General features: G+C 40.4%; 51 protein-coding genes (2 of these 51 cut by a window edge). 30 read left to right on the plus strand and 21 right to left on the minus strand.

Features of this window, described 5'->3' with window-relative positions:
- From polA to ABZP26_RS01330, 3 genes are all read left to right on the plus strand, one after another.
- On the plus strand, positions 1–1,962 hold the 3' portion of the coding sequence (gene polA, locus ABZP26_RS01320; protein WP_368485254.1) for a DNA polymerase I. It extends 774 nt beyond the left edge of the window; the window shows 1,962 of its 2,736 coding nt (coding positions 775–2,736); its start codon lies beyond the left edge, outside the window; the stop codon is at positions 1,960–1,962.
- 500 nt (positions 1,963–2,462) lie between these two features.
- Positions 2,463–3,050, plus strand: coding sequence for a YceI family protein (locus ABZP26_RS01325; protein WP_013463874.1), 588 nt, complete (start codon positions 2,463–2,465; stop codon positions 3,048–3,050).
- Complete coding sequence (locus ABZP26_RS01330; RefSeq protein ID WP_024602130.1) at positions 3,047–3,565, plus strand: DUF1285 domain-containing protein; 519 nt, start codon at positions 3,047–3,049, stop codon at positions 3,563–3,565. The genes ABZP26_RS01325 and ABZP26_RS01330 overlap by 4 nt, the downstream gene beginning before the upstream one ends.
- Here ABZP26_RS01330 and yihA read toward each other — a convergent pair whose 3' ends face one another.
- The gene (gene yihA / locus ABZP26_RS01335) at positions 3,566–4,222 is read right to left on the minus strand and encodes a ribosome biogenesis GTP-binding protein YihA/YsxC (protein ID WP_013463876.1); all 657 of its coding nucleotides are present in this window, start codon (positions 4,220–4,222) and stop codon (positions 3,566–3,568) included.
- A 281-nt stretch (positions 4,223–4,503) separates the two neighbouring features.
- On the opposite strand from yihA, the gene ABZP26_RS01340 reads away from it, so the two are divergent.
- From ABZP26_RS01340 to ABZP26_RS01350, 3 genes are all read left to right on the plus strand, one after another.
- Positions 4,504–5,136 (plus strand): cytochrome c, encoded by a 633-nt coding sequence (locus tag ABZP26_RS01340; RefSeq protein WP_013463877.1) that lies wholly within the window; start codon positions 4,504–4,506, stop codon positions 5,134–5,136.
- A 732-nt stretch (positions 5,137–5,868) separates the two neighbouring features.
- Positions 5,869–6,453 (plus strand): Der GTPase-activating protein YihI, encoded by a 585-nt coding sequence (gene yihI / locus ABZP26_RS01345; RefSeq protein ID WP_368485255.1) that lies wholly within the window; start codon positions 5,869–5,871, stop codon positions 6,451–6,453.
- A gap of 12 nt (positions 6,454–6,465) precedes the next feature.
- Positions 6,466–6,981, plus strand: a complete 516-nt coding sequence (locus ABZP26_RS01350) for a DUF2489 domain-containing protein (RefSeq protein WP_024602131.1) — start codon at positions 6,466–6,468, stop codon at positions 6,979–6,981.
- Positions 6,982–7,053: 72 nt separating this feature from the next.
- Here ABZP26_RS01350 and hemN read toward each other — a convergent pair whose 3' ends face one another.
- The gene (gene hemN, locus ABZP26_RS01355) at positions 7,054–8,427 is read right to left on the minus strand and encodes an oxygen-independent coproporphyrinogen III oxidase (protein WP_368485256.1); all 1,374 of its coding nucleotides are present in this window, start codon (positions 8,425–8,427) and stop codon (positions 7,054–7,056) included.
- 116 nt (positions 8,428–8,543) lie between these two features.
- On the minus strand, positions 8,544–9,068 hold the full coding sequence (gene yjgA / locus ABZP26_RS01360) for a ribosome biogenesis factor YjgA (protein WP_013463882.1): 525 nt from the start codon (positions 9,066–9,068) through the stop codon (positions 8,544–8,546).
- 145 nt (positions 9,069–9,213) lie between these two features.
- Between yjgA and pmbA the strand changes: the two genes are divergently transcribed.
- The 3 genes from pmbA to ABZP26_RS01375 all read left to right on the plus strand — a co-directional run bounded on the left by pmbA (position 9,214) and on the right by ABZP26_RS01375 (position 13,464).
- Entirely contained in the window at positions 9,214–10,563 is a 1,350-nt protein-coding gene (gene pmbA, locus ABZP26_RS01365; protein WP_013463883.1) for a metalloprotease PmbA, read from the plus strand.
- Positions 10,564–10,672: 109 nt separating this feature from the next.
- Complete coding sequence (locus ABZP26_RS01370; RefSeq protein WP_368485257.1) at positions 10,673–11,152, plus strand: DciA family protein; 480 nt, start codon at positions 10,673–10,675, stop codon at positions 11,150–11,152.
- Between the two features lie 239 nt (positions 11,153–11,391).
- Positions 11,392–13,464, plus strand: coding sequence for a M13 family metallopeptidase (locus tag ABZP26_RS01375; RefSeq protein WP_368485258.1), 2,073 nt, complete (start codon positions 11,392–11,394; stop codon positions 13,462–13,464).
- Positions 13,465–13,560: 96 nt separating this feature from the next.
- Here the strand turns inward: ABZP26_RS01375 and mutT are convergent, their stop codons facing one another.
- A complete protein-coding gene (mutT, locus tag ABZP26_RS01380; RefSeq protein ID WP_058154054.1) occupies positions 13,561–13,959 on the minus strand; it encodes an 8-oxo-dGTP diphosphatase MutT in 399 nt (132 codons plus the stop codon).
- A 70-nt stretch (positions 13,960–14,029) separates the two neighbouring features.
- On the minus strand, positions 14,030–16,738 hold the full coding sequence (gene secA / locus ABZP26_RS01385) for a preprotein translocase subunit SecA (protein ID WP_013463887.1): 2,709 nt from the start codon (positions 16,736–16,738) through the stop codon (positions 14,030–14,032).
- Between the two features lie 621 nt (positions 16,739–17,359).
- Here secA and ABZP26_RS01390 point away from each other — a divergent pair.
- The gene (locus ABZP26_RS01390) at positions 17,360–18,130 is read left to right on the plus strand and encodes an NADP-binding protein (RefSeq protein WP_028834479.1); all 771 of its coding nucleotides are present in this window, start codon (positions 17,360–17,362) and stop codon (positions 18,128–18,130) included.
- Here the strand turns inward: ABZP26_RS01390 and hutH are convergent.
- From hutH to hutC, 3 genes are read right to left on the minus strand one after another with little or no spacing between them, the layout of a single operon-like run.
- Positions 18,127–19,659: a histidine ammonia-lyase gene (gene hutH / locus ABZP26_RS01395; RefSeq protein WP_368485259.1), complete on the minus strand. Its 1,533-nt coding sequence runs from the start codon at positions 19,657–19,659 to the stop codon at positions 18,127–18,129. The two genes, ABZP26_RS01390 and hutH, sit on opposite strands and share 4 nt — an antisense overlap.
- Positions 19,656–21,335, minus strand: coding sequence for a urocanate hydratase (gene hutU, locus ABZP26_RS01400; protein ID WP_368485260.1), 1,680 nt, complete (start codon positions 21,333–21,335; stop codon positions 19,656–19,658). Before hutU ends, hutH begins: the two co-directional genes overlap by 4 nt.
- Positions 21,336–21,357: 22 nt before the next feature.
- A complete protein-coding gene (gene hutC / locus ABZP26_RS01405) occupies positions 21,358–22,086 on the minus strand; it encodes a histidine utilization repressor (RefSeq protein WP_368485261.1) in 729 nt (242 codons plus the stop codon).
- Between the two features lie 110 nt (positions 22,087–22,196).
- Between hutC and hutI the strand changes: the two genes are divergently transcribed.
- Together hutI and ABZP26_RS01415 are read left to right on the plus strand one after the other, a co-directional pair.
- The gene (gene hutI, locus ABZP26_RS01410; protein WP_024602139.1) at positions 22,197–23,444 is read left to right on the plus strand and encodes an imidazolonepropionase; all 1,248 of its coding nucleotides are present in this window, start codon (positions 22,197–22,199) and stop codon (positions 23,442–23,444) included.
- A gap of 59 nt (positions 23,445–23,503) precedes the next feature.
- Complete coding sequence (locus ABZP26_RS01415) at positions 23,504–25,228, plus strand: GGDEF domain-containing phosphodiesterase (protein WP_024602140.1); 1,725 nt, start codon at positions 23,504–23,506, stop codon at positions 25,226–25,228.
- 6 nt (positions 25,229–25,234) lie between these two features.
- Here ABZP26_RS01415 and ABZP26_RS01420 read toward each other — a convergent pair whose 3' ends face one another.
- The gene (locus ABZP26_RS01420; RefSeq protein WP_368485262.1) at positions 25,235–26,284 is read right to left on the minus strand and encodes a formimidoylglutamase; all 1,050 of its coding nucleotides are present in this window, start codon (positions 26,282–26,284) and stop codon (positions 25,235–25,237) included.
- A 1-nt stretch (position 26,285) separates the two neighbouring features.
- Complete coding sequence (gene rraA / locus ABZP26_RS01425; RefSeq protein WP_008115004.1) at positions 26,286–26,783, minus strand: ribonuclease E activity regulator RraA; 498 nt, start codon at positions 26,781–26,783, stop codon at positions 26,286–26,288.
- A gap of 428 nt (positions 26,784–27,211) precedes the next feature.
- Here rraA and ABZP26_RS01430 point away from each other — a divergent pair, with 428 nt between their 5' ends.
- Positions 27,212–29,092, plus strand: a complete 1,881-nt coding sequence (locus ABZP26_RS01430; RefSeq protein WP_368485263.1) for a methyl-accepting chemotaxis protein — start codon at positions 27,212–27,214, stop codon at positions 29,090–29,092.
- Positions 29,093–29,162: 70 nt separating this feature from the next.
- Here ABZP26_RS01430 and ABZP26_RS01435 read toward each other — a convergent pair whose 3' ends face one another.
- From ABZP26_RS01435 to priA, 5 genes are all read right to left on the minus strand, one after another.
- Positions 29,163–29,537, minus strand: a complete 375-nt coding sequence (locus ABZP26_RS01435) for a gamma-butyrobetaine hydroxylase-like domain-containing protein (protein ID WP_008115008.1) — start codon at positions 29,535–29,537, stop codon at positions 29,163–29,165.
- A gap of 64 nt (positions 29,538–29,601) precedes the next feature.
- Positions 29,602–30,930, minus strand: coding sequence for an HslU--HslV peptidase ATPase subunit (gene hslU, locus ABZP26_RS01440; protein WP_013463899.1), 1,329 nt, complete (start codon positions 30,928–30,930; stop codon positions 29,602–29,604).
- A 12-nt stretch (positions 30,931–30,942) separates the two neighbouring features.
- On the minus strand, positions 30,943–31,461 hold the full coding sequence (gene hslV, locus ABZP26_RS01445; RefSeq protein ID WP_008115012.1) for an ATP-dependent protease subunit HslV: 519 nt from the start codon (positions 31,459–31,461) through the stop codon (positions 30,943–30,945).
- Between the two features lie 80 nt (positions 31,462–31,541).
- Positions 31,542–32,069: an SPOR domain-containing protein gene (locus tag ABZP26_RS01450; protein ID WP_028834485.1), complete on the minus strand. Its 528-nt coding sequence runs from the start codon at positions 32,067–32,069 to the stop codon at positions 31,542–31,544.
- A 20-nt stretch (positions 32,070–32,089) separates the two neighbouring features.
- Positions 32,090–34,273, minus strand: coding sequence for a primosomal protein N' (gene priA / locus ABZP26_RS01455; protein ID WP_368485264.1), 2,184 nt, complete (start codon positions 34,271–34,273; stop codon positions 32,090–32,092).
- A 230-nt stretch (positions 34,274–34,503) separates the two neighbouring features.
- Between priA and rpmE the strand changes: the two genes are divergently transcribed.
- Both rpmE and ABZP26_RS01465 read left to right on the plus strand, forming a co-directional pair.
- Positions 34,504–34,719: a 50S ribosomal protein L31 gene (gene rpmE / locus ABZP26_RS01460; RefSeq protein ID WP_008115018.1), complete on the plus strand. Its 216-nt coding sequence runs from the start codon at positions 34,504–34,506 to the stop codon at positions 34,717–34,719.
- Between the two features lie 525 nt (positions 34,720–35,244).
- Positions 35,245–36,486, plus strand: coding sequence for a malic enzyme-like NAD(P)-binding protein (locus ABZP26_RS01465; protein WP_013463901.1), 1,242 nt, complete (start codon positions 35,245–35,247; stop codon positions 36,484–36,486).
- 68 nt (positions 36,487–36,554) lie between these two features.
- On the opposite strand, the gene metJ is transcribed toward ABZP26_RS01465, so the two are convergent.
- Positions 36,555–36,875: a met regulon transcriptional regulator MetJ gene (gene metJ / locus ABZP26_RS01470; protein WP_008115021.1), complete on the minus strand. Its 321-nt coding sequence runs from the start codon at positions 36,873–36,875 to the stop codon at positions 36,555–36,557.
- 198 nt (positions 36,876–37,073) lie between these two features.
- On the opposite strand from metJ, the gene metB reads away from it, so the two are divergent.
- Both metB and metL read left to right on the plus strand, forming a co-directional pair.
- Complete coding sequence (gene metB / locus ABZP26_RS01475) at positions 37,074–38,321, plus strand: cystathionine gamma-synthase (protein WP_013463902.1); 1,248 nt, start codon at positions 37,074–37,076, stop codon at positions 38,319–38,321.
- Between the two features lie 49 nt (positions 38,322–38,370).
- Positions 38,371–40,716: a bifunctional aspartate kinase/homoserine dehydrogenase II gene (gene metL / locus ABZP26_RS01480; RefSeq protein ID WP_368485265.1), complete on the plus strand. Its 2,346-nt coding sequence runs from the start codon at positions 38,371–38,373 to the stop codon at positions 40,714–40,716.
- Positions 40,717–40,764: 48 nt separating this feature from the next.
- Here the strand turns inward: metL and ABZP26_RS01485 are convergent, their stop codons facing one another.
- On the minus strand, positions 40,765–43,239 hold the full coding sequence (locus tag ABZP26_RS01485; RefSeq protein ID WP_008115027.1) for a penicillin-binding protein 1A: 2,475 nt from the start codon (positions 43,237–43,239) through the stop codon (positions 40,765–40,767).
- A 131-nt stretch (positions 43,240–43,370) separates the two neighbouring features.
- On the opposite strand from ABZP26_RS01485, the gene ABZP26_RS01490 reads away from it, so the two are divergent.
- The 9 genes from ABZP26_RS01490 to ABZP26_RS01530 all read left to right on the plus strand — a co-directional run bounded on the left by ABZP26_RS01490 (position 43,371) and on the right by ABZP26_RS01530 (position 52,503).
- Positions 43,371–44,450: a pilus assembly protein PilM gene (locus ABZP26_RS01490; RefSeq protein ID WP_013463905.1), complete on the plus strand. Its 1,080-nt coding sequence runs from the start codon at positions 43,371–43,373 to the stop codon at positions 44,448–44,450.
- Positions 44,438–45,010 (plus strand): PilN domain-containing protein, encoded by a 573-nt coding sequence (locus tag ABZP26_RS01495; protein WP_008115031.1) that lies wholly within the window; start codon positions 44,438–44,440, stop codon positions 45,008–45,010. Before ABZP26_RS01490 ends, ABZP26_RS01495 begins: the two co-directional genes overlap by 13 nt.
- Positions 45,000–45,602 carry a type 4a pilus biogenesis protein PilO gene (locus ABZP26_RS01500; RefSeq protein WP_008115035.1) on the plus strand — a complete coding sequence of 201 codons (603 nt, stop codon included), beginning with the start codon at positions 45,000–45,002 and terminating at the stop codon, positions 45,600–45,602. The genes ABZP26_RS01495 and ABZP26_RS01500 overlap by 11 nt, the downstream gene beginning before the upstream one ends.
- Positions 45,602–46,138 carry a pilus assembly protein PilP gene (locus ABZP26_RS01505; protein WP_008115036.1) on the plus strand — a complete coding sequence of 179 codons (537 nt, stop codon included), beginning with the start codon at positions 45,602–45,604 and terminating at the stop codon, positions 46,136–46,138. The genes ABZP26_RS01500 and ABZP26_RS01505 overlap by 1 nt, the downstream gene beginning before the upstream one ends.
- Positions 46,125–48,215, plus strand: a complete 2,091-nt coding sequence (locus tag ABZP26_RS01510; RefSeq protein ID WP_013463907.1) for a type IV pilus secretin PilQ — start codon at positions 46,125–46,127, stop codon at positions 48,213–48,215. Before ABZP26_RS01505 ends, ABZP26_RS01510 begins: the two co-directional genes overlap by 14 nt.
- A 447-nt stretch (positions 48,216–48,662) precedes the next feature.
- Complete coding sequence (gene aroK / locus ABZP26_RS01515; protein ID WP_008466255.1) at positions 48,663–49,181, plus strand: shikimate kinase AroK; 519 nt, start codon at positions 48,663–48,665, stop codon at positions 49,179–49,181.
- A gap of 29 nt (positions 49,182–49,210) precedes the next feature.
- A complete protein-coding gene (gene aroB, locus ABZP26_RS01520; protein ID WP_033104301.1) occupies positions 49,211–50,281 on the plus strand; it encodes a 3-dehydroquinate synthase in 1,071 nt (356 codons plus the stop codon).
- Entirely contained in the window at positions 50,282–51,598 is a 1,317-nt protein-coding gene (locus ABZP26_RS01525) for an SPOR domain-containing protein (protein ID WP_138764586.1), read from the plus strand.
- A 53-nt stretch (positions 51,599–51,651) separates the two neighbouring features.
- Complete coding sequence (locus ABZP26_RS01530; RefSeq protein WP_008115051.1) at positions 51,652–52,503, plus strand: Dam family site-specific DNA-(adenine-N6)-methyltransferase; 852 nt, start codon at positions 51,652–51,654, stop codon at positions 52,501–52,503.
- Here the strand turns inward: ABZP26_RS01530 and ABZP26_RS01535 are convergent.
- Both ABZP26_RS01535 and ABZP26_RS01540 read right to left on the minus strand, forming a co-directional pair.
- A complete protein-coding gene (locus tag ABZP26_RS01535; RefSeq protein ID WP_008115053.1) occupies positions 52,466–52,651 on the minus strand; it encodes a DUF2970 domain-containing protein in 186 nt (61 codons plus the stop codon). The genes ABZP26_RS01530 and ABZP26_RS01535 overlap by 38 nt on opposite strands.
- Positions 52,652–52,655: 4 nt before the next feature.
- On the minus strand, positions 52,656–52,955 hold the full coding sequence (locus ABZP26_RS01540; protein WP_033104299.1) for a hypothetical protein: 300 nt from the start codon (positions 52,953–52,955) through the stop codon (positions 52,656–52,658).
- 297 nt (positions 52,956–53,252) lie between these two features.
- On the opposite strand from ABZP26_RS01540, the gene rpe reads away from it, so the two are divergent.
- The 3 genes from rpe to trpS are packed head-to-tail and all read left to right on the plus strand — an operon-like array spanning position 53,253 to position 55,639.
- On the plus strand, positions 53,253–53,936 hold the full coding sequence (gene rpe, locus ABZP26_RS01545; protein ID WP_028834492.1) for a ribulose-phosphate 3-epimerase: 684 nt from the start codon (positions 53,253–53,255) through the stop codon (positions 53,934–53,936).
- Positions 53,936–54,601 carry a phosphoglycolate phosphatase gene (locus tag ABZP26_RS01550; protein ID WP_008115059.1) on the plus strand — a complete coding sequence of 222 codons (666 nt, stop codon included), beginning with the start codon at positions 53,936–53,938 and terminating at the stop codon, positions 54,599–54,601. Before rpe ends, ABZP26_RS01550 begins: the two co-directional genes overlap by 1 nt.
- 33 nt (positions 54,602–54,634) lie before the next feature.
- A complete protein-coding gene (trpS, locus tag ABZP26_RS01555) occupies positions 54,635–55,639 on the plus strand; it encodes a tryptophan--tRNA ligase (RefSeq protein ID WP_008115060.1) in 1,005 nt (334 codons plus the stop codon).
- A 122-nt stretch (positions 55,640–55,761) separates the two neighbouring features.
- Here trpS and ABZP26_RS01560 read toward each other — a convergent pair whose 3' ends face one another.
- On the minus strand, positions 55,762–56,682 hold the full coding sequence (locus ABZP26_RS01560) for a TraB/GumN family protein (RefSeq protein WP_368485266.1): 921 nt from the start codon (positions 56,680–56,682) through the stop codon (positions 55,762–55,764).
- A 27-nt stretch (positions 56,683–56,709) separates the two neighbouring features.
- A complete protein-coding gene (locus tag ABZP26_RS01565) occupies positions 56,710–57,060 on the minus strand; it encodes a hypothetical protein (RefSeq protein WP_368485267.1) in 351 nt (116 codons plus the stop codon).
- Positions 57,061–57,343: 283 nt separating this feature from the next.
- Here ABZP26_RS01565 and ABZP26_RS01570 point away from each other — a divergent pair, with 283 nt between their 5' ends.
- On the plus strand, positions 57,344–57,671 hold the 5' portion of the coding sequence (locus ABZP26_RS01570; protein ID WP_368485268.1) for a winged helix-turn-helix domain-containing protein. Its footprint extends 1,817 nt past the window's final position; only the first 328 of its 2,145 coding nucleotides appear in the window; its start codon is at positions 57,344–57,346; the stop codon falls past the right edge of the window.

The following is a 57,671-nucleotide window of genomic DNA, read 5'->3' on the forward strand; positions in this document are numbered from 1 at the left end:
AAATTACAAACACCGAATAAAGACGAATTAATTGCCTTATACGGTGAATGTGAGTTTCGTCGTTGGCTAGCTGAATTGCTAGACAACCCAAAAGATGCCGACACACATTTAGCAGTACCAACGCAAGAGAATGAGCTGCCAAAAGTTGAAGATGCGCACTATGAAACTATTTTAACTGAGGCCCAATTTAAGACATTAATAGAACAGCTTAATGAAGCTGAGCTATTTGCTTTTGATACAGAAACAACCAGTTTAGAGTATATGAAAGCGCAATTGGTCGGTATGAGCTTTGCGGTTAAAGCAGGGGAAGCGGCTTATTTACCAATAGCACACGATTACCCCGGTGCGCCCGATCAGTTAAGCCTTGAATTTGTGATGCAAAAGTTGGGGCCAATATTAGCAGACGAAAATAAAGCTAAAGTAGGTCAAAATCTTAAATACGATAAAAGCGTGCTTGCCAATGCAGGCTACGAATTAAATGGTATTAAGTTCGACACTATGCTGGAGTCTTATGTATTTAATAGCGTAGGCACCCGTCATGATATGGACTCGTTGGCGCTTAAATACTTAGGCCACAAAAATATTAGCTTTGAAGATATTGCTGGTAAAGGTAAAAAGCAGCTTACATTTAATCAAATAGAACTTGAAAAAGCAGCGCCTTATGCCGCTGAAGATGCCGATATTACTTTGCGTTTGCACCAAGTGTTATGGCCGAAACTTGAAGCGGATGAAAAACTAAAATCGGTGTTTGAAGATATAGAAATGCCACTAGTAAGTGTTATTTCTGATATTGAGCGCACCGGTGTTGCTATCGACAGCAACATGTTGGCCACGCATAGCCAACGTTTAGGTGAGCGATTACTTGAGCTTGAAAAAGAAGCGTTTGAAATCGCGGGCGAACCGTTTAACTTAAGCTCACCAAAGCAACTACAGGTGCTGTTATTTGAAAAGCTCGAATTGCCCGTTATCAAAAAAACACCCAAAGGCGCGCCTTCTACAGCAGAAGAAGTACTGCAAGAGTTAGCACACGATTACCCGCTGCCTAAAGTGATTATTGAGCATCGTGGTTTATCTAAGCTCAAATCAACCTACACCGATAAGTTACCCTTGATAGTCAATGAACGCACGCAGCGAGTGCATACTTCTTATCACCAAGCGGTAACAGCAACGGGTCGATTAAGCTCAAGCGATCCTAATTTACAAAATATTCCTATTCGTTCAGAGGAAGGGCGTCGTATTCGTGAAGCGTTTATTGCCGCAGATGGGTATAAAATTGTGGCTGCCGATTACAGCCAAATAGAACTGCGTATTATGGCGCATCTCTCGCAAGATAAGGGATTACTAAGCGCATTTGCTAATGGCTTAGATGTTCACAGTGCCACGGCTGCTGAAGTATTTGGGGTTGAGCTTGAAGAGGTAACATCAGATATGCGCCGTAAAGCTAAAGCGGTAAACTTTGGCTTAATTTATGGCATGTCAGCATTTGGCTTAGCACGTCAACTTGATGTACCACGCCATGAAGCGCAGCATTATATTGATAAATATTTTGAGCGTTTTCCAGGTGTTTTAGAATACATGGAAACAACGCGTGAGAAAGCGGCCGAAAATGGCTATGTAGAAACAATTTTTGGCCGTCGCTTACATTTACCAGAAATAAATGCGCGCAATGGCGCTCGTCGCAAAGGCGCTGAGCGCGCAGCAATTAATGCGCCGATGCAAGGCACTGCGGCTGATATTATTAAAAAAGCGATGTTAAGCGTGCATACTTGGGTTAATCAGCAAGCACCTAATACAGTTAAGCTGCTCATGCAGGTACACGATGAATTGGTATTTGAGATTAAAACAGAATGTACTGAGCAATATACCAAACAGATTTGTGAGCTGATGTCACAAGCGGCGCAGTTAGATGTACCACTTATTGTTGAAGCTGACGAAGGTGATAACTGGGAACAAGCACACTAATTTAGCGCTACTGTACTGGTTTTAATATAGGCCAAATACAGAGTCCAAAAAGAGAATCATAAAGCGCCGCTAGGCGCTTTTTCTTTATCTTGCAGGTTAAAAAAAAGTTAAATTAAACAGCAGTTTGTATTAAATCGTTAGAGGTTCGTCAATTCGCTACGATTATCAATAATATGCTTGTATTTTTACACTTGCTTTTGGTAAAGTGCCGCCCGTCCTCATCCTGTAGGACATCCTGTTGATGATGCATCGTAAGATGCAACGTATTAATAGCTTCTCCCCAGTTTGCTATATCGGCCTATCATATATTTGATGGGCCGTTTTTTTATTGTCTTGCATCCAAGCGTTAAATTTATTCTCTAATTGCACTTAGCGTTTCAAGTGATACCATCAGTCTACTTAGCATTTTCGATTTACCACACAGTAACTAATGATTTTCAGCTGGGCTGATCAAAGTATTATTTTTACCGGTATAAGTCTTTTTATTTTAGGAGTGCATTATGTTTAAAACGTTAGCTATCGCAGGTTTATCTTTATCATGTTTACTAGTTTCAGGTGCTGCATCGGCAAACTGGCAACTATTGAACGATAAAAGCCAATTAAGTTTTGTATCAATTAAAAAAAATAGCATTGCTGAAGCAAGTCACTTTACTCAGTTAGCAGGGCAGCTGAGCGATCAGGGTCAATTTAGCGTAAACGTTGATTTAACCTCAGCCGAAACCTTTATCCCTATCCGTAACGAACGTTTAAGTAAAATATTGTTTGAGTCTGACACGTTTGCAAACGCAGTATTAACCGCTGACTTATCTGATAAGTTGTCACTTATTAAGCAACCAGGGCAGTACGTATTAAAAGGTATTAGCGCTGAGCTAGACTTTCATGGTCATAAAAAGCCACTTGCTGTTGATGTACTCGTAAGCAGTGCGGCCAATGGAGATTTAAGTGTGGCATCATTCACTCCTATCATTATCAACAGTGATGACTTTAAGATCACCGAAGGGGTAATGCAGTTACAAAAATTAGCCGGATTACCTTCAATTGCTACTGCCGTGCCAGTTACTTTTGCACTGACATTTAAAAAACAGTGATTTCACTTAACGAGCTTAGCAAGCAACTCAGCGAGCCAAGCAAACCTTTTGAACAATGGCAGCCCGCTCACTGCGGGCAGTTACCATTATTGATTGATGAGCAAGGTAAATGGTTTTACGCAGGTAGTGAAATTACCCGTCAATCAATGGTGAAACTTTTTGCCAGTGTATTATGCAACGAAGATGGGCAGTTTTACTTAAAAACACCCGTAGAAAAAATCGCGATTGAGGTGAAGGATGCGCCTTTTATTATTGTAAATTGGCATAGTGAACCGACATCAGAGGGAAGCGTTATTTGTTGTATTGATAACTTAAACCGCACATGGCTATTAGGTCGTTCTGAGTCACTTTATATCAATGACTACAAAGGTGCGGCTGTGCCTTATATGCAGTTACCCTACGGCTGCTTTGCGCGAGTTGCGCGAAATGTGTTTTATCAGTGGGCTGAAATAGCCGAAACAGATGAGCTCGGCTATTTTATTACCTCCGCACAGCAGAAATTTTACTTACAGTAATTATTCGCTATCTGGCGCTACTAAATCAGCAGGTGGAACGGCCACTATTGGGCCTAAATACCACTCATCTAGCTTTTTAGCGACTTCTGGTAAGCCGGTGCCTTTAAGTGATGAAAATGCATGAACCGTAATATCGCCATCTAATTCACTTAACTCACGACGTACGCTAAGAACTTGTGATTTACGCGGACCTTGCTTTAGCTTATCGGCTTTAGTTAATAGTGCCAATACCGGAATTTCACTGCCTACAGCCCAATTAATTAAGTCGCGGTCTAAATCTTTTAATGGATGACGAATATCCATTAATACCACAATACCTTTTAAACTTTGACGTTTTTGCAGATATTCGCCTAGCGATTTTTGCCATTTCTTTTTCATTTCAATCGGCACTTTTGCAAACCCATAGCCAGGTAGGTCAATTAGGCGCATATTATCTACATCGGCAAGTTCAAAGGTGTTGATCAGCTGAGTACGGCCGGGTGTTTTACTGGTTCGTGCTAACTTTTGATCGGTTAGGGCATTTAGCGCACTTGATTTACCTGCATTAGAGCGACCGGCAAACGCGACTTCAATTCCCGTATCAGCAGGTAATTTAGTGATGTCTGGCGCGCTTGTAACAAAAGACGCAGTGTTATACTTGATACGAGATTTGAGCACAGGCTCTCCTAAAACTTAAAAAAATAACATTGGGTAAACCAAATTCACCCGTGGCGCGTATTTTATACTATAAAGTAGCTATTAAAAAGTGTATTTGAGCATGTAAGATCATTGCTGACAGTACATTTTAACTGGCTTAGCGTTTAATTTTACTCAAAACCCTATAATTTATAGGTTTAATGTGTGTAGAAAACGTGCCAGAGAATTTAATATCGTGTAGAATATAAAAATCACAACATCCATATTGTAGATGATACAGGGTCGGAAACAGAGAATTCACCATGAAAAAAATAGCACTATCTTTAACTATATTGCTTGGTGCGTTGTCAGCAAGCAACGCAACAGCATTTGATGGCGATGTAAACGCAGGTAAAGAAAAATCAGCAACGTGTGCGGCTTGTCACGGCCCAGACGGTAATGCGCCGGTTAACATCTACCCAAAAATTGCAGGCCAACACGCAGATTACATATACAAGCAACTTACTGAATTTAAATTAGGTATGACTTCGGGTGGTAAAGAAGGTCGTATGAATCCAGTAATGAGCGGTATGGCAATGCCATTAAGTGATCAAGATATGAAAGACTTGGCTGCTTACTTTGCTTCTTTGAACATGTCTGAAGGTGCTACACCGAAAGATGTTCAAGAAACAGGCGCCATGTTATATAAAGCAGGTGATGCTGAGCGCGGTATCCCATCATGTGCGGCTTGTCATGGTCCACGTGGTAATGGCTCTTCACTTGCTAAATTCCCAAAGATTTCTTTCCAACATCCAGAATACATCAAGTCACAACTTGAACAGTTTAGAGATGGTGTTCGTAATAACGACCTAAATGGTGTTATGCAGGACATTGCAAAGAAACTAACAGATAAAGACATTGAAACACTCTCTAAATACCTTGGTGGTCTACACTAAAGTCGTATTTATTTAGATGTTGTTAACATAATATAATGTTAATTAGTGAAAAAGGCAGCTTTAGCTGCTTTTTTTGTGCCTGCCGTGACCGATAAAGCTCCTTCTCTTGTAAGACATTGACCATACTTTGGTGTAAGAAAAATCTCATTTTATTTTTAATTTTTAATGTAACTTATTGTAATTTATATTTTTTAGTGTTTTTTGTCATATGTAGTACAAGAAAAAAGATATAAATTAGTTGTAACAAAATTATTAACGAGTAAATTAACCCCTGTCGCAAAAACAATAACAAATAGGAAAACGTTATAAGGATAGTAGCGCGGCACGACTGAATAGCACATAGAGTGTGCTACCAAAGGAAATATCAAAAAAGTGTTAGGAAGACCGAAAATAATAAAATACTCATGGAAGTTTAATAATAAAAACAAAATGGAATGCTACACGGAAGATAAATAATAAAAATACGGATAGAAAATAATAATAAAAACAATAAAGACTAAAAAGTCGAAGGGAGAAGTGTCCATATAATGGCGCTCAGATTAGTAGGCGGTAGAGATGTTTTCTCTACCGCCTTTTTATTTGTCCTGTTACAATACCCCCCGTTTAAAAAAAGCACCTTAACTGTGCTTTGGCGCACAAAACGCCCAAACTGAATTCTCCTGGCTAGGCCAGCACCGCGATGCCCATTGAGTTGCGCCTCGCTCAAAACCTCTTAAGTGAGACGATCAAGATATGAGTAGAAAGAAAAAGTCACGTAAAATTCCATCAAATGGTCCCGTTCGTTTAAGCCAAGATAAGCTTAAAGAAATGCGCGCATTGAAAGAGCAACGTGTTAAAAAAACTAAGGGCGCTAAGCCTGGTTCACGTAATGCACCGGATACATTGAGTAATGACACTCAAAAAGCAGGTTCGGCTGCTAAAGATAAACGCGTTGGTAGTAAAAAAGCAGTGCCATTGGTTGCACCTGCTGCTGAACCAAAAATCGAAATGAAACGTAACCTTAAACCTGTAGCAGAGCTTAAAAAGGCTGTTGAACCAGAATTAACGCCTGAACAAGAGTTAGAAGCCCTTGAAAATGATGAGCGCTTACTTAAATTAGTTGAGCGTCATGAGCAAGGTGAAATGCTAACGGGTAAAGATGCAAAATACTTTAATAGCCGCATAGCGCGTCACCAAGTGCTTTGTAAATTATTAGGCATTGAAGATGAAGAAGAATTTGAAGATGACTTCAGCGATGAAGACAGTAATTCAGACTTTGATCAATACCTATCAAACGATCTAGCGAATGAATGGCTAGATGACGACGAAGATAAGTAATAAGGACACGCAATGAGTACAGCAGTGATCTTAGCCTTAGTTGTAGGTGCTGCTATTATAGCGGGCTTGGCATTTTATGCGGGTCAGTTGCTCTATAAGCTAAATGTGCAAAAAAAGCTAATTAGCAAAAAACAGGCAGAGCAACAGCAAAAGCTAAAACAGTCGCGTTTAAAGCGTAATGCGAAGTTAGCCGATAGTATTCATTTAATTGCACGTGCTATGAATGAAAAGCAATGTGATTATTCTGAGGGGTGCTTACGTATTTGGGTGCTTATGTCGCAATATAGTTTTGATACTGAGCGCGACCTAACGAGTGCATACCCGGGTATTTATAAAATGTACGACGTGGTAAAAGAAATGCCAACCCATGATTCGCGCAAAAAGTACGCTAAAAAAGAAATTTTTAAGCAAGACACGGCGCGCTGGCGCGCAGAAGAATCACTGAGTGATGAAATAGAAGCTGACTGTAAAAAAATTATTGTTGAGTTTAAAGCAGCCCAAGGCAGCGAAAACGTGGTTTTTAACTAGCGCTTAGATTTTACGGCATATATAAAAAAAAGCAGACCTTGGTCTGCTTTTTTTATGCGTGCTAGTTTTAAATTATATAACGCGTGAGAAGCGAGTGGCATTTATCTGTTTTTGTAAATGCGCATCAAAGCACATACAAATAATACGAATAAATAAATTCCCTTTTGGTGTTACGCTAATTAGGTTGTTTTCTATTGTTACCATTTCATCGGCAATTAATGGTGCGAGTGCCTCTAAAGCATCTTGAAAGTAGTCATTAAAGCTGATTTTATGTCTGTTAGCGAATACGCTCATATCAAGCTCAAACTGGCAAATAAGCTGCTTAATCGCATCGGCGCGAATAATATCATCTTGGGTTAAATGCATGCCTTTATTAATGGCACTGCCTGCTTGCTCATCAACTGCTTGATAATAATGTTTTAACTCTTTTTTATTTTGTAATATCGCTGTGCCTATTTGCGAAATAGACGAGACACCTAAGCCCAATAAGTCGCACTCGCCATGAGTGGTGTAGCCTTGAAAATTACGATGCAGCTGATTCGTATTTTGTGCAATGGCTAGCTCATTATCAACTTTTGCAAAGTGATCCATACCTATAAATTGATAGCCCGCCTGCGTCATTTGCTCTAGGGTATTTTTAAACATGGTGAGCTTATTATGCGAACTGGGTAAATCGGCGTCTTTAATTTTACGTTGGGCGGCAAAACGTTCTGGTAAATGAGCGTAGTTAAATACTGAAACGCGGTCAGGGTTTAAGGCAATAAGTTGCTCAATCGTTTGTGTAAAGCTCTCAGGTGTTTGTAGTGGCAGGCCATAAATCATATCAGCATTAATTGATTTAAAGCCCCACTGTTTTGCTTGGGTAATTAATTGCTTTACCTCATCAACATGCTGAGGGCGATTAACAGCCAGCTGAACCTGATCATTAAAATCTTGAATACCAAATGACACACGATTAAACCCCAACTCGCTTAAATCAACCAGCATATTGTCAGCCAGTGAGCGAGGGTCGATTTCGATACCGCGCTCGCAGGTATCGCTAAAGTTAAAGTGTTGCTCTAGCAGCTTTACTAAGCGCGTCATTTGCGCTGCGGTTAAAAAAGTTGGTGTGCCGCCCCCCAAATGTAATTGCTCAACCCGATAATCTTGAAACAGCGGCGCTTGTGCTGCAATTTCTTTAGCTAAAAAGTCTAGGTAGGTATCGGCTTTAGATTGGTGGCGAGTAATGACTTTATTACAGCCACAGTAATAACAAAGCTGACTACAAAAAGGAATATGAATATATAAAGACAACGAACGGGTTTGCGATGATTCAATAGCGCTAATCAAATCTTGTTGCTGATAACCATCAGCTAACGAAAGTGCGGTCGGGTAAGACGTGTAACGCGGGCCCGATACATTGTATTTGTTTATTAAAGTTTGATCCCATTGAGGAAGTTTAATCATCACGCGCACCTTATCTTTTAAGTTGCTGCGTATTGTAAAAAAGCAAAGAGGAGGAGGTTTTGATCTACAACAAAAAAAGGTGCCGCAGCACCTTTTTAATATATAACGCGGCTGCGTTACATTATGGCGTCTTTTAAGTACTGAAATAACTCTTTGTAGCTTCTCGCTGGTTTTTCAGCTTTTACTTCTTTGGCAGCATTACGCACCATTTGGCGCATTTTTTGGCGCTCAAGAGCTGGATATTGTTCAATTGTTTCGTTGATTAAGTCATCGCCTTGTTCAATTAAATCACTGCGCAGTTGCTCAATTTTTTTGATCATAACCTCAGCTTGGTTATTTTTATTAAGCATGACATCAATGATCGCTTTAATTTCTTCAATATTTTCTACCGTACGAAGGGTTTTTGCGATGTAATTTAAATGTCGGCGGTAGGCATCACTTTTATTACTTATTTTATCAGCAACCACCATTGCTTCTTTTAAGTCATCATTGAGCGGCAGGCGTTCGCGCTGCTTTTTACCCATTTTGGCAATTTCAGATCCTAACTGATGAAACTCTTGCGCTTCGCGCTTAAGTTCACTTTTTGATACATATATAATTTCTTCTTCAATTTCAGCAGGCTTGCCTTTTTTCTTCGCCATGGGGTGCTCTTAAATAAAAATAACTTCATCTATTATACGCGATTCTTTTAGTGATTAATATTAGCTGATGTGGTGCAGTGAGTGTGTTAGCATTTAAATATAAAAAATGTGTGCAATATGGCCTTCAGGGCTCAGGACAGAATTTATGAAAAGCCAACACCAAGATCCAATTTATTCGCAAATCTCTCAAGTAAAAGACGCTGTATCAGAAGTACTTGAACATGCTAAAAAACTAGGTGCTACCGCTGCAGAAGCTGCTATGTCTAGCACTTCGGGGCTGTCGGTAAGTACGCGCATGGGGGAGGTAGAAACCATTGAGTTTAATCAAGACGGTGGTTTAGGTATTAGCGTGTATGTTGGCAATAACAAAGGCTCGGCATCAACGGCTGATTTAAATCCTAAAACATTACGTGCTGTGGTCGAAAAAGCCATCGATATTGCTAAATTCACTTCAGACGATCCATGTAATGGCATTGCTGATAAAGAACTGCTTGAGTTTGCCCCTAAAGATTTAGACTTGTTTCATCCTTGGGATGTAAGCCCAGAGCAAGGGATTGATTTGTGTCATGCAGCAGAGCAAGCCGCATTAAACGCCGATGAGCGAATAGTAAATTCAGATGGCGCTAGTTTTTCATCGCATCAAGGGTTGCGAGTATATGGTAACAGCCATGGCTTAATTGCAGGCTTTCCACGTACTCGCCACAGCATAAGCACTATGGTGATAGGTAAAGAGGGCGAGCATATGCAGCGCGACTCAGCCTACACGATTTCTCGCGATCAAGCGGGGTTAAAAGATGCTGCAAGTGTTGGACTTGAAGCTGCAGCAGAAACCCTAGCAAAACTAAACAGCCAAAAACTAGGCACCATGAAAGTGCCGGTTATTTTTAGAGCCGATATTGCTAATTCATTGTTTGGCCATTTGGTATCAGCAATTGGTGGTGGCGCACTGTATCGTAAATCCAGCTTTTTATTGGATAGCTTAGGCACGCAGGTATTTAGCAAAACCGTTAATATTTCAGAGCGTCCGCACTTACTTAAAGGCTTAGCATCATCGCCATTTGATAGCGAAGGGGTTAAAACTCTCGACAGAGAAATAATTCACGGTGGCGAGTTACAAACGTATTTATTAGCAAGCTATGCGGCACGTAAAATGAATATGACCCCAACAGGGCACGCTGGCGGTATTCATAATTGGTTAGTAGAACAGACGCATCAAGATTTAACTGCATTATTAAAAACCATGGGTACGGGCTTATTAGTTACAGAATTGATGGGGCAGGGCGTGAATACCGTAACCGGTGACTACTCTCGCGGTGCGGCTGGTTTTTGGGTTGAAAATGGGGAAATACAATACCCAGTAAGCGAAATTACGATTGCTGGTAATTTAAAAGATATGTTCAAAGGTATTTCCGCTATAGGTGGCGATATAGAACGTCGCGGCGGGATTCAGACTGGTTCAGTACTGATTGAACAAATGCAAGTAGCAGGTGCTTAATACCCATCCGCAATAATATTTATTTCAGTGAATTGGTATAAACCCACTTTGCTTGCTTAAATTAAGTTTAATTTAAGCAAGCCTTCTTTTGATGTTTTTAAGGTGTGATATGGCTAAAGATAGATATGCGCCAAAACCGTTAACCGATATTATGGCTGGGCTGAACAACCGCTTAGCAGCCTATGCGGGAAAAAGCCATGCACTGGATACACAGCAACAATTGTTGCGCGATTTCTTAGGCCCTAAGTTAGGTGAAAAGTGCCGAGTAAGTAATTACCGTGACGGCACCTTAATGATAGAAGCTGTTTCTGCACCTATTGCGCTTAGGCTTAATTATTTAAAAATGGACATGCAATCGCATTTTAGAGCCGCGGGTATGGCCGAGCTTGGGCAAATAAAAATTACTGCCAATCCACAGTCAACTCAACGGTTAAGCACTCGACCTAAAGTGGCTGATGGCAAACCAACGAACTCCCTTAAAATGAGTGAACAAACGGCTGATTATTTAAATGCTATCGCCGATTCTGCTCCACCGTCATTAAAAGAAAAGCTTCAACGCTTAGCTTTACACGGTAAAAATAAACCTTAATTAAATACCATTTAACACCTTGCTCGGTTTGTTTTGCTGGCTTTAAAATACTTTGTTACATATTCGATTTTATTGTTATTTAAATCAGGTTTATGATGCCTAGTTAGTACTTCCTAAATTAGGTTGTAGCTGATGCGTATTTCATTAAGCAGATAATAGACTGCATCCTATTGTTGTTTTTTTGAGTTATCAAATCTTAATGAAATGCGTATTTATTCTAATTAATATACGGAATTCTTATGAAAAAAATAACAATGACTGCCGCCAGTATTGCATTGGCGTTAGGTTTGGTTGGTTGCGGCGAAAAGCCACAAGAAATGCAAGCAGAAGCAACAACAGTAACCGCACCGGTAGCAACCCCTGGTGCCTTAGGTGTTGATTTACAAAATATCGATAAAAGTGTTCGTGCACAGGATGATTTTTACTACCACGTAAACGGTAAATGGTTAGAAAAAACTGAAATCCCTGGCGATAAGTCAAACTATGGGTCGTTCTCACAGTTATATGATGAATCGCAAAAAGCAATGAAAACAGTACTAGAAAATGCCAGTACCAATAGCAGCGCAAAGCCAGGTTCAGATGAATATAAGATCGGCGCATTTTATACTAGCTACATGGCTGAAAATGCTCGTGAAGAGTTAGGGATGTTACCACTTGAGCCAGCTATTAAAAGCATTGATACAGTAAAAGATAAAGCCGCGTTGGTCACATTGATGGCACAGCTACAAGTTAAAGGCGGAGATCTTCCTTTTGGCTGGTATGTTAATAATGATGCTAAAAACTCAAGTGAAAATGCGCTTTATGCCTATCAAGCGGGACTTGGTTTACCTGACCGTGATTATTATTTAAAAGATGATGAAAAATTCACAAAAATTCGCGCGGCATATCAAACCTATATTACCGATATTTTAGCTAAAGCTGGCGTTAATAATGCCGCTGATGCAGCCAAAGCGATACTTGCCCTTGAAACGACACTTGCTGAGGCACAGTGGAGTCGGGTACAAAGTCGTGATGCAACAAAATCATATAATAAAATGTCAGTAGCTGAAGCTAACACGTTAATGGGAGATTTTGATTTAAGTGCTTACTTTGAAGCCGTTGGTGTTGATGCCCAAGAGTTGATTGTGCGCCAACCAAGTTACTTTGAAAAATTTGCAGACATTTTCAAAAATACAGACTTATCGGTTTGGCAAAACTACTTAAAATTCCATTTCGTTAGTAATTACGCGCAGTTGCTAAATAAAGACTTAGTGGATTTGAAATTTAATTTTTACAGCACCACATTGCGCGGTGTTGAAGAGCAAGCGCCACTTTGGAAGCAAGCCGTTGATGCATCAAACAGTGTACTGGGTGAAATTTTAGGTAAAGTCTACGTTAAAGAAAACTTCCCGCCAGAAGCGAAAGCGCGCATGGAAGAATTAGTTGATAACGTGATTAAAGGCTATTCAGTGGCAATTGAAAACCTTGAGTGGATGAGCCCTGAAACAAAAGTTGCGGCGCAAGAAAAGCTGGATAAGTTTACGCCTAAAATTGGTTACCCAGATAAATGGAAAGATTATTCAGATTTAGTAATTAATCCTGATGAACTAGTAGGTAACTATATTCGCTACAGTGAGTGGGCTTATGCAGATATGGTTGCTAAATTAGGTAAGCCAGTTGATCGCTCTGAGTGGCATATGACGCCACAAACAGTGAATGCTTACTACAACCCAGTGAATAACGAAATAGTATTCCCTGCGGCGATTCTGCAGCCTCCTTTCTTTAATTTAGAAGCAGATGATGCGGTTAACTATGGTGCTATTGGTGCGGTTATTGGCCATGAGTTAGGCCATGGCTTTGATGACCAAGGTGCAAAATACGACGGTGATGGCAATTTACGTAATTGGTGGAGCGAGTCAGACCTTAAGCAGTTTGAACAGCGAAGTGCTGCCTTAGTTGCGCAGTATAATCAATATAAACCGTTTGAAGATGCCAGCGTTAATGGTGAGCTGACACTGGGTGAAAACATTGGTGATTTAGGCGGCTTAACCGTCGCTTATAAAGCGTATCAATTATCGCTGGGTGATTCTAAAGCGCCCATTATTGAAGGCTATACGGGCGACCAACGCTTCTTTATGGGCTGGTCGCAAATTTGGCGTCGTAAATACCGTGATGAAGCATTGCGCAATCGTTTAATGACCGATTCACATTCACCGAGTCATTATCGCGTGATTGGTATTTTGTCGAACATGCCGGAATTTTACCAAGCGTTTGATGTTAAAGAGGGCGATAAAATGTATATCAAGCCTGAAGAACGCGTAAAAATTTGGTAATTTGAGCTGAAATTAGCTTAAACTAATCGCTAAATAAAAAGCCAGTGAGCATGATGCTCACTGGCTTTTTAGTTACTTTTATACCTGATGATAAAACTAGCTATATTTCGTTTTTATGGCGCTGATAATCTCGACATTGGCCGCAGGAAAATCATAGTTATCAAGTTCGTCTATGCTGACCCATTCGCTTGGTTGCCCTTCTGCGCCATGAGCTTGACCATTAAAGTTACTGACCACGTGTACATTAAGTCGTACGCATTTATCGCCATAGTCGTGCTCTATAGTGACAAGTTCGCTTGAGCTATGAATAGTCAGTTCTACTTCTTCAAATAATTCGCGCTTCAGTGCTTGAAAAACACTTTCTCCGGCTTCAACTTTTCCGCCTGGAAATTCCCATAAGCCGCCTTGGTGCTGTTCATCTGCACGTTTACAAATAAACACATTGTTATTTTTTTTAATTACACCCACAGCAACATTGATGATTACTTTAGTCATTATCTCTCCCTTAAATAGCATAAAAAAAGCGACGCAAGCGTCGCTTTTTATCTAACTTAACAAAGTGGTGTTATTTTAATTTACCACAACATTGTTTGTATTTTTGACCTGAACCACATGGACATGGATCGTTACGACCCACTTTTGGCTCGCTACGCGCCATAACCTGAGCGCTTTGTGGTGCTTCACCACCTACGTGCTCTGCTTCTTCATGTTGATATTCGCGAGGGGCATTTTCACTTTTACGGTGTTGCTCTTCTACTTTTTCAACATCTTCTTCAGCGCGAACTTGCACTTTACTTAAAATACCGACGACATCGACTTTTAAGTTTTCTAGCATTTCAGAGAACAATTCAAACGACTCACGTTTGTACTCTTGCTTAGGATTCTTTTGTGCATAACCACGTAAGTGAATACCTTGGCGTAAGTGATCCATTGCAGCAAGATGGTCTTTCCAATGCTGGTCAAGACTTTGAAGCATAATGGCTTTTTCAAACTGACGTAGTACAGAATCGCCAACCATTTCTTCTTTTTGCTTGTAAGCTTGTTCAACCGCTTCTTCAATACGCTCACGCAGTTTTTCTTCGTACAGTTTATTGTCATCAGCTAACCACTGAGTAATTGGTAACTCAATTAAGAAGTCTTGTTTTAAGCGTTCTTCAAGTCCTGGTATATCCCACATTTCAGCCAAGCTTTGTGGAGCAATGTATTGATCAATCACACCAGCGAGCACATCACCACGGATAGCAGTAATCGTTTCTGAAATATCACCTTCTTCAAGCAATTCATTACGTTGAGAGTAAACAACACGACGTTGGTCGTTTGCTACATCATCGTACTCAAGTAGCTGTTTACGCACATCAAAGTTACGTGCTTCTACTTTACGCTGAGCGTTTTCGATTGCGCGGTTAACCCATGGATGTTCAATCGCTTCACCACGTTGCATACCTAGTTTACGCATCATATTAGTCATGCGCTCACCAGCAAAAATACGCATTAACGCATCGTCCATCGATAGGTAGAAACGGCTTGAACCGGCATCACCTTGACGGCCAGAACGACCACGTAATTGGTTATCAATACGACGTGATTCATGACGCTCAGTACCAATAATGTGTAAGCCGCCAGCATCAATTACCGCATCATGGCGAATTTTCCATGCTGCTTTTATTTCAGCAATTTGTTCGTCAGTTGGGTTCTCAAGTTTTTCAACTTCGCTGTTCCAGTTACCACCAAGTACGATATCGGTACCACGACCGGCCATATTAGTGGCAATGGTGACTGTGCCTGGTAAGCCCGCATCAGAAACAATGTCTGCTTCTTGTGCGTGGAATTTAGCATTAAGTACGTTGTGCTTAATTTTTTCTTTGCGTAAAAACTGCGATAAGTACTCAGAGCTTTCAATTGAGATAGTACCTACAAGTACCGGCTGACCACGTTCTTGACAGTCTTTAATGTCTGCTAAAATCGCTTCGTACTTTTCTTCTTGCGTTAAGTAAACTAAATCAGCGCGATCATCGCGGATCATTGGTTTATTGGTTGGCATAACCACAGTGTCTAAACCGTAGATAGACTGAAACTCAAACGCTTCTGTGTCGGCTGTGCCTGTCATACCTGCTAGCGTTTCGTACAAGCGGAAGTAATTTTGGAACGTAATAGAGGCTAATGTTTGGTTCTCGTTTTGAATTTTCACACCTTCTTTTGCTTCTACAGCTTGGTGTAAACCTTCTGACCAACGACGCCCTTCCATTGAACGACCTGTGTGCTCATCAATAATGATGACTTCGTTTTCTTTAATAACGTAGTCAACATCTTTTTGGTAAAGCTTATGCGCACGAAGAGCTGCATAAACGTGGCTAAGTAGCGTGATGCTCGCTGCTGAATACAGTGAGTCACCTTCTTCAATTAGGCCGCGCTCGGTAAGTAACTCTTCTACTTTTATTTGCCCACGCTCAGTAAGATGAACTTGCTTAGATTTTTCATCGATGGTGAAATCGCCATCGCCTTCAATTCCTTCCTCGTCTTCTTTTTCTTGTAATTCAAGTAGAGGAACAATGGTATTAATTTCAGTGTATAGCTCAGAGCTATCTTCAGCGGGACCAGAAATAATCAGTGGCGTACGTGCTTCATCAATAAGGATTGAATCCACTTCATCCACTACAGCATAAAATAATGGGCGTTGTACGCGCTCATCAATACTAAATGCCATGTTGTCACGCAGGTAATCAAAACCAAATTCGTTATTGGTACCGTAAGTGATGTCAGCTGCATAAGCTTGTTTTTTCTGTTGTGGCATCATGCCCGGAACATTACAGCCTACGGTTAACCCTAAAAATTCAAATAATGGGCGATTGGTTTCAGCATCACGTTTAGCCAAGTAGTCATTTACGGTAATGACATGAACACCTTTACCTGTTAAACCATTTAAATAAGCCGGCAGTGTCGCTGTGAGTGTTTTACCTTCACCGGTACGCATTTCTGCGATACGACCTTGGTGTAAAACCATACCACCTAATAACTGCACGTCGAAATGACGCATACCGTTTACACGTTTTGATGCTTCACGTACCACTGCAAATGCTTCTGGTAGAATATCGCCTAAGCTTTGTCCGTTATCGTAACGCTCTCTAAACTCGGCTGTTTTAGCTTTTAAATCTTCATCTGAAAGCGCTTCTAGCTGCGTTTCAAGTGCATTGATCAGTGCGACCGTCTTTCTTAGGTTTTTAATAGTGCGGTCATTGCGACTACCAAAAATCTTGGTAAATAAATTAGATATCATGATAAAACCGTTACAATGTGTTTTTTTGCTAGCCGTGCATCGGCTAACCCATTTTTTACAATTGATAATTAATGTATTCTTTAAATTAACCTTTAGGACACATTAATTAGCAATTTTGTATTAAGCTGCTTAAAAAGCACTGTTTATTACCTGCGCTACTATACCAGACTCTGCTAAACATCAAACTACCTCAATAAAAAGATCTTCATTTAAAACAGAAAAATGAGATCTCGCTCATAAAAATAGCGTTATGTAACGAAACTTGATTAAAACTGCAGATAAACAGACCCTAAAGATATGGTGCTGAATAAATTAAAAACAAGAGCAAAGCGCTTAAATTTCACCCTTAAACGCCTTGTTAGCAGCCATCGTTTTTTAAAGTTTAAATTGAGCAATCGTTTTATATATTACTCTCGATAAGTCACTTAAGTCATACGCTTTATCTGCAGGTATGTAATGAATGGTTGCGGTATCATTAAAGAGATTACTAATTGCAAAAAAAGCGTGTGTTAATATCTTCTGCAACCAGCGTTTGCTAATATTATTTTTAGTCGCATAAAGTTAATTATATTTTTTATCGCTATAAAACGCGTTGATTGAGTTTTAATAAGGGTAAATAAAGTGCAAACCAACAAAGATAATTTAGTCGTTCTTGGCGCTGGCTGGCTTGGCCAAGCCTTATGTATTGATGCACAAAAACAAGGTTGGCAAGTGCAGGGGACTCATCGAAGTGACACTCATCAATTTGATTTTGAACGTCAGTTTGTTTTACAAAACGGTGAGTTGCAGCACCAAGTGGATTTGCAAAATGCGTATTGGGTCTGTGCAATCCCGCCTCGCAGTCGAGATAGCGAAAGTGATTATTCGCAAGTGCTTGAGCAGGCGTTAAAGCTGGCAACTGAGCTTAATTGCAAAGGCTTTTTATTGTGCTCATCGACTGGGGTGTATGATCAAGAACCTGGCGTTTATAGTGAAAGCAGCGATATATCAGGCACTAACGAGCGACAAATAAAGCTGTATGACGCTGAAGAGCAAGTGCTTGAACAGCAAGGTAAAGTGCTTCGCTTAGCCGGATTGTTGGGGCCAAATAGAGAGCCTGGTCGTTTTGTGGCGGGTAAAGAACTCAATACCTCTAGTCAGCAAGTGGTGAATATGGTGCATCAACAAGATGTGATCAATGCTATTTATGCGGTCCTTAATAACTGGTCGCAAGGACAGAGCATTTATAACGTGGTGAACCCAGCGCACCCGACCAAAGCAGATTATTATGCACAAAAGTGTGAGCTGTATGGCACACAAATGCCGAGCTTTAGTAGTAATGAGGTCGCTGAGCGCAAAGTTATTGGCTCAGCGATAGAAGCACTGGGTTTTAGTTATCAGTATGGTATTTAATAAGAAGGTAAGGGGGAGTGGCTTATGAAGTCACACAACTTACCTTCACTTAGTAGCGTGTTGGCCGCTTCAATATCGGGAGCAAAATACCGGTCTTTGTCGTAATAGCTAACATGTTGGCGTAGCAGTGCTTTGGCACTTTCTACTTTATCACACGCGCGTAGTGGTGCTCTAAACTCAAGCCCTTGGGCAGCACTGAGCCATTCTATGGCCAGTACGCCTTGCGTATTATTAGCCATATCAACTAGTCGTCGTGCTGCAAACGTTGCCATAGAAACATGGTCTTCCTGATTTGCTGAAGTCGGTAAGCTATCTACCGAAGCAGGGTGTGCTAAGGATTTGTTTTCAGAGGCCAGTGCAGCCGCGGTGACTTGAGCAATCATAAATCCTGAATTTACCCCACCGTTTTTTACTAAAAATGGCGGTAATTTAGATAAATTAGAGTCAATCAATAGAGCAATACGTCGCTCAGCTAAGGCGCCAATTTCAGCAATAGCAATCGCCAGGTTATCAGCGGCCATAGCAACGGGCTCAGCATGAAAGTTTCCGCCTGAAATAATATCCCCTACATCGGCAAATACGAGAGGGTTATCGGTTACTCCGTTTGATTCACACAGTAGTACTTCGGCGGCTTGACGTATTTGGGTTAAACATGCACCAAGAACTTGCGGCTGGCAGCGCAGGCAATATGGGTCTTGTACTTTTTCACAATTAATATGTGAGTCACTAATTTGTGAGTGGCTATCGAGTAATTCTCTAAATACGTGAGCCGTATCTATTTGCCCTTGCTGACCACGAATGTCATGAATACGCGCATCAAATGGCGCGCGACTGCCCATGGCCGCTTCTATACTGATAGAGCCAATAACACAGCTTTGTGCGTACAAGTCTTCGGCTCTAAATAAGCCTTGTAGTGCAAATGCAGTGGATGCTTGGGTGCCATTCAATAAGGCTAACCCTTCTTTTGCAGCTAATGTTAGTGGCTCAAGACCTGCAATTTTTAGCCCTTGTGTAGCGCTTATCAGCTTACCTTGATAACGCATTTTACCCTCACCTAATAAAGGCAAACACATATGCGCAAGCGGTGCTAAATCGCCCGATGCACCCACTGAGCCCTTTTTAGGCACGCAAGGGTAAACTTCACTTTTAAGCAGCTGCATAAAAAACTCAAGCACAGCTAAGCGAATACCAGAATAACCGCGCGATAAAGAGTTTATTTTTAGTGTGATCATCAATCTAACGGTGCTGTCATCCATTAACTCACCAATACCTGCGGCGTGTGAAAGCACAATACTGCGTTGTAATAGTTCGAGTTCATCGTCAGCGATTTTAGTATTGGCCAATAACCCAAAGCCAGTATTAATACCATATACAGTGCGATGTTCGTTTATCACGTTTTGGACTGTTTGAGCACTGGCAGCTATTTGCGCCTGTGCATCATTGGCCAGAGTTAAGTGTATGGCTGATTTGTTAATTTTTCTTAGCGTGTTTAAGTCAAGCTGACCCGGTTTGAGTGTATATGAAATCATGACTTGTCCTCATTAAGCATTGGTAGGTCTAGCTGCTGCTGTTGCGCACAGTTTTTTGCAATTTCATAACCCGCATCAGCATGGCGCATTACACCGGTGGCGGGATCGTTCCATAATACTCGAGCAAGACGCTGCTCTGCTTCATCAGTACCATCGGCAACAATCACTACGCCTGAGTGCTGGCTAAACCCCATGCCTACACCACCGCCATGGTGAAGTGATACCCAAGTAGCACCGCCTGCGGTATTAAGCAGGGCATTTAATAGTGGCCAATCGGAGACCGCGTCGGAGCCATCTTTCATACTTTCAGTTTCACGGTTAGGGCTGGCAACTGAACCTGAGTCGAGATGATCTCGTCCAATAACTACCGGCGCTTTAAGCTCACCGCTTTTAACCATATCGTTAAAGGCAACAGCAAGGCGCGCTCTATCTTTTAAACCGACCCAACAAATACGTGCAGGCAAGCCTTGAAATTGAATTCGCTCACGCGCCATATCAAGCCAATTATGCAGGTGTTTATCATCTGGAATGAGCTCTTTTACTTTTGCATCGGTTTTATAAATATCTTCAGGATCGCCAGATAGCGCTACCCACCTAAATGGACCAATACCTTCACAAAATAATGGACGAATATACGCAGGCACAAACCCAGGGAAATCAAATGCATTACTCACGCCTTCTTCTAGGGCCATTTGACGAATATTATTGCCATAGTCGGTTGTTGCTGCGCCCGCTTTTTGTAGTGCCAGCATCGCCTTTACTTGGACTGCCATTGACTGTTTAGCCGCTTTTACAACTGCTTGTGGGTTATCGATTCGCATTTTAGCTGCGTATTCCATACTCCAATCTTGTGGCAGGTAACCGTTAAGTGGATCATGAGCTGAGGTTTGATCGGTAACTATATCGGGGGTCACCCCACTTTTTACTAAGGTACTAAACACATCGGCGGCGTTACCTAGTAAACCCACAGAAAGCGCTTCACCTTTTATGCAAGCATCTGTTATTAATTTTAGTGCATGCTCAAGATCTGTGGCTTTTACATCGACATATCCTGTTTTTATCCGAAAATCGATACGGCTTTCATCACATTCCACCACCAAGGCACTAAAGCCTGCCATGGTAGCCGCTAATGGTTGTGCGCCCCCCATACCTCCAAGGCCACCCGTTAATACCCACTTACCTTTAGCATTACCAGCAAAATGCTGTTTTGCCATAGCCACAAACGTTTCGTAAGTGCCTTGCACTATGCCTTGAGAGCCAATGTAAATCCAAGACCCAGCGGTCATTTGGCCATACATCATCAAGCCTTTTTTATCTAACTCGTTAAAGTGCTCCCAGTTTGCCCAGTGCGGTACTAGGTTTGAATTGGCAATTAACACACGTGGTGCATTGCTATGAGTTTTAAATACACCCACCGGTTTGCCTGATTGCACTAATAGAGTTTCGTCATCTTCTAGGCGTTCAAGCGTTTCAATTATTTTGTCATAGCTTGGCCAATCACGGGCAGCACGGCCAATCCCGCCATACACCACCAAAGCTTGAGGGTGCTCGGCAACATCAGGGTCTAAATTATTCATTAGCATGCGTTTAGCCGCTTCGGTTTGCCAGCTTTTGGTGGTTATTTGATTGCCATGTTGCGCGCGTATTGTGCGCTGTGTGTCCAGTCGATGATTCATTGTTCACTCCTGTTAAATAGTGTTATGCGTTATGCGCTTTATTATTATTTTTAAATGTTAATTGTCCGCCCAAGCGGTACTTACTGCCCGGCGATATAAGTCGTGCAAAGCTAACAATCCCGTTAACCGACCAAGTGCGGCGTATTACTTGTAAACAAGGCTCTTCGTTATATAGGTTAAGCCATTGACACATTTCACTGCTTGGTGTAATAGCCTCTACGGTATGCCTTGCTTGTGTTAATGGGGCAACTGTTGATAGGTATTCGTGTGGGGTGAGAGCGGTAAAATCTTGTTGTAAATAATCCTTGGCAAGTAACGGGTTTACAAAGCGTTCTTCAACTTGCAAGGGGCTGTCATTTTCGTTATGAATAATGACACTTCTATACACCACACTATCTACCTCAACACCTAAAGCAATAGCAATTGGCGCCACGGCATTGATTGATTCCAACACCTGTACTGTGCAGCTGTAGTTTCCGTTTCGCTCTTTGACTTCATGTGCAATGTTTTTTATTTCGAGTAATGATGACTGCGACTTAAAGCTTGCGACAAAAGTACCTAGCCCTTGGCTACGGGTTAAAATGCCTGTATCAGTTAGCTCACTTAACGCTCGACGTGCGGTCATTCTGCTTACCGCAAACTGCTTTGCCAGTTCATTTTCTGAGGGCACGCGTTGGTTATCAAGCCAAAGCCCACTGCGTATTTTGTCCACAATAAACTGTTTTATTTGTGTAAATTTAGGTGTTGGCATAAACGCTTTTGGTGTATTAAAAATAAACAATACTTAATAAGATGGCATAATTACCTTGTATATACAAGATGTGTTGTTAAACTCGTTTGAACATTATCGCGGAGAAACTTATGCAAGCCACAGAATCTACAGAACAGTTAAATGATATCGATTTATTGCTCACAGATGCCAACATTGCGACCATGGATAGCAATATTGATGCGCCTTATGGGGCGATAGAAAATGCGGCGCTAGCTATTAAAAATGGCAAAATAGTGTGGCTAGGTAAACAAGCTGATTTACCTAATTTTGATGTGTTAGCCACCCCGATATTAAGTGTAAAAGGACAATGGTTAACCCCAGGCTTAATTGATTGCCATACACATTTAGTGTTTGCCGGTTCTCGTGCGCAAGAGTTTGAGCAGCGTTTGCAGGGCGTGAGCTATCAGCAAATAGCAGCGCAGGGAGGGGGAATAGCAAGTACAGTTAAAGCAACCCGAGAGGCTGACCACGAACAGTTATTTGTAGCAGCAAAAGAGCGTTTAAATGCATTGTTAGCTGAAGGGGTGACGACGGTTGAAATTAAGTCAGGGTATGGGCTTGATATAGACAATGAGAAAAAAATATTGGAGGTGGCTAGGCTGTTAAATCAACATCACCCCATTGAAGTGGTTAACACCTTTTTAGGGGCACATGCGCTACCTTTGGAGTTTAAAAACCGCAGTGATGATTACATAGATTTGGTATGTAATGAAATGCTAAGCACGCTTGTTGAACATGACCTAGTGGATGCCGTTGACGTTTTTTGTGAAGACATTGGCTTTAGCTACGCACAAACTCAACGCGTATTTGATGCAGCTAAAAAACAGGGTTTGGCAATCAAGTGTCATGCCGAGCAATTATCAAATCAACACGGTGCAGCGCTGGTAGCACAATACAATGGCCTGTCGGCTGATCATTTAGAATACCTTGATGAAGCAGGCGTTAAAGCTATGGCAAACGCAGGCACTGTGGCGGTATTACTGCCTGGGGCTTTTTATTTTTTAAAAGAAACGAAATACCCACCAATTGAACTGTTAAATAAATACAAGGTTCCCATCGCAATTGCCAGTGATTTTAATCCCGGCACATCACCATTATGTTCGTTGCAATTAATGATGAATATGGCCTGCACCTTATTTAATTTCACTCCAGAGCAGGCATTAACTGGCGTAACAGCACATGCGGCTCGTGCTTTAGGTTTTACTGATAGAGGGGTGTTAAAAGTTGGCGCTCGCGCAGATATTGCTCATTGGCAAATTGACCACCCTGCACAATTAAGTTATCAGTTTGGGGTAAATAAACTGTTAAATTTATGGATATTGGGTAAACTTAGTTAGTTTGTATAAAATTAACTCTTAAACCTATGTTTTATTTAATGTCAGTGAGTACGTCAGCTATGGATGGAACGTTATTGAGCTACAGCAATTTAGCTATTTTTTTAAGTGGTGCACTTTTAATGGCAATGGTTGCCACGCTATTAACCGTTAAAAGTAACGTAATGAGACTCAGCTTTTTATGTACTGGGCTCATTGGCTTAGCTATGGTCAGTAGCGCAATACCTTGGCTCGCTATTTTACTAGCGCTAGGTTTTGGTTTTAATTTATATCAAGCGAAGTTACAAAAGCAAAAAAAACCATTTCTTATCAGTGCCTGTGCAAGCGCATTATTTGCTTTATTGTTAATAGGGTATCTCTTTTTTACGCTGCATTTAGCGTGGTTGCTCATGGCTATTTTACTGCTCTCAGTCAGTGGTTTTTTAGCTGATAATGAGCCTAAAGCTACTACGCCTTTAAAGCCACAAACTGAGCCTGAGGTGTATGTTGAAAACTCACCCTTAGTCAGCTTCCCCGATAAACAACAGTTACGTCAAAAGTATAATGAGCTTATTGATGAAGGTTCATTCAGAGCCGCACTTATTGTATTAAGGCTAGAGGGGTTTGCGCAGGTAAATCAGCATATTGGACGAGATTTTGGTGACTTATTGTTGTCGCAGTCGGCAAATCGAATAAAAGACTTACTAGACAGTGATGAAGTGTTGTTCCTTGCTCCGCATGCTAAATTAGCGCATTTAGGCGGGTTAAATTTTGCGTTTATTTGTGATCTACAAAGCCATAATCATTTACATCAACAGCTTATCAAGCAAATTATTGGCGCTACATTAAAGCCCTTTAACGTGGCTAATTGCACTATTGAAGTAAAGGTAAGAGCCAGTTATGTTCATTGCGATCAACAAAGTACGAGCTTTGATGATTTAATTAGTTATGCGTATTTGGCACTTGATAGTCAGCCAAGCAAACAAATAGTGGCTTATCATCAACAAATGACGGTTGAGCATTTAGAGCAACAAGCGCGATTAACAGAGCTTGCGAATATCAGCTTTGCTGATGAGTTTGAGCTGTTTTTTCAACCCGTTATTCGCAACGGCGATGGTCAAATTGAATTTTTAGAATTGTTATTACGTTGGCAACACCCCACGCAAGGCACCTTATCGGCAAGCCGATTTATAAATGATATTAGAATTGCAGGGCTTGGTTATTCACTGGCTACCTTTGTTATAGAGCGTGCTGGCGAATTAGCCATGGCACTTCGTATGGAAGGGATGTCGGTACCTTTGAGTGTTAATTTATTTGGCCCAGAAATGCTCAATGAAGAGTTTGTTGATTTTGTTTACGGAGTAATTGGTGAGCATCAACTCAGGCCAGGCGATTTAATTATTGAATGTCCGCTTCATGTTTTTACCAGCCTAGATGATAAAGGCAGAGCCATGATCGCAAGGCTTAACAGTTTAGGTTTAAAAGTGTGTGTTGATGGTTTAGGTGATAACCCTGTATTACTTTCTAAGTTACCTAGTTTAGCGGTGGAATATATTAAAGTATCGCCTGCATTAACTGCAGACTTTAGTAATCAAAATAATATACGCAGCTTAGTAAGCGGTATGGTAGAAATGCATAATCAGCAACAAACAAAAGTGATTTTTGAAGGTGTTGAAACACTGGACCAACTTAAATTTGTGAAAAGTTTGAAAGCTTATGCCTCACAAGGCTACTACTTCGGACACCCTTTAAGTAGCTTGGGGTTAATGAGTTGGTTTAAACAGTGGTTACAGGCACAAGAAGACTAGGGAAGATTAGATTTTTTGCTTTGTTTGTAGGTAGGTATTTACTAAGGCGCTGATAACTTGACCACATTGTAATTTACCCGCAGCAAGAGAGTGAGGATGTTGCGACGGTGCTGCTTCGCATAAATGTAAATAAGCACTGTGATGATTACTTGCAGCTAAATAAACATAATGCTCGCCATCGCTAACATCAAAACCGCAATAATTAAATGCACTTGCAGGCATGTTGGTTAGGCTATCTAAATCAACTTCTATTCCTAACGGTGCGTTATCAAATGCGTTTAGTGCATTGCTAGTTGCCTCCGTTAAACTTATTTCTCGCCTAACATTAATCGCTTGATAGCTGGTGAAACTAAATTTTGCACTTTGCATCGCATTAAAAATTTGTTGATTATTTTTAAGCTCATGTAAGCCAATTACATGGTAACTGTTAAGGTGCTGCTCTTGATAGGCGTAGTGAAAACCATTGCCACTGTGTCTGCCTTCACACTCTCTAAAGTCGGCATGGGGGTCTAAATTAATGGCGTTAATTGCGCTGTTTTTATATTTTGCAAGCGAGCGAATAATACCTAAGCAGTTATTATGTCCGCCACCAATAATGATGGGTTCAAGACCGGCTTTAAAAATCATGCTTAAAATTGCTTCAACCCGCACATCAATCTCAGCGCACAACTGACGTAATTGGTCTAAATCGAGAGGATTTTGGTTATCAAGCGGGTGTGCTTGTTCCATTAAGTCATCGAGGTTTACTTCGCCAAGCAGTAACACTTTTTGCATGGCAATAGCGTGATTGTGGGGTTGGTTTAAAAAGTGTTGTAAAAAAGCGGGCCAAGCATGCTGTGCTCCGCCTTTACCTAAATTGGCTCTAGGTCCAATGTCTTCGCAAACGCCCAGTAAAACAAAGCGCATACCAAACTGTGCAGCATCAGTAAGCGCTTGTTGTATATTAACGTTTGCGTCAAGTAATGCCATTGACTGCCACGCTTTTTGTTCACCAGCACGCTTAGAGCAAATGCGCTTGAGCGTGCTTTCGTTATATACTTTAAGGTGTGCTGTCACGCTACAGTTCTATTATTTCTAGCTCTAATTCTTCAGCAGAAAGTACAATACCTGTACTGTCGGCATAAACAAAATCATCATCGAAAAATGATACACCCGCAAAGTTAACGCCTATGCCGCTTTCACCCGCGCCTTCACTGTCAGCTGCAACCGGAATTGATCCAATGGCTTGAATTCCTAAATCCAGTTCTTCAAGTTCATCAACATGGCGCAGTGCACCATATACAATAATACCTTGCCAATTGTTTTCAAGTGCCAGCTCAGCCAGTTCAATATCAATTAAGGCTCTGCGAGTGGAGCCTCCACCATCAATAAGTAAAATCTGATCTGTACCATCTTGAGAAAGCAATTGACGGATCAGTTCATTATTTTCAAAACATTTTACCGTTTTAATGCGGCCACCAAAACTGTGTCGACCACCAAAGTTGATGAACATAGGTTCAAGCACGTCAACCACATCAGCGAAATGGTCACATAAATCAGAAGTGCTGTAATCCATTATTTTATCCTCAAAAGATACATAAGTTAGTAACTTAGTATACCCTCCTTATATTCAATAACAACGACTTAATTGCAGTAAATTTAGCCAGAAATAGAACTAAATCAATAACACGACTCATAATTTTTTAATAAAATTGTCATCTTTATAAATAAATATTTTTAAAGCTATGGACTGGGCGCTTATAAGTGCGAGAGATTTAAGTTCTGATTGGCGAGACTGTTAAAATTAAACAATACTGTGATCAGGCCGATGATTATATTGTCCATTTGTATAAAGGGAGTTTTTTAATGGTTAAATTTTACTGGTAGCCCTTTTTTATGGTTTTTAATGATAGGCATTATTGTTTATTTCATGTAACAAAATTATGTTAATACAAGAAAGCATCACGTTATACTGAACTGGCAAATTTAATATAGGTATTTACAATGAACTTTTTACAGAATCTAACGATTAAACGTCGTTTACAATTTAACGCATTAATCGTTGGCTTAGCCATGATTGTTATGCTGTGCATCATCATTTATGAAGCACGTATTATGCTTAAATTAAATGAAACTATTCAGTACGCTGAAGAGCTAGAAGTGCATGAGCTTTCGATGCGTAAATACGAAAAAGACTTTTTGTTTTACAAAGATGAGTCTAGTTTAGAGCTATTTGCACAAGAATATAAAAAACTACAATTTAAACTAGAAAAGCTATCTGTTTTATCTGCAGATTTAAATATTGCTACGGCTCAGGTCAATCAATTTTCTACGTTAGCCCAACAGTACTATGACGACTTTCAAAATGTTGTAAAACTACAGCGTAAAATCGGGTTGCACCCAAAAGACGCTTTATATGGCGAGCTGCGAGAAGCAGTTCATAAAATAGAAACATTGCTTAGTGAGCAAAATAATTACCAATTACTCACCACTATGCTACAGCTGCGCCGCGCTGAAAAAGATTTTATGTTACGTTTAGATACCAAGTATTTAGATCGATTCAATAAACTAGCAAGCGAGTTAAAACAACAAGTAAATGCTGCAGAGCTACCCAATAATACACGTAATCAATTAGCCTCGTTAATGGCTAACTACCAAAATAAATTTACTGCATTGGTAGAGGCGCAGGTGGAACTAGGCGTCGATTTAAATTCGGGTGCCCTAGGGAAAATGAGAATAAGTGTTAAGAAAAGTGATGAAGTGGTCACTTTGATCACTACTGCGACTAAAGAGCAAGTAACTGAAACGGCGCAGCAGGCGCAATTATTGGCAATAGTCATTTTTATAATTGCAAGTATTATCGTTATGCTGCTTGTGTACTTAACCAGTCGTTCAATTATCCAACCTATAGAAAAAGTTTATCAAGCAATAGATAAGATCAGACAAAGCAATGACTTAAGCTTGTTTATAGAGCATAAAGGGAAAGATGAAGTAACGAGGATGACCATAGACTTTAATAGTTTAATTAGTGACTTTAAAGATCTCATCTATGAAGTAAATACGGCTCTAACAACGCTTAATATAGCAACAGGGAATCTATCTGAAACAACCTCAGCGACTAGCTCTGGTATGCAAGAGCAATTACATGAAGCGGACATGGTAGCAACCGCTGCTACAGAAATGCAGGCAACGATTCAAGATATTTCACACAATACAGAAGCTGCGGCTAAAAAAGCTGAATCGACCAATGTAAGCGCCCAGCAAGGTCAGGTTGAAGTAGAGTCAACTATTAAGCATATTAATGCCTTATCTGATTCACTTGGTAAAGCTTCCAGCGTGGTGTCTCAGCTAGAAAAAGATGGTGAAACCATAGGTTCTGTACTTGATGTGATACGTGCGATTGCAGAGCAAACTAATTTACTTGCTTTAAATGCTGCCATTGAAGCGGCGAGAGCGGGTGAACAAGGTCGTGGCTTTGCGGTTGTTGCAGATGAAGTGCGCTCACTTGCACAGCGTACGCAGGAGTCAACCAGCGAAATAGAAGGCATTATTAACACCCTACAACAGCGTACTCAAGAAGTTGTGAGTATCATGCACCAATGTCGTACTCAAGGTGGCGAAAGTGCTACACAAGCAACAAAAGCGGGTGAGCTGCTAGGATCAATTACCATTGATGTGCAAACTATTATGGAAATGAGTACACATATTGCTACCGCTATTGATGAGCAAAGTCAGGTGGCTTCTGAGGTAAATAAAAACGTGGTCCGTATTCGAGATATTGCCGAGGGGGCTGCGGCTCACTCACAAACTAATGCACAAACCAGTGAAGAGGTCTCTGAGCAAGCAAGGGTACTTCATCAAGCGATTTCAAAATATAAGGTTTAACTACTAACAGAAAAAAGTGGCTTAATTGCCGCTTTTTTCTCACTCACAGAGTATAAGTTCAGACTAAATACTAGGGGACAAACTTTATGGGTACGCTGTCTTTGTTGTTTTCATGTTGTTTAACACGCTCTAAATACGTATCCCATAAGCTTGTTTGTTCAGCTTGTAACTTAGCAAAATATTGCCAGCTGAACAGCCCGCTGTTATGGCCATCGTCAAACTCTAAACGTAACGCGTAATGCCCTACCGGCGTAATTGTTTTAATACCCACTGCTTGTTTATTTAGTACTAACTTCATAGGCTCAGATCCATGGCCTTGAACTTCTGCTGAGGGAGAGTGTACCCGTAAAAACTCAGCGCTAAATATAACTTCAGAGTTATCATCAAAATAAACATCTAAATTTTTACTCACACTATGATAGTGCACTTTTGTAACTTGTTTCATCGTCATCTCGCTTACAAAAAAGCCTCCATATTGAGGCTTTTAGTATAACTGTTTGTGTTTTCAATTAAAGAATAAAACGACTTAAGTCTTCATCTTCAACTAGCGCACCTAAGTGTTTTTCAACGTAGGCGGCATCGATAACAAGGCTTGAACCCGCTTTTTCAGAAGCGTCATATGAAATCTCTTCCATTAGCCTTTCCATAACTGTATGAAGGCGACGCGCACCGATATTTTCGGTTTTTTCGTTTACTTGCCATGCTGCCTTAGCAATACGCTCAATTGCATCGTCGCTAAACTCAATAGCGACTTGCTCTGTTTTGAGTAGCTCGCGTTGTTGCTCAGTAAGTGACGCGTGTGGCTCAGTTAATATACGTTTAAAGTCATCGGCTGTGAGTGCTTCAAGTTCAACACGAATAGGTAAACGGCCTTGTAACTCAGGGATCATGTCTGATGGTTTAGACATTTGGAATGCGCCTGAGGCAATAAACAACATGTGGTCAGTTTTTACCATGCCGTGCTTAGTATTAACGGTAGAGCCTTCAATAAGCGGAAGTAAATCACGTTGTACACCTTCACGACTTACATCTGGGCCAGAGGCTTCACCACGTTTACAAATTTTGTCTATTTCATCAATAAACACAATGCCGTTTTGCTCTACTGCAAAAATGGCCTGTTCTTTTAATTCTTCAGGATTAACCAGTTTACCGGCTTCTTCTTCAGTAAGTAACTTAAACGCTTCTTTAATTTTAAGCTTACGCTTAGTGCGTTTATCACCACCCATGTTTTGAAACATTCCCTGTAACTGGTTGGTCATTTCTTCCATACCAGGAGGAGCCATAATTTCAATATTAGGTTGAGCTTGGGCTAAATCAATATCAATTTCTTTGTCATCTAATTGGCCTTCGCGTAACTTTTTACGAAACGATTGGCGTGTCGATGAATTTTCATCGCGCTGAACTTCACCGTATTGATCTTTCGCTGGAGGCAGTAATACATCTAAAATACGTTCTTCAGCCGCTTCTTCAGCGCGATGTTTGAACTTTTTAGTTTGTTGCTCTCGTGTCATTTTAATTGAAACATCAACTAAATCACGGATGATAGTTTCAACTTCTTTGCCGACATAACCTACTTCTGTAAACTTAGTGGCTTCAACTTTAATAAAAGGTGCGTTGGCAAGCTTTGCTAAACGACGAGCAATCTCAGTTTTACCTACACCCGTAGGGCCAATCATTAAGATGTTTTTTGGCGTTACTTCTGCGCGTAAGTCTTCGTTTAACTGCATACGGCGCCAGCGATTACGAAGGGCAATAGCAACCGCTTTTTTCGCTTTAGCTTGGCCAATAATATGTTGGTCTAGCTCATGAACAATTTCTCTTGGGGTCATATCAGACATAGCGAGTTCCTATTACAATTCTTCGATAGTTTGGAAGTTATTCGTAAATACACAGATGTTGCCAGCAATTGTTAGACTTTTCTCTACAATTTCACGAGCACTTAAGTCGGTATTTTCTAATAAGGCGGTTGCAGCTGATTGCGCAAAGTTACCGCCGCTGCCAATTGCGATTAGGTCGTTTTCTGGTTGCACCACGTCACCGTTGCCGGTGATAATTAGCGAAGCTGTTTCATCAGCAACAGCAAGTAAAGCTTCAAGTTTACGCAGGGCACGATCGCTACGCCAATCTTTAGCCATTTCTACAGCAGCTTTAGTGAGGTTACCTTGGTGCATTTCTAATTTGCTTTCAAAACGTTCGAAAAGAGTAAAGGCATCAGCAGTGCCGCCAGCAAACCCAGCGATAACTTTGCCATTATAAAGGCGTCGAACTTTTCGGGCATTGCCCTTCATTACTGTGTTACCAAGAGATACTTGGCCGTCACCACCAATAACAACTTTGTCATCACGGCGTACACTTACGATTGTAGTCATGTTATTCCTCATCATCGCGCTGCAAGGGGCAGCGCGTAAAAAGCGATTATGAAGAGGTTATATGGGTGAATGGTTTAAATTCAAGTCCAGCCCCAAATTCCGCAGCCGACAATATTAATTCGTTTAAGTTTGTTCTTGTCACTTTCTGCATGACGCTTGGTTTCATAAGGCCCTAAACGCACTTTGTACCAAATACCATTGCTGCCTGTGGTTTTTTTGATTTCTGAAATTAATCCTGCAAAGGCTATTTTAGCTTTTAAGGTTTCAGCTTGCTGATGGGTTCTAAATGAACCACATTGCATGACATAAGGGCCTTTTTGTTCAAGTTCTTTTACTTCAACCTGAATCTCATGCTCTTTAATTTCTTTAATAAATTTAGGTGGCCGCGGTTTAGCTATTTCTACTTGTTTTTCGGGTGTTGGATTTGCTTGCTTTTCAACAAGCTCTGGATCGGCATTGTTTTTAACAAACCAGAGTCCGTATGCAAAACCACCGACTAGTAACAAGGCAATAATGATTAACAAAAACGGGAAGGGTTTTTTAGCCGGCTCTTGTTTAGTGTTTTTTCTATTTTTTGGTTTTTTATTAATATAATCGTGCTGTGCCATGGTGTTATATGTGGCCTTACCTAAATCATGTCTGTAGGGTCTACGTCTAAACTCCAGCGAACTTTTTGTGCAAGTTTGCTAGTGCTGAGATAATCAACCATTTGCGCGAGATACTGATGTAGTATGCGTCGATCTTGCGCTTGAATATGTAATTGAAAACGATACATTCCCGCAATTTTTTCTAAAGGCGCAGGGATCGGTCCGAGCAATTGTATACCAGATACCCCATTGACAGGAACCAAATCCGTTAGAAAGTCGACGACTTGCTTTATGTTATGCCCTTGTGCGCGAACAATTGCCATACTCGTAATAGGTGGCAACTGTGCATCACTTCGCTCAGTGAGTGCAAAGCGGGCAAAATCTTGATAGCCATTATTAACTAAGTCTTGTAATAACGGGTGCTCAGGAAAGTGCGTTTGTAATAATACTTCACCGGGTTCGCCAGAACGTCCCGCGCGTCCTGCAACTTGTGTTACTAATTGTGCTAAATGCTCAGTAGCCCTAAAGTCACACGAATACAAACCACTATCGACATCTAAAATAAGTACTAAGCTAACATCAGCAAAATGGTGACCTTTTGCCAGCATTTGCGTACCAACTAAAATACGTGCGCCGCCTTGGTTTATTTCATCCAGTGCTTTTTCAAGGCTACCTTTACGCCGAGTTGAATCACGGTCGATACGGCTGATCGGGGTGTCTGCAAATTCACTACTCAAAAACTCTTCTATTTGCTCGGTGCCTTTGCCGTTAGGAAAAATTTGCGTACTACCACAGTTAGGGCATTGATGTGGTACATGATATTGATCGCCACAATGGTGGCAAATCATTTGGCCTATTGCCTTATGAAAAGTCGCACTGGTGCTGCAGCGGTTACATTCACTCAACCAACCACATTCATGACAAATCAAGGTAGGAGAAAACCCACGGCGATTTAAAAATACCATCACCTGCTTTCCCCTATTCAGGTGCTGGCGCATTATTGCAAGACTGGCATGTGCAATACCGGCTCGATCAGGCTGACCTTTCATGTCGAGCAGCTTAAACTGATTATCGGTGGCGGTTTGTGCGCGCTCACTTAATGTAAGCAACTGGTATTTGTTATTAATAGCTTTATGCAGTGTTTCTAGTGCTGGCGTAGCGCTACCCAAAATAAGTGGAATTTGATGCTGATAGGCACGATACGCAGCTAAATCACGGGCATGATAGCGTAAAGTGTCTTGTTGTTTAAATGAGGCATCATGCTCCTCATCAACCACAATCATCCCAAGCTTTAAAAATGGCAGAAAAATACTTGAACGGGTGCCTATAACAATGGCACAACTGCCTTTTTCGCAAAAACGCCATGTTTGTAGACGCTCGTTATCGGTTAATGCCGAGTGCCATAACATAATAGGGGTGTCAGGAAAGCGACGTCTAAAACGATTGACCGTTTGAGGCGTTAGCCCGATTTCAGGAACGAGCACTAACGCCTGTTCGCCACGTTTTAATACTTCTTCTAGGCATTGCAGGTAAACTTCGGTTTTTCCGCTGCCAGTGACACCTTCTAGCAAAAAGCTATTAAACCCCGTACTTTGATTAATTGCAGTGCAGGCAATGGCTTGCTCTTTATTTAAACGGGGTTTGCTGCCAACCGTTGGCGAGGTATGTTGCCATTGATTGTCGTGCTCAATGGTTTGAATTATTAGCTCTTTATCTAAAAGGGTATCAATGGTTTTTTTATTAAACCCGAGGGCTTTGAGTTCGGTTAATGATGATTTACCGGATGCTGATAATTGCTTAAGCAAATTAAGCTGTGTTTTAGCTTTTAAAGACGGTAAAAGTGCCCCCTTTTCGCTTAATGTCACCATGTTTATACTGGTTTTATCAGGGCACTCACCTTGGCGCAGTGCACTGGGCAATGCAATATGAATAGTTTCACCGAGTGGATAGCAATAATAACGCGCTGTAAATTTCAGTAGCTCTAAATGCTGCGCAGATAACACCGGTGAGTCGTCAATAACTTCAATAATAGATTTTATTTTGCCTTCGGGGACTGCTGTTTCCGCTTTTAAGCTAAGAATAACCGCTACTTTACGTTGATTACCAAAAGGGACTAACACGCGCATACCAGGCTGTAATTGAGTCAGCGGTACTAATTGCTCATCCACTTTATAATCAAAGGTGCGAGGCAAGGGGACTTTTATTGCAACTTCAGCAAAACGCATAACAACTCAACCAATTAACGTAATGGTTTAATGTACTAAAAATAGCATTAAAAGCCTACCGACAAATCAGTAATGGATAGGTGTTTGCCGACTTTTTAGCAAAAAGGGTAATTAAAGCTTGTGTGCGTGCGGGTTGTTGGATAAAATTCGCGACCAATAAATTTGTTTTAACGACGTATGGTGCCAGACTTCGGGTTTGGAGAGCGATGCGGCCTTAACTAGAGGTTCCTATGAAAGAAGGTATTCACCCTAAGTACGAAGTAATTTCTGCAACTTGTTCATGCGGAAACAAATTCGAAACTCGTTCTACTCTGTGTAAAGACATTCACTTAGACGTATGTTCTGCGTGTCACCCGTTTTACACTGGTAAGCAAAAGATTTTAGACACTGGCGGCCGTGTTGATCGCTTCAACAAGCGCTTCGGTGCACTTAGCAGCAAAAAATAATTTTTTGTTTCTATGTAAAAAAAAGCACCTTAGGGTGCTTTTTTTGTGGCCAAAATTTACTTTCCTACCTGCTTTCTTAGCAATTTTGTATTTATTTTTTTTGCATAACTATTTCCTGTTCTTATTCTGAGTATGCATAAACATTTGCAGACAAAACAGCCAATATTCTCTATATTTTTATTTGTTAAACTTTAAAGATGGTACTCAAATGCAGGTAACGTGAGGTTATTTGTGTTTAAAGTTAAATAAAATTCGGTATTTCACTATTTTAATTTAAGACTAAAAAATACGCTTTATAAAAATAGAACAAGGGCAAAAAGTACCTGTGTTTTTCATTTTTATGACGAATTTATATTTTAAAAATGTCAGGATAATCTAGGGAAGTTGCTGATAAATCACTTAAAATTAACAGTTCTAGCATATAACAGGATAGACCTGATATTGCTTGGAATTTAAAAATAATAAAGGTATCGTAGATTAAAACTACCTCTCACTTTAACTTAAATTGCAGGATATAATCGCGTTATGTCAGATTTTCGTGAACAAGCACTACATTACCATGCCCATCCCGTTCCAGGTAAAATCAGTATTGAGCTGACCAAGCCCGCTGAGACGGTTAAAGACCTCGCGCTCGCATACAGCCCCGGTGTCGCAGAACCTGTTCGTGAAATTGCCGCTGATCCAGCAAATGCCTACAAATATACTGGTAAAGGAAATATGGTTGCGGTTATTACTAACGGCACCGCAATTTTAGGCTTAGGTAATTTAGGTCCACTGGCTTCAAAACCCGTTATGGAAGGTAAAGCGCTACTATTTAAGCGTTTTGCAGGGTTAGACTCTATAGATATTGAAGTTAAGCACCGTACTACCGAAGACTTTATTAACACGGTGGCTAATATTGCCGACACTTTTGGTGGAATTAATTTAGAAGATATTAAAGCGCCCGAGTGTTTTGAAATAGAAAAAGCGCTTATAGAGCGTTGTAGCATTCCTGTTTTTCATGATGATCAGCATGGTACGGCTATTGTAACGGCTGCGGGTATGCTAAACGCGCTGGAAGTACAGGGCAAAGCAATTGAAGATGCAATTATTGTATGTTTAGGTGCCGGCGCTGCAGCTGTTGCCTGTATGGAGCTTTTAATTAAATGTGGCGCGTTGCGTGAACATATTTATATGTTAGATCGCAAAGGAGTTATTCATACGCGTCGTGATGACTTGAATGAATATAAGCAATTATTTGCAAACAATACCGATAAACGTACTTTACAAGATGTAATTGAAGATGCCGATGTGTTTGTGGGTGTATCGGGCCCTAATTTATTAGCCCCTGAAGATTTAAAATTAATGGCTGATAGACCCGTGGTATTTGCTTGTTCAAACCCCGATCCTGAAATCGATCCGCAATTAGCACACGCTGCACGTAACGATTTAATTATGGCTACAGGTCGCTCTGATTATCCGAATCAAGTTAATAACGTATTGTGTTTTCCGTTTATTTTCCGTGGTGCGTTAGATGTACGTGCCAGTGAAATAAACGACGAGATGAAAATTGCTGCTGTAGAAGCAATTCGCAGTATTGCTAAAGAGCCCGTGCCGACTGAAGTGCTTACTGCCGCAGGCATCGACAAATTAGAGTTTGGTGCTAAATATATTATACCAAAACCAATGGATCCTCGTTTGTTACCACGTATAGCTAAAGCGGTTGCGCAGGCGGCGGTAGACTCTGGCGTTGCACAAATTGATATGCCAGAAAACTACATGGCGTAATTGTTAAGTGTAAATTAGCGCAAAAAAAACCTCAGCATTTGCTGAGGTTTTTTTGTATAAAGACCCTTCTAGTCTTCATTTAAAATAGGCACTTCTAGTCCCATTTCTTGCATTATTTTCTTCACTTCTTCAGGTACTTTTTCTGCGTTATCTTTACGCAAATCATCATCATTAGGCAGCGGTTGCCCGGTAAACGCATGCAAAAACGCTTCGCATAAAAGCTCGCTATTTGTTGCATGACGTAAGTTGTTTATTTGACGACGAGTACGTTCATCAGTTAATACTTTTAATACATTTAGCGGGATCGAAACGGTGATCTTCTTTACTTGTTCGGATTTTTTCCCGTGTTCTGCGTATGGGTGAATATATTCACCATTCCATTTAGCCATAAGATGTATCGTTGCCTCAGATTATAAATTGCTCACACAGCATCAAAGCGTGTAAATATGCGTGAAATTCTATCGGTTTAAAAAAGATAGTCAAATACTAGTTATTTAGCTATCTAGACATTTAAATGTTTTGACATCTTAAATTGCATGCGCTACCTTTTAGACGTCTAAACATCCAAATTAGTAAAGGTAGCGAAAATGAGTGAAAAAAATAAGGCAACAATTGCTGTTCGTAGTGGAATAGAAGCCGACAAACAGCATGGTGCGGTTGTTCCACCGCTTTATTTATCAACAACTTACTCATTTGCTGACTTTGATACAAAGCGTCAATATGATTATGGCCGCAGTGGTAACCCTAATCGTGACATTTTGGCTGAGGCGCTCACGGAGCTTGAAGGTGGCGCTAAAGGCATTATTACCGCAACAGGCATGGCAGCCGTTCACCTAACAACACAATTACTTAATAGTGACGATACGTTAGTGATCCCTCATGACTGTTATGGGGGCAGCTATCGCTTATTTACTTCGCTAGAAAAGCGCGGCTTATTAAAACTAGAAGTGGTCGATTTTACCAAAAGCGACAGTTTGACACGCATCCTTGCTATTAAACCTAAGCTGATTTGGATTGAAACACCTAGCAATCCTATTTTACGCTTAACAGATATTAAAGCGGTAACTGATACAGCTAAACAGTGTGGTGCACTGGTTGCCGCCGACAACACATTTTTATCGCCAGCATTACAAAACCCGATTAAGTTTGGCGCTGATATTGTGGTGCACTCAACCACAAAATATATCAATGGCCATTCAGACGTTGTTGGTGGCGCGGTTATCGCAGCGACTGCTGAGTTAGGTGAAGAGTTAGCGTGGTGGGCAAATAACATTGGCATCACCGGCGCGCCATTTGATAGCTATTTAACGCTCAGAGGCTTACGTACTTTAAACGTGCGTTTAAGGCAACACCAAGAAAATGCACTCGCCATTGCACAGTATTTAGAACGCTCCCAGTTTGTTGCCCAAGTTTACTACCCAGGTCTTGAATCACACCCTCAACATGCGCTAGCTAAGGCGCAGCAGCTTGGCTTTGGTGCTATGGTTAGCTTTGATATAAAAGGCGATATAAACGATGCTGCAGCGTTTTTAACGCGCTTAAATGAATTTAGCTTAGCGGAATCATTAGGTGGAGTAGAAAGTTTGATTTGTCACCCTGCGACTATGACCCACGCCGGCATGGACGCAACCGCGCGTGCAGAAGCCGGAGTAGGCGACACGCTTATTCGTATCTCGGTGGGTATTGAAGATGTAAATGATTTACTCGCTGACTTAGACAGGGTATTTAATTTGGTGCGCCCAGGGCAAGCCAATCCCGGCCTATCGGCAAAAAGTGGTGCTAGTGAATCATTTGGTTCAGCAAAGTTAAACGCGGCGCATCCGGCGTTATGGTAGTGCATACCAATCTTCAAAATACAAAACATAAATGCGAGTCGGTATTAATATGGTAAATCAGGTTCATAAATTTGGTGGTTCGAGTTTAAGCTCAGCGGATCGCTTTAAAAGTGTCGCAAATATTATTTTAACTCACGCTCAAGCTGGGGATTGTGTGGTGGTATCGGCTGCCGGTAAAACCACCGATACCTTAGTTAAACTGTGGCAAAGCTACCAACAACAAGACACTCAAGCTATTGCTGATATTGTATTGCTATTGAGCAACCATCAAATAGCTCTAATTGAGCAATTATTAATAGCTAAAGCTAAGCACCATGCGCTTGATTTACTTGAAACTGATCTCAGTATTATTACCAAGCAGGCTAAGCAAGGGACATTAGCTGAAGCTGCGTTATTAGCACATGGTGAATTGTGGTCTGCAAGGTTACTAAGCGCTTACTTAGAACAGCTTAACGTTAGCGCTTGTGCCCATGACGCTAGGCAGTTATTTACGTTAGATGCCGGGCAGCTGCAGCATGCTAATAATCAGCAGCAGTGCTTAAAAGCCATACAGACGAGTAAAATTAATGTAGTTACTGGGTTTATTGCGGCTGATTTACATGGTGAAACAGTGACCTTAGGGCGAAATGGCAGTGATTACAGTGCCACTTTATTAGCGCGGTATTGCAATGCTAAAAAAGTCTCTATTTGGACTGACACTCAAGGTGTTTTTAGTACTGATCCGCGTAAGGTTGCTAATGCGGTTAAGTATGCGCGAGTGTGCCGTGATCAAGCGAATTTATTAGCGAGATTAGGTAATCCAGTATTACACGCTAAAACATTATCGCCATTAAAAGATACCGATATAGAATTAGTTGTTCGCAGTAGTTACGATCCTCAAGGCAGTCATACCGAAATAGTTAAACTAGGAATGAGTAAACAAAAACGCTTTTTAACCACAGTAAATAATGTGGATTTACTCATTGTTGATGATCTGAGTGAAGGCGAAGTAGCACATGTTAGCCAACTTATTCAGCATAGTTTGCATCACTTTGAACACGAAGGCGAAATCTACTTACTAGTCCCTGCGTCAGCGACACATCAGGTGGCTAATTATTTTGCTGGCCGCGCCAATATTAGTGAGTCAAACTTAAATGGGGTGGCGATTATTGCACCTGATCAAGAGGTAGCGCCGCTTGGTAAGCAAAGTGAAGCCTTATTACAAACACAATCTATCCAGCCTCGGTTTACCCATTACGGTGAGGGATATACGTTACTATTAACCGATCAAGTACTTGAAAGTGATGTGCTGAGCCTGTTACATGACAAGCTCATTAATAAAGCACAAGAAATAGCTTTAATTATTGCAGGACTTGGTAATGTAGGTGCTGAGTTTATGCGCCAATTACCTGCTCAACTAGCACGCTTATCAACTGATTTTAACGTCAAGTTAGTAGCGCTTTTACGCTCAGAGCAGATGCTGGTGAATGCTAATGGATTAGACTGTGAAAGCTGGCAACTTCAATGGGAAAACCATGCAAGCTCCTATAAACAAGCCGATTTATTGTCATACATAGATACCCTTGAGTATGAACATAAAATAGTGATCGACATTACCGCCAGTGAACATTTTAGTCAGCTTTATAGTAAGTTAGTTGAATTAAACTGCCATCTAATTAGTGCTAATAAATACGCGGGAACCGCATCGCTTTCGTGGTATCAAACACTACGTGAAAGCCTTGCTCAACGTGGCTTACATTGGCGTTATAATGCAAGTGTAGGGGCCGGACTACCGATTAATTTTGCCTTGGCTGATTTACAAAATAGTGGCGATAAAATAACGCGAATAGAAGGCGTGTTTTCAGGCACGCTATCATGGTTATGCAGTATGTATGATGGCAGTAAAGCGTTTTCAGATTTAGTTCTAGAAGCGCAAGCTTTGGGGTTCACAGAGCCTGATCCTCGAGAAGACTTATCTGGACGAGATATGCAACGTAAGTTGCTTATTTTAGCGCGTGAATTAGGTATTGAATTGGAACTTGATGACATTTCTTTATCCGCTTTGATGCCCGATGAGTTAAGTGCAGGCAGCTGGAATGACTTTATTGATAATAAGGCTCGTTTAGATGCATTTATTGAGCAGCATGCGCAAGCGGCTCAGCAACAAAATGCTGCACTGTGCTACACCGGGTTATTAGAGTTTGAAAACAACACGCTAAACGCTAAGGTAGGGATTACCTATGTACCAAAAAGCGAAGCGGTTGCGAATTTGACCCCTGGCGATAATATTTTTGTGATTAATACCCAGTGGTATAACCAAAACGCATTAGTGATACAAGGGCCCGGTGCGGGTAAAGAAGTGACTGCTGCTGGCGTTCACTCTGACTTATACTGGTTGGTACAAAATATTAGTTAGACCATCAAAAAGGCCGCTAATTTGCGGCCTTTTTACTGTTCGCTATATTTAAAATAGTTCTTCTTCAGTTTTAGTGTTTTCTTCAAATATATCATTTGGTTGTGATAACACATACTTGGTAGGAGCGGTGCCTTTTTCAAAGTATTCAAAACGGCTGGTGTAATCGTTTTTATGACTTAATAATCCGGTTTCTAAATCAATACGAATAGAAACTAAGCCTTCAGGTGGTTCGATGGGCGCAGCAGGTTTGCCATCCAGTGCGGCGCGCATAAAATCAACCCATGCAGGCTGAGCTGTTTTTGCGCCTGACTCAGCACCTGATATTTGACCACTTCCTAAGTTGTTATTGTAGGTTGAGCGTCCCAGTGTATTACCTGGGTTATCAAAGCCAACCCAAACTGATGTCATCACATCGCGGTTAAAGCCACTAAACCAAGTATCTACAGAATCATTTGTCGTGCCTGTTTTACCAGAAAGATCGCGACGTTTTAGCGCTTGTGCACGCCAGCCTGTTCCACTCCAACCGGTTTTATGTGACCAGCTACCGCCACCCCAAATAGCACTATTCATTGCGCTGGCAATTAAAAATGCATTTTGTTTAGAGATGATCTGCGGCGCACAATTTGGTGCTACTTGCTCACCTAGCATTAGCGAGCTAGGTGTTGTCGTTTCATCATCACAAATAATGGTGGGATTGGTTTTAAATAACGTATTACCCATTGCATCTTGGATTTGTGAAATAAAGTATGGCTCAATTAGGTGACCGCCATTAGCAAAAGCACTCATACCACGTGCTAATTCAAGCGGCGTAATGGATGCACTGCCTAATGCCAGTGACTCACTACGATTTATATCTTTATCGTCAAAACCAAATTTTAATAAATGATCGGCTGTTCTTTGCAGTCCAACGCCCCTTAATAAGCGCACGGAAATTACATTCTTAGATTGGGCTAAAGCACGACGAATGCGAATTGGGCCATTATAAATAGCTGGGCTGTTTTTTGGTCGCCATGCAACGCCTTGGCTCTTATCCCATTGATTTATAGGAGCATCATTTAAAATTGACGCTAGTGTGTAGCCTTTTTCAAGCGCAGCTGAATATATAAACGGCTTAATATTTGAGCCTACTTGGCGTTTAGCTTGTACAGCTCGGTTATATTGGCTTTGTTCAAAACTATATCCACCAACAATGGCTTTTATGCGTCCGTCTTGTGGGTCTAAAGAAACAATGGCGCTCGCCGCTTCAGGTATTTGACTTAAAATATAGCTATTATCGTCATTTTTGCGCAGCCATATTTGCATGCCTGGCGTTAGTATATCGCTTGCTGTTTCAGGCGCAAAGCTTTGGCGATAGCGTGTAATAAACTTACGTGCCCATTTTAGGTTATCCCAAGTAAGGGTTGTGCGCTCGCCGCTTTTAAGTATAACTTCAGCGCTTTTATCGCTCACGCTTAACACCGCAGCCGTTTTTAAAGGGCCAAATTCATTAACGGCTTTTAAAGTGTTTAATAATTTCGACTGCGTTAATGGCGGCTCTGTTTGCGGATCCCACAATATGGCTTCAGGGCCTCTAAAACCATGGCGCATATCGTAGGCATGTAGGTTATTAACTAGAGCTGTTTGTGCTGCTTTTTGAACATCTGATTCAACAGAGGTGTACACTTTAAACCCTGAGTTATAGGCTTTATCTATACCGTAGCGTGACACCATTTCTGCTCGTACCATTTCTGAAATGTACGGCGCGTATAAGTCAATTTCAGCTCCATGAAAATACGCGGTAATTGGTTGGTTAGTGGCTTCATTATACTGCGCTCTTGAAATATACTTCTCTTCAAGCATTCTTCCTAACACCACATTTCTTCTTGCTTTAGCACGTTCTGGATTACGAATAGGATTAAGTGCCGAAGGGGCTTTTGGTAAACCAGCAATCATTGCCATTTGCGCAAGAGTTAACTCTTTTAGTTCTTTACCATAATAAACTTGAGCCGCAGCACCAATACCAAAGGCACGATTTCCTAATTCTATTTTATTTAGGTAAAGCTCAAATATTTCATCTTTTGAGAGGAGGTTTTCGATATGAATGGCAATAAATATTTCTTTTACTTTACGGATGTAGGCTTTTTCTCGTGTTAAAAAGAAGTTACGAGCTAATTGCATGGTAATAGTACTGGCACCTTGCTTTTTCTCACCAGTAGAAATAAGTACTAGCGCTGAGCGCACAATACCAATTGGATCAATACCGATATGATCGTAAAAGCGGTTATCTTCAGTTGCCAAAAAAGCCTGCAATAAAGGCTGGGGAATTTGGTCTATAGTTACAGGGATCCGTCTTTTTTCACCAAATTGGTTGATTAAAAGCCCATCTTTAGTAAATACTTGCATAGGCGTTTGTAATTGCACGTTTTTTAAAACTTGCACGCTGGGAATATCGGATTTAACGTAGTAATAAAGGCTGAGCAATGTAATTAGTGCAAGTAATGCACAAATGATCAAAAATTGTAAAGTTCTTTTTAATAAAATCACTGATATTTCCCTAAACGGACTCCCAATTACAGGTTGAGACTGCTAGTATATATTGATTAAAAATTGAATAATATTTTTTAAGATATAAATTATAACTTGTTTATTATTAAAACAAAGGCAAAGTTGCAAACATGCTAAGTCAACTAATAAAAAAACCATCACCAATGATGGTAGGTATTGATATTGGATCGCACTCTATCAAGGCCGTACTTTTAAGTGAAACAGAAACTGGGCTTCGACTAGAAGCACTTGCAATTGAACCTATGCCAAAAGGCGCTATGAGCGAGCGTAATATTCAAGATATTGAAGCAATTGGTAATGTGATAATCAAGTTAAAACGAAAGCTACCAAAGTCGCTAAAATTCGCGTCTGTTGCCGTCTCTGGGCAAACCGTGATTACCAAAGTTATTTTCATGGATGTTTCCTTAAGCGACGCTGAATTAGAGTCGCAGATTGAAATTGAAGCCGACAGCTTAATTCCTTACCCACTAGATGAAGTGAGTCTTGATTTTGAAAAGCTCTCTACAAATAGTGCTGACCCGAGCAAAATAAATGTACTGCTCTCTGCCGCTAGAACCGAAAGCGTTGAAGCCAGAGTCGGTGCGTTAAGTGCTGCGAATTTAACCGCAAAAGTAGTGGATGTTGAAAGCTATGCGCTAAGTCGCGCTATGGATGTTTACTACCAACAGTTACCATCAGATGCATATGACAAAACGGTTGCAGTGGTTGATATTGGTGCTGTACTCACCTTGGTGAGTGTAGTGCAATCTGGTGAGACAATTTATACCCGTGACCAAGTATTTGGTGGCGACCAATACACAAATAGTATCGTTGCTTACTACAACAAAGGCTTTGATGAAGCTGAAATTGGCAAAACAACCGGTGATTTACCTCCAAACTATACATTTGAAGTGTTAGCTCCTTTTCAAACATCGTTACTCCAGCAGGTTCGTCGTGCTGTTCAAATGTTTTTAACCACCACAGGTAAAGAACAATTGGACTATATTGTATTGACGGGTGGCTCAGCGATGATTAAAGGCATTGATAGATTGCTGATTGAAGAATTAGGAATACACACAGTTGTTGTTGAACCATTTGATAAGATGGAAATATCCCCTAGAGTTGATCGTAATATAATACAGCGCCACCGCACTCAATTTGCAATTGCGACTGGCCTGGCGTTGAGGAGCTTTTCATCATGCCACATATAAATTTATTACCTTGGCGTGAGCTACAGCGTGAGCAGTCTAAAAAGAAATTTATAACACTTCTTATGGCTGTGGTTATCGTCTGTTTTGCTGGTATGTATATGCTGAGTGTGTTTTATGGTGCTCTAAAAGAAGGGCAAACGTTAAAAAATAATTATCTTAGTTCAGAAATTACAACGCTCGACAATAAAATTCGCGACATACGCGATCTAGACAAGAAAAAAGAAAACTTACAACAACGTATGCGTTTAATTGAAGAGTTACAAAGTAGCCGTAATTTAGGCACCCAAATAATGGATGAAGTGGCAAAAATAGTGCCTGCAGGGGTTTATTTAACCAAGCTGGAGCGCAAAGGTAATCAAATTCATGTGTTAGGCAAAAGTGAGTCTAATAATCGTTTATCTACTATGCTCAGACAGGTACAAAGCTCTTACTTATTAGAGCGCCCGACTATGCAAGGTATTGTTGCCGGCGATCAATCTTCACGTTTACTCAGCGATTTTAATATGGAGTTTTACGTAAAACCATTTGGCAAAATAGGTGAGGTACGTAATGAACCTTGATTTTAAATCGTTTACAGAAATCGATTGGAATGAAATCGAGCTCGATAACATCGGTGAGTGGCCCGTTATTGTAAAAGCAATATGCGGAACTTTTGTAGCTTGTTTGGTGTTGTTTTTTAGCTACAGCTTATTAGTGTCGGATGAAATAGACAGCTACCACAATGCCGTTGCTAAGGAAATTGAGTTACGCACAACCTACCGAACTAAATATGCAGTTGCCAGTAAGCTTGATATTTATCGTGAGCAAATGGTTGAGATGGAAGATAAATTCTCTCAATTATTAAAACGCCTACCTACTTCAAATGAGACGCCAGGATTATTGGACGACCTTTCTTATGTGGGTACAACCAGCGGGTTAACATTTTTAAAAATTGGTTGGTTGCCAGAAGTTGAAAAAGAGTTTTATACCGAGTTGCCAATTAAAATTGAAGTGGTAGGTACTTATCATGAGTTTGGCGAATTTGTAGGGAAAGTGGCTCAACTACCAAGAATTGTCAGTTTACATGACTTTTCTATTTTATCATCTGGCGAAAAGCAGCTAACATTCAGTGTAGTAGCAAAAACTTACCGTTATGAAGAGGGGGTGAGATGATGAAGCAGCTTCTCTTTTTAACCACTGCGATGTTTTTGCTCAGTGGCTGTAACGAGGATACATCGGAGCAAAAAGAATTTATTGATCAGGTTAAGGCAAATACCACGGCACGTATTGAAAAAATACCTGAGCTAGTTAAGTTTGAGCACTTTGAGTATAACGCCAAAGACTTACGTAGCCCTTTTGTAGCGCCAGAACCAGAAATTATTCAAAACAAGCTAACACAAGTTAAAAACTGTCTTCACCCAGATCCAGAGCGTGTTCGTCAGCCACTGGAGAAGTACCCATTAGATAATTTAGCAATGAGGGGCACAATAGGATCGAACGGCAAAACATGGGCGCTCATTACAGCTGCTGATGACACCTTGCACCGAGTAACAATAGGAAGCTATTTAGGCACCTATGACGGAAAAGTAAGCAGTGTTAATAGTGACTATATTGAATTAGTAGAATTAATCCCTGATGGGTCAGGTTGTTGGAAAGAACGTTTGACCAAATTAGAAATGTTAGAGGCGGCAACCAATGGCGCAAATTAATAAGAAAAAAGGTATACCCTATATGCACAAAGGTGAGTGTTCGCATCATCGTATTTTATCTGCTTTATTGTTTGTTTTTTTACTACTAATGACAAAAGCCGTCAGTGCAGCCCCTTTACTCTATGACGTTCGATATAATCCATTGCTTAAAGGTGAAACCGAATTACAGCTAGTTTTTGATGAAGAGTTGCAGCAGCAACCAGCAGTACAAGTTTTTAATAGCCCTGCAAGAATAGAGCTACTATTCGATGGGGTAGAATTAGATGAAGGGTTGACGAATATCGCTATCAACCAAGCTGGTATCAGTAACATCACGAGTATGATGACCAGTGCGGGTTTAAAAGTGACCATTAACTTGGACCGATTAAAAATTTATGAGACTGAAGTAAACAATAATTTAGTTTCTATTAGAATTTCTGATAACCCACTCACAGAGCAAATTTTAACAACCAGCGAAGATAAGCCTGCTTACACGTCTAATTATATTAACGGTATTCAAGCAATTGACTTTCGACGTGGAGAAAAAGGTGAGGCGAAAGTACTTGTTTATCTACAAGATACTCAGGCAGCTGTAGAGGTTCATGAAAGCGGTGGAAAAATCATTGCCGAGTTTCATCATACCGATATTTTAGATGATTTATTGTATGAATTAGATGTACTCGATTTTGGCACTGTGGTGAGCAGTATTGAAACGTTTAAAGAAGATAACCTTACACGTTTAGTGATTGAACCAAACACTGCTTTTGCCTATACCTATCAGCAAATTGAGAATATTTTTACCTTAACGGTTGAGAAAGATGAAACGCAAAATGCCTACTTAGATGGTGGTAAAGAGTACTTGGGTCGTCCTATGACGCTTAATTTTCAAGATATCTCTGTTCGTGCTGTATTACAGATTATTGCCGGTTACAATGATTTTAACTTGGTAACAAGCGACTCAGTGACAGGCAATATTACTCTTCGCCTTGATGGGGTTCCGTGGGATCAGGCGTTAGATGTCGTGCTTAGAATAAAAGGCTTAGACAAACGCATGGACGGTTCTATTTTAATGGTTGCGCCATCTGAAGAGCTGGCTGCCCGTGAAGCAAAAGAGTTAAAAGCTAAACAGCAAGTTGAGGATTTAGAGCCACTTTACAGTGAATACATCCGCTTAAATTATGCAAAAGCAGAAGATTTTGCCGACTTATTAAAAACAGATACCAATAGTATTATTACAGCCAGAGGGAGCGTGTCTGTTGATCAACGTACCAATACGTTATTAATGAAAGACACTGCAAAAAGTATTGAAAGTGTTCGTCGTATGGTCGAAACTTTAGATATACCGGTTAAACAAGTGGTTATTGAAGCACGTATGGTAACCGTACGTGACAACGTAACTGAAGACTTGGGGGTTCGTTGGGGGTTTAGTGATCAGCAAGGCTCAGACGGTGTTTCTGGCACATTAGAAGGAGCTGAAACGATTTCTAATGGTAATATTCCTAGCCTTTCTGATCGACTTAACGTTAATTTACCAGTGGCGAATCCATCGGCGAGTATAGGTATGCACATTGCTAAATTGGCTAACGGAACATTAATTGATTTAGAATTAACCGCCCTTGAAGAAGAAAACAAAGGTGAAATCATTGCAAGCCCACGCATTACTGCTGCTAATCAGCAAAAAGCGCGTATTGAACAAGGTACTGAGATCCCGTATGTGGAGTCAGCTTCAAGTGGTGCAACAACCGTAAGTTTTAAAAAGGCGGTACTAAGCCTAGAGGTGACACCTCATATCACACCCGATAACAAAGTTATTTTAAATTTAATCATTACTCAAGATACCCGAGGGGATACGGTTCAAACAGGTACAGGCCCAGCGGTTGCCATCGATACGCAACAAATTGAGACTCAAGTACTCGTTGAGAATGGACAAACGGTAGTGTTGGGTGGTATTTTCCAACAGCAAATTATTAATTCGACCAAAAAAGTACCTTTATTGGGCGACCTTCCTTACGTAGGAAGACTATTTAAAAGCACAAGCGAGTTCAATGAAAAGCGCGAACTGCTGATTTTTGTCACACCTAAAATCCAAATAGACTAAATATTTAAGCTATCTAGGTTGAATACCAGCCTAGATAGTATGGGTATGTAATTTAGTTATCGTGGTGTGAACACTCCCTATAAATGTACAATAAGACAGTATATAATTTTGATCATGTACTGTACTGCGGATGTATTTAAGGCTGCGTTTATGTTGTTTGTAATTCAGGCTCTTGTAAAGTTACCATGCAAAAGCTTTCATGAAGCAGCAATGTAGTAACCTTAATTGCATAAATTTTAACCCTAGAAGATAAACTTGCCTATAATAAGGTGCTTTTTTGTTAACCAGTGGGTAATTATTTAGTTTAATTGCTCGTTATATGGCTTTTTATCCTAATTGACTTGAAATACCCGACCGATTACTGAGATAATCCCTTTCTTAATTTTGGGGCCAGGTCGTTAGGCGGGGTTTTATTTCAAATTTTAGAGTTCGTTTGTACTAAAAGATATGGCTGAGAAACGTAATATATTTCTAGTTGGCCCCATGGGGGCTGGCAAAAGCACGATTGGTCGTCACATCGCTGACCAATTACACCTTGAATTTGTTGATTCTGATCAAGAAATCGAACGTCGCACGGGCGCAGATATTGCCTGGGTATTCGATCTTGAAGGTGAAGAAGGCTTTAGACTTCGTGAAGAATCTGTTATTGGTGACTTAACCGAAATGCAAGGTATTGTACTTGCAACCGGTGGTGGCTCAGTAATGAGTAAAGAAGTTCGAAACAAGCTTTCGGCTCGCGGTATTGTTGTATACTTAGAGACACCGATTGAAAAGCAAGTTGCACGTACGCAACGCGACAAGCGTCGCCCATTACTGCAAACAGAAGAAGCACCTCGTGATGTACTTGAGCGCTTAGCAGAAGAGCGTGAACCATTATATAAAGAAGTAGCTGATTTTGTTGTACGCACTGATGAGCAGAGCGCGAAAGTTGTTGCTAACCAAATCATCGAGAAATTGGATTTTTAAAAGCCAGTATTAAAAAGGACTAACCCAGCATGCTTGAATTAACTGTTAATTTAGACGAGCGAAGTTATCCTATTTATATTGGTCAATCTGCACTTCAAGATACAGGCCGTCTAATCCATCACATTGGTGATTGTCGGCCTATCATCATTACTAATGAAACGATTGCACCGCTGTACCTTCAACAGTTGCTTGATTCATTAGCACAGCTAAACCCACTGCATTTTATTATTCCAGATGGTGAGCAATATAAATCACTCACTTGGTTTGAAAAAATTTCGGCATTCCTACTTGAGAATAATTGCGGCCGTGACACCTGCTTAATTGCATTAGGTGGTGGCGTTGTAGGTGATTTAACTGGATTTGTTGCTGCTTGTTATCAGCGTGGCGTCCCTTTTATCCAAATACCAACCACTTTATTATCTCAAGTTGATTCTTCAGTTGGCGGCAAAACAGCGGTTAATCACCCGCTAGGTAAAAATATGATTGGGGCTTTTTATCAACCCCAAGCTGTATTTATTGACACGCGTTCGTTGCATACCTTACCAACACGCGAGTTTGCTGCAGGCATGGCTGAAGTTATTAAGTATGGCTTGATTTACGATACTGAACTGTTTGCTTATCTAGAGCATAACATCGCTAAATTACAACAATTAGACGAGACGTGTTTACAGCACATCATCTTCAGATGCTGTGAAATTAAAGCGCTTATTGTTGCACAAGATGAAAAAGAGCAGGGCCTTCGTGCGTTGTTAAATTTAGGGCACACGTTTGCGCATGCTATTGAAGCACAAATGGGTTACGGTGTTTGGTTACATGGAGAAGCGGTCGCGACAGGTATGGTGCTTGCTGCAAAGCTTGCTTATACTCGCCAAGATTTAACACGAGAAGATGTAGAGCGTATTGCTACATTAATAGCGCAATATAGCTTACCAATCGAGATACCTAGCGATATGACCAGTGAGCACTTTTTACTGCATATGCGAAAAGATAAAAAGAATAAAAAAGGGACTATCCGATTCATTTTACCCACCGAATTTGGTCAATGTGCATTAGTTGATGATGTGTCTGATGATCAAGTCAGAGCATTGATCGAGCAATAAATGCAGTCACAAATTTTACCGAGCCGTGCGGCTTTGGTGGATAGAATCGCATTGCAATTTGAATATGGTCAAAACCTAATTGTTTTGTTGGGCACTTCTGGTTTAGGCAAAAGCTATTTGCTTGAAACCTTCATCACTGATAAATATAACGATTTTAATAAAGCGTTTGTGCAAGTTGGCGCTCAAATGACTGATGTGCAATTGATGACTCAATTATTAGAGCAAAGCTTTAATGCCCCTTTAATTGATCACAACCTGAGCTTATCACAAAACTATTATCAATTAGCGAAGCAACAACAATGCGGCGCGTGTTTATGGGTTATCGATGGCGGCAGGCACCTATCTGAAGAACTAATTGCAGAGCTCGAGCTGTTATCAAAAAGTGCGCCCAATGTGCTTTACATTATGATTGCATCGCAATCTAAATTGCCGTTTAAAGAGGCAGTTAATATTCATTTAGAGCCATTAAACTTGGTTGAAAGTAAGCAGCTAATGGGATGGTACTTCACGGCTTTACCTTATGATGAAGACCCTGTATTTAAAACCTTTTTAGTTGAAGCCCAAGGTAACCCAAGTCTTTTATTAGCCTGGCAGCCTAGCGAACAAGTTGCTGATATTATCGTAAAAGACAAAGTATCTTGGCGCTTACAGTTGCTCACACTATTACTCATAATTATGTTATTGATTATTGGCGTTGTATACAAAGCTGATATGACCCAATGGTGGAAAAATGCTAATAGTCAAAGCGATGAGCAAGTCCTCACAACCGCTATTACAACCGAGCAAGCTATTCAAAATAAACAACAACCGGTTAAATCACCAACCCTGTTTACTTCGCCACAGCCTATAACTAAAGAGCCAACTACAGATGAGAGTGCCCACAATGACGTGCCAGCAATTGTAGGAAGTTTAACTGAGCCATCGACTTTAACTGAACAAGAAAAGCCAGCACCGCCGCCGGTTGAAGAAGCCATTAGCGTACCTGAGGTGGTAAAGCAGCAAAGCCAAATAGTAAAAATACCCAGTAACTGGTACCTAGAACAACCTGAAGATAATTTTGTTATTCAGCTATTAGCCGTAACTCAGCAGCAGGTAGGCAATGAGTTTATTGCTGAACATAAGCTAGAAAGTATTACCAATACATACCAAACTAAACGAAATGGTAAAATGTGGTGGGTGGTAACAACAGGCAGTTTTGCTAACTTAAATGAGGCAAAACAAGCACTGCAAGCACTCCCCGCTGGAGTAAGAAAAAATAAACCTTTCTATAAAAAAATTAGCAAAATAAAACAAGAAATTGCACGAGTTGATCAGTAAACTCAGTGACTTTAGTGTAAAATCGCGCAACACCGAATTGAAGTAAAGAGCCAATGCAGCAAAAGAGTAGAGCCTTCCTTAAATGGGCTGGCGGAAAATATAGCCTCGTTGAAGATATTAACGCGCGACTAAATCAAGCAAGTAAACATGCAGATACCTTGGTTGAACCTTTTGTTGGTGCGGGCTCAGTGTTTTTAAATAGTAATTTTAAACACTACGTACTTAACGATATAAATGCTGATTTAATCAATTTATATAAAGAGCTTAAACGTTCGCCGGATGAGTTTATTAGCGATGCAAAAAAACTATTTGTTGATTTAAATAACCATCCAGATGCGTATTACGATTATCGTGTGCAGTTTAACCAAAGCAGCGATGTGTATGAGCGAGCTATTTTATTTTTATATATGAACCGCCATGGTTATAACGGATTATGTCGATATAACTTAAAGGGCATTTTTAATGTGCCTTTTGGTAAATATAAAAAGCCTTATTTTCCTGAAAAAGAAATGTACTTTTTTGCCAACAAAGCACAAAAAGCAACATTTACCTGCTTAGGCTACGATGATGTATTTAAACTGGTCCCTAAAAATGCGGTGATATACTGCGATCCGCCCTATGTACCATTAAGTAAAACCGCATCGTTTACCTCTTACGCTAAAGGCGGATTTAATTTAGATGATCAGGCTAATTTAGCTAACTTGGCTGAGCAAGCGGCATTTGAGAATAACACGCCAGTCCTTATTTCAAACCACGATACCGTGTGGACACGCAAAATTTACAGTCAAGCATCACTGGATAAAATTCAGGTTAAACGTACGATTAGTCCAAAGGGCGGTTCACGAAATAAAGTGGATGAGCTAATGGCTATGTATTTAGCACCGAAGTCACGGTTGCATAAATAGCCAATACAAACAATACAAACAGTACTACGGCAATAGCTATCAGCGTAATTGGAGAGTGGTACTTAAAGTCTGTTTTGCGCTTATCTTCAGATTGAACACCAAAAAATGCAGCCAGTACGCTTTGTAACGCGCTAAAAAAGTGCTGCATTTAATTAAAATAATGGCTTGATTGAAGAGGGCTTGTGTTTGTCATCAGTACCCGTTAACAATTCTAGCAAGTCTAAGTAATGAAACTGAGCGCTACGGCTATCACCTGTTAACCAAGAGGCCCAAGACGAATCTTCTTCAATTTGAATGCAACGGGTTGCGCTATTATTAATAGCGTTGGTTTGCTCTTTATGAAGACAAATGTTGGCAGAGCTTAAATCTTGCTCAGTATTTGAGCAAAGCGATGTTGCTCCAATAACAACACTTACCGACGTGATTAATAATCCAATTTTAAAAGCACGCATAATATAAACCTAATAATTTAGTTCTTCGCGCAGCATAACAAAAACTGCTTAAATAATACACTTTATTTTTGTTATTGTTTATTTGTATTGTGTTTTAAATACTGAGTGACACCCGCTTAAAAACTGATTCTTTTTTTAATTATAAAGCCTACATCCTCAGCAGGTTATTCTTTTTCATGAATAGCCACAATAAGGCTTTAACATTACTTATTTGGCGCTATTTTTAAAGGTGCTACTTGGGTAACTTCGCTAATTAAGTTACATTAACGGCATAAATTATTCATTAACGGATTAGCGATGCTCAACTGTGAACAAAAATACTTAATAGCGCCCTCAATATTATCTGCAGACTTTGCACGATTAGGCGAAGATGTCGACAAAGTGTTAGCCGCAGGTGCTGATGTCGTTCATTTTGATGTAATGGATAACCATTACGTACCTAACTTAACGATTGGCCCAATGGTATGTAAAGCACTTCGCGACTACGGGATTAAAGCCCCGATTGATGTGCATTTAATGGTAAAACCGGTAGATAGTTTAATCCCACAATTTGCCGAGGCGGGTGCATCAATTATTACCTTCCATCCAGAGGCGAGCGAGCATATTGACCGTACTTTGCAATTGATAAAAGATGAAGGTTGCCAAGCAGGCTTAGTGTTCAACCCTGCAACGAGTTTAAGTTACCTCGATCACGTAATGGATAAAGTAGATGTGATCTTATTAATGTCAGTAAATCCTGGGTTTGGTGGGCAAAGTTTTATTCCACAAACACTGGAGAAACTGCGAGAGGCAAAACAACGCATTGTTGAATCTGGACGTGATATTCGTTTAGAAGTAGATGGTGGTATTAAAGTAGATAACATAGCAGCGGCGGCTGAAGCTGGTGCAGATATGTTTGTTGCAGGCTCAGCTATTTTTAATCAGCCTGATTATAAAACGGTGATTGATGAGATGCGTCAGCAATTAGAAAGTGTTAAATAATGAAATATGATGCAGCGTTTTTTGACTTAGACGGCACCCTAGTTGATAGCGTGTACGACTTGTATATGGCTTTAAATTTAACACTTAGCGATTTAGCGTTTCCAATTGTCAGTCAGCGATTAGTTGAAAGTTGGGTAGGTAACGGCATTGAGGTGTTAGTTAAACGAGCCCTTTGCGGCGATATGCAAATTAGTGAGCATCTCGATGAGGCTTTAAGCGAACGAGCTATCAATCTGTTTTATCAACATTACAGTGAGCAGGTCGGTGAATACAGTGTGTTATATCAGCATGTTGAAACTGGTCTTGCTGCTCTCAGTGGTATGCCTAAAGCACTTATTACTAATAAAGCACGCCGCTTTACTGAAATGCTTTTAGATAAGCTCGCTATTCGCAGTCATTTTGAAGTGATTGTTTGCGGTGACGACATGGCAAAAAAACCGTCACCTGAGCCGCTATTATTTGCTTGCGATGCATTAAATATAACGCCTGATAAAGCGATTATGATTGGTGATTCAAAGAGTGACATACTCGCAGCGCAAGCCGCTAACATTGACGTGATAGCGCTTACTTATGGGTATCACCAGGGAGAGCAGTTAGCGGATTATAATCCGCAGTACCTATGCGATAACTTCTTAGCTATAATACCGACACTAACACAGCGTTAAGCATTTTTAATTAAGTAAAAATAAAGGAAAATCATGAGTAAACCAGTAGTATTAAGTGGCATGCAGCCAACCGGTGGTATGACAATAGGCAACTATGTTGGCGCTATTAACCAGTGGGTTAAGCTACAGGAAGAATATGATAGCTACTTTATGCTTGCAGACTTGCATGCAATTACCGTACGCCAAGACCCTGAATTATTGCGTGCTCGTGTACTCGATGGCGTTGCGTTATATACGGCATGCGGTATTAACCCAGAAAAAGCGGCGTTATTTGTACAATCTCAGGTACCTGAGCATGCGCAACTTGGCTGGGTATTAAACTGTTATGCGCAAATGGGCGAGCTTAATCGCATGACCCAGTTTAAAGATAAGTCGGCAACGCATGCTAATAATATTAATGTGGGGTTATTTGCTTATCCGGCTTTGCAAGCGGCTGATATTTTACTGTACCAAGCAGACAAAGTACCTGTAGGTGAAGATCAAAAACAGCACCTTGAACTAACGCGTGATATTGCAACTCGCTTTAATAATGTTTACGGCGATATTTTTACGCTGCCAGAACCGTATATTCCAGAATTTGGTGCGCGAGTCATGAGCCTGCAAGATCCACTGAAGAAAATGTCTAAGTCAGATGAAAATCCAAATGGCTTTATTATGATGTTAGACGAGCCGAAAAAGATTGAGAAAAAGCTTAAAAAAGCAGTTACCGATTCTGACGAGCAAGCGCGTATTTACTTTGATCGCAAAGAAAAGCCAGGTGTATCTAATTTACTTACGCTACTAAGTGTGGCAACTAAGCGCTCAATTGAAGAGTTAGTCCCTGAATACGAAGACAAAATGTATGGCCATTTGAAAAAAGACACCGCAGCAGCTGTTGTCAGCATGATTGAGCCAATTCAAACACGTTTTAAAGAAATTCGTGAAGATCAAACACTTCTTAATGACATCATGAGAACAGGGGCTGAAAAAGCCAGCGCGCGTGCAGAAACTACATTAAAAGCAGTTTATGATGCGGTTGGGTTTATTCCACGCCCATAAGCGCGTTTATTTGCAGATACAAAAATGCCGCTAATTTAGCGGCATTTTTTATATCACGCTGATTAACATTAAAAAGCCAAATATAAATAGAAGTGACATTGCTTGCTTGTCTGTTTTATCCATCAATCGGCCTCAGCAGTTGTTTTGGAAGTTGTATTGTTAATATCAACTAAAGATACTTGGTAGCCTTTATTCTCAAGTAATGTCAGTAAGCTATCTTCTCCGGCGAGGTGTCCTGCGCCCACAAGTACAAATTCACTTTTATCGTTTTTAAACATTTGTTCTACTTTAACTAGCCAGTTATTGTTTCTATCGGTCATTAATTGTTTATAAGTTGCAGGATCATTTTTTTGCATCGGTTCAAGTGCTACTGTATAGAGCGATTGTGTATCACCCTCACGCCAAGCTGAGAGTAATTTTTTAAACATCACACCGTAATTATCAAACCCAGCTAAATTATTTTTGATAAAGTCATTTTCGTTATGTTCACCCATAGTCTTAAATAACTCTAACTGAAATGCCATCGTCTCTAAGTGTTGTTGTTCTTTATTATCTAATGTCGCTTTTTTAGTAAAGTAAGCGTCAACGCCTTCACCCATTAAATTTTGTTTTTGCAACTCCATCGACATCAGCACAATACTAACCATTGCTGGGCGAAAGTTATCTAATTTAGTCAGATTTGCACCAAATTCAGCCAGCTTGTTTTCTAATGCGAGCTTTACCTCTGGAGTTAGCTTTTGGCTCAATGTTTCATTATTTTTATAGGATAGTGCGCTCAACATTTTCATTTGTGCTTGTGCATCGCTAGGATCAGGTATTGGTGCTTCTAATACAATAGTATCTGCTTGCTTATAGGCGTGGTTAAACTCCACTGGTAGAGGCATTTCTGATTTCGGTAAAATGTGTACTGTGCCGCCAATAAATAATGAGTCATTTCCTTTGCTTACCTGCCACACTGAGCTTTGTGCTTGCACAGTCGTTGCTAATAAGCAGCTGCTCAATAATACAGTTGCTGAAAATATTTTTTTAGTAAATGCGTTCATAACACTTCCTTAATGAAATTTGATTTATTATTGATTGGTTAAAATAGTGCTTATATAAGTTGTTAGTGATGACGTTATTTTCGAAAGGTTGCTATCAATTTTTGCGTTCATCTTGTTTATAGAAGATTCAAAGTCGGCCGTTATTTGATTCTCTATACTAGTAAATAATGTTTCAGTGTTTACTTCATGCTTAATGAGTGAATCGGTGTTTGTAGCATAAATTATTTGATTGCTATTGGTGACTATTTCACCGGTTGCACATTGCCCTGAATTAGCTAATAGCGTGTTGTTTTTGCTTTCTGTAGCGACTGCAGAGGCTGTACTAAATATTGTTGCTAATATAATTACGGGTAATACTTTTTTAGTTGCGTTATTCATAATGAAACCTTTTTTATGTTTAAGCGTCAGCTTAATTAACATTTAAAAGTCGTGTTCAGTAAGCTGCTTGTTGATGACGTTTTAAAGAATATCGCTGAATTTACCGAGAGTCGCTTATCTAGTTGTGAGTGATTTATTCATAAGAATTTTTATTTTTTTATTGTTTTAAATTAAAGTGTTAGCCTTAAACCTTATCTGCAGAAATAAGGTTTCTAATTCACCTAACTATATTAAAAAGTGTACCTGTGATAGGGTTAGTGAAAAATAAAAATACGTAAACACTATGAATTATCAAATCGGACCTTGGCAATTTATTAGTAATCGATGTGTGATTACTTCAAACAACATGGAAAGGGAATTAGACCCACTTTTAGTAAAGCTATTACTGTATTTTATAGATAAGCCTCAACAAATCGTTTCCCGTCAAGCGCTAATAGAGAGTGTGTGGCAGCAAAGCTTTGTAGACGACAATGCGATTAATCGTGCTATTTCAGAGTTAAGAAAGCAGCTTGCTCACCCCATTGAAAAAGCGCCGCTTTTGAAAACGCATTACCGTAAAGGGTACAGTCTAACCGTCATACCAGAGCGCTTAACGCAAGCAAGCGTTTTTG

Source organism: Pseudoalteromonas sp. SD03 (assembly GCF_040937955.1).
Lineage (GTDB): Bacteria > Pseudomonadota > Gammaproteobacteria > Enterobacterales > Alteromonadaceae > Pseudoalteromonas > Pseudoalteromonas tetraodonis.

Excerpts from the sequence above, each read along its gene's own strand:
- ABZP26_RS01325 (WP_013463874.1), top strand. The coding sequence starts at position 2,463 with ATGTTTAAAACGTTAGCTATCGCAGGTTTATCTTTATCATGTTTACTA.
- ABZP26_RS01340 (WP_013463877.1), top strand. The coding sequence starts at position 4,504 with ATGAAAAAAATAGCACTATCTTTAACTATATTGCTTGGTGCGTTGTCA.
- yihI (WP_368485255.1), top strand. The coding sequence starts at position 5,869 with ATGAGTAGAAAGAAAAAGTCACGTAAAATTCCATCAAATGGTCCCGTT.
- ABZP26_RS01350 (WP_024602131.1), top strand. The coding sequence starts at position 6,466 with ATGAGTACAGCAGTGATCTTAGCCTTAGTTGTAGGTGCTGCTATTATA.
- hemN (WP_368485256.1), bottom strand. The coding sequence starts at position 8,427 with ATGATTAAACTTCCTCAATGGGATCAAACTTTAATAAACAAATACAAT.
- yjgA (WP_013463882.1), bottom strand. The coding sequence starts at position 9,068 with ATGGCGAAGAAAAAAGGCAAGCCTGCTGAAATTGAAGAAGAAATTATA.
- pmbA (WP_013463883.1), top strand. The coding sequence starts at position 9,214 with ATGAAAAGCCAACACCAAGATCCAATTTATTCGCAAATCTCTCAAGTA.
- ABZP26_RS01370 (WP_368485257.1), top strand. The coding sequence starts at position 10,673 with ATGGCTAAAGATAGATATGCGCCAAAACCGTTAACCGATATTATGGCT.
- ABZP26_RS01375 (WP_368485258.1), top strand. The coding sequence starts at position 11,392 with ATGAAAAAAATAACAATGACTGCCGCCAGTATTGCATTGGCGTTAGGT.
- mutT (WP_058154054.1), bottom strand. The coding sequence starts at position 13,959 with ATGACTAAAGTAATCATCAATGTTGCTGTGGGTGTAATTAAAAAAAAT.
- secA (WP_013463887.1), bottom strand. The coding sequence starts at position 16,738 with ATGATATCTAATTTATTTACCAAGATTTTTGGTAGTCGCAATGACCGC.
- hutH (WP_368485259.1), bottom strand. The coding sequence starts at position 19,659 with ATGATTTCATATACACTCAAACCGGGTCAGCTTGACTTAAACACGCTA.
- hutU (WP_368485260.1), bottom strand. The coding sequence starts at position 21,335 with ATGAATCATCGACTGGACACACAGCGCACAATACGCGCGCAACATGGC.
- hutC (WP_368485261.1), bottom strand. The coding sequence starts at position 22,086 with ATGCCAACACCTAAATTTACACAAATAAAACAGTTTATTGTGGACAAA.
- hutI (WP_024602139.1), top strand. The coding sequence starts at position 22,197 with ATGCAAGCCACAGAATCTACAGAACAGTTAAATGATATCGATTTATTG.
- ABZP26_RS01415 (WP_024602140.1), top strand. The coding sequence starts at position 23,504 with ATGGATGGAACGTTATTGAGCTACAGCAATTTAGCTATTTTTTTAAGT.
- rraA (WP_008115004.1), bottom strand. The coding sequence starts at position 26,783 with ATGGATTACAGCACTTCTGATTTATGTGACCATTTCGCTGATGTGGTT.
- ABZP26_RS01430 (WP_368485263.1), top strand. The coding sequence starts at position 27,212 with ATGAACTTTTTACAGAATCTAACGATTAAACGTCGTTTACAATTTAAC.
- ABZP26_RS01435 (WP_008115008.1), bottom strand. The coding sequence starts at position 29,537 with ATGAAACAAGTTACAAAAGTGCACTATCATAGTGTGAGTAAAAATTTA.
- hslU (WP_013463899.1), bottom strand. The coding sequence starts at position 30,930 with ATGTCTGATATGACCCCAAGAGAAATTGTTCATGAGCTAGACCAACAT.
- hslV (WP_008115012.1), bottom strand. The coding sequence starts at position 31,461 with ATGACTACAATCGTAAGTGTACGCCGTGATGACAAAGTTGTTATTGGT.
- ABZP26_RS01450 (WP_028834485.1), bottom strand. The coding sequence starts at position 32,069 with ATGGCACAGCACGATTATATTAATAAAAAACCAAAAAATAGAAAAAAC.
- priA (WP_368485264.1), bottom strand. The coding sequence starts at position 34,273 with ATGCGTTTTGCTGAAGTTGCAATAAAAGTCCCCTTGCCTCGCACCTTT.
- rpmE (WP_008115018.1), top strand. The coding sequence starts at position 34,504 with ATGAAAGAAGGTATTCACCCTAAGTACGAAGTAATTTCTGCAACTTGT.
- ABZP26_RS01465 (WP_013463901.1), top strand. The coding sequence starts at position 35,245 with ATGTCAGATTTTCGTGAACAAGCACTACATTACCATGCCCATCCCGTT.
- metJ (WP_008115021.1), bottom strand. The coding sequence starts at position 36,875 with ATGGCTAAATGGAATGGTGAATATATTCACCCATACGCAGAACACGGG.
- metB (WP_013463902.1), top strand. The coding sequence starts at position 37,074 with ATGAGTGAAAAAAATAAGGCAACAATTGCTGTTCGTAGTGGAATAGAA.
- metL (WP_368485265.1), top strand. The coding sequence starts at position 38,371 with ATGGTAAATCAGGTTCATAAATTTGGTGGTTCGAGTTTAAGCTCAGCG.
- ABZP26_RS01490 (WP_013463905.1), top strand. The coding sequence starts at position 43,371 with ATGCTAAGTCAACTAATAAAAAAACCATCACCAATGATGGTAGGTATT.
- ABZP26_RS01495 (WP_008115031.1), top strand. The coding sequence starts at position 44,438 with ATGCCACATATAAATTTATTACCTTGGCGTGAGCTACAGCGTGAGCAG.
- ABZP26_RS01500 (WP_008115035.1), top strand. The coding sequence starts at position 45,000 with ATGAACCTTGATTTTAAATCGTTTACAGAAATCGATTGGAATGAAATC.
- ABZP26_RS01505 (WP_008115036.1), top strand. The coding sequence starts at position 45,602 with ATGAAGCAGCTTCTCTTTTTAACCACTGCGATGTTTTTGCTCAGTGGC.
- ABZP26_RS01510 (WP_013463907.1), top strand. The coding sequence starts at position 46,125 with ATGGCGCAAATTAATAAGAAAAAAGGTATACCCTATATGCACAAAGGT.
- aroK (WP_008466255.1), top strand. The coding sequence starts at position 48,663 with ATGGCTGAGAAACGTAATATATTTCTAGTTGGCCCCATGGGGGCTGGC.
- aroB (WP_033104301.1), top strand. The coding sequence starts at position 49,211 with ATGCTTGAATTAACTGTTAATTTAGACGAGCGAAGTTATCCTATTTAT.
- ABZP26_RS01525 (WP_138764586.1), top strand. The coding sequence starts at position 50,282 with ATGCAGTCACAAATTTTACCGAGCCGTGCGGCTTTGGTGGATAGAATC.
- ABZP26_RS01530 (WP_008115051.1), top strand. The coding sequence starts at position 51,652 with ATGCAGCAAAAGAGTAGAGCCTTCCTTAAATGGGCTGGCGGAAAATAT.
- ABZP26_RS01535 (WP_008115053.1), bottom strand. The coding sequence starts at position 52,651 with ATGCAGCACTTTTTTAGCGCGTTACAAAGCGTACTGGCTGCATTTTTT.
- ABZP26_RS01540 (WP_033104299.1), bottom strand. The coding sequence starts at position 52,955 with ATGCGTGCTTTTAAAATTGGATTATTAATCACGTCGGTAAGTGTTGTT.
- rpe (WP_028834492.1), top strand. The coding sequence starts at position 53,253 with ATGCTCAACTGTGAACAAAAATACTTAATAGCGCCCTCAATATTATCT.
- ABZP26_RS01550 (WP_008115059.1), top strand. The coding sequence starts at position 53,936 with ATGAAATATGATGCAGCGTTTTTTGACTTAGACGGCACCCTAGTTGAT.
- trpS (WP_008115060.1), top strand. The coding sequence starts at position 54,635 with ATGAGTAAACCAGTAGTATTAAGTGGCATGCAGCCAACCGGTGGTATG.
- ABZP26_RS01560 (WP_368485266.1), bottom strand. The coding sequence starts at position 56,682 with ATGAACGCATTTACTAAAAAAATATTTTCAGCAACTGTATTATTGAGC.
- ABZP26_RS01565 (WP_368485267.1), bottom strand. The coding sequence starts at position 57,060 with ATGAATAACGCAACTAAAAAAGTATTACCCGTAATTATATTAGCAACA.